The organism is Prevotella sp. ICM33 (assembly GCF_000517825.1).
Lineage (GTDB): Bacteria > Bacteroidota > Bacteroidia > Bacteroidales > Bacteroidaceae > Prevotella > Prevotella melaninogenica.
In genome coordinates this window covers 1-41,668 of the sequence record NZ_JACD01000031.1, presented here as the reverse complement: position 1 = coordinate 41,668, position 41,668 = coordinate 1, and the positions used below count along the sequence as shown (strand labels likewise).

At 41.2% G+C, this 41,668-nt stretch carries 27 protein-coding genes, 1 tRNA gene and 3 pseudogenes; 23 read left to right on the top strand and 8 right to left on the bottom strand.

The window, feature by feature from the left end; all coding sequences use genetic code 11:
- The first annotated feature begins 415 nt into the window (after window positions 1–415).
- The 9 genes from HMPREF1505_RS04435 (at window position 416) to HMPREF1505_RS04395 (ending at window position 12,874) form a co-directional block, all read left to right on the top strand.
- Window positions 416–1,375 carry a DUF4468 domain-containing protein gene (locus HMPREF1505_RS04435; protein ID WP_036923117.1) on the top strand — a complete coding sequence of 320 codons (960 nt, stop codon included), beginning with the start codon at window positions 416–418 and terminating at the stop codon, window positions 1,373–1,375.
- A gap of 152 nt (window positions 1,376–1,527) precedes the next feature.
- A complete protein-coding gene (locus HMPREF1505_RS04430; RefSeq protein WP_036923115.1) occupies window positions 1,528–1,758 on the top strand; it encodes a hypothetical protein in 231 nt (76 codons plus the stop codon).
- A complete protein-coding gene (locus tag HMPREF1505_RS04425; RefSeq protein WP_036923113.1) occupies window positions 1,759–4,155 on the top strand; it encodes a putative porin in 2,397 nt (798 codons plus the stop codon). It abuts the gene before it with no gap.
- A gap of 20 nt (window positions 4,156–4,175) precedes the next feature.
- Complete coding sequence (gene menA / locus HMPREF1505_RS04420; protein WP_036923112.1) at window positions 4,176–5,117, top strand: 1,4-dihydroxy-2-naphthoate octaprenyltransferase; 942 nt, start codon at window positions 4,176–4,178, stop codon at window positions 5,115–5,117.
- A gap of 162 nt (window positions 5,118–5,279) precedes the next feature.
- Window positions 5,280–5,924 (top strand): HD domain-containing protein, encoded by a 645-nt coding sequence (locus HMPREF1505_RS04415; RefSeq protein WP_036923110.1) that lies wholly within the window; start codon window positions 5,280–5,282, stop codon window positions 5,922–5,924.
- A 15-nt stretch (window positions 5,925–5,939) separates the two neighbouring features.
- Window positions 5,940–6,407, top strand: a complete 468-nt coding sequence (locus HMPREF1505_RS04410; RefSeq protein WP_036923108.1) for a nucleoside deaminase — start codon at window positions 5,940–5,942, stop codon at window positions 6,405–6,407.
- 91 nt (window positions 6,408–6,498) lie between these two features.
- Window positions 6,499–6,960 carry a hypothetical protein gene (locus tag HMPREF1505_RS04405; RefSeq protein WP_036923106.1) on the top strand — a complete coding sequence of 154 codons (462 nt, stop codon included), beginning with the start codon at window positions 6,499–6,501 and terminating at the stop codon, window positions 6,958–6,960.
- A 577-nt stretch (window positions 6,961–7,537) separates the two neighbouring features.
- The gene (locus HMPREF1505_RS04400) at window positions 7,538–10,786 is read left to right on the top strand and encodes a TonB-dependent receptor (protein ID WP_036923103.1); all 3,249 of its coding nucleotides are present in this window, start codon (window positions 7,538–7,540) and stop codon (window positions 10,784–10,786) included.
- A 15-nt stretch (window positions 10,787–10,801) separates the two neighbouring features.
- Entirely contained in the window at window positions 10,802–12,874 is a 2,073-nt protein-coding gene (locus HMPREF1505_RS04395) for a RagB/SusD family nutrient uptake outer membrane protein (protein WP_036923101.1), read from the top strand.
- A 468-nt stretch (window positions 12,875–13,342) separates the two neighbouring features.
- Here HMPREF1505_RS04395 and HMPREF1505_RS04390 read toward each other — a convergent pair whose 3' ends face one another.
- The 3 genes from HMPREF1505_RS04390 to HMPREF1505_RS04380 are packed head-to-tail and all read right to left on the bottom strand — an operon-like array spanning window position 13,343 to window position 19,030.
- Window positions 13,343–14,764, bottom strand: coding sequence for a TolC family protein (locus HMPREF1505_RS04390; RefSeq protein ID WP_036923099.1), 1,422 nt, complete (start codon window positions 14,762–14,764; stop codon window positions 13,343–13,345).
- Window positions 14,748–17,948 (bottom strand): efflux RND transporter permease subunit, encoded by a 3,201-nt coding sequence (locus HMPREF1505_RS04385; RefSeq protein WP_036923097.1) that lies wholly within the window; start codon window positions 17,946–17,948, stop codon window positions 14,748–14,750. Before HMPREF1505_RS04385 ends, HMPREF1505_RS04390 begins: the two co-directional genes overlap by 17 nt.
- Before the next feature lie 2 nt (window positions 17,949–17,950).
- A complete protein-coding gene (locus tag HMPREF1505_RS04380; protein WP_036923095.1) occupies window positions 17,951–19,030 on the bottom strand; it encodes an efflux RND transporter periplasmic adaptor subunit in 1,080 nt (359 codons plus the stop codon).
- A gap of 1,377 nt (window positions 19,031–20,407) precedes the next feature.
- Between HMPREF1505_RS04380 and HMPREF1505_RS04375 the strand changes: the two genes are divergently transcribed.
- The 6 genes from HMPREF1505_RS04375 (at window position 20,408) to HMPREF1505_RS04345 (ending at window position 27,935) form a co-directional block, all read left to right on the top strand.
- Window positions 20,408–21,706 (top strand): Gfo/Idh/MocA family protein, encoded by a 1,299-nt coding sequence (locus HMPREF1505_RS04375; RefSeq protein WP_036923121.1) that lies wholly within the window; start codon window positions 20,408–20,410, stop codon window positions 21,704–21,706.
- Between the two features lie 326 nt (window positions 21,707–22,032).
- Window positions 22,033–24,279 carry a formate C-acetyltransferase gene (gene pflB / locus HMPREF1505_RS04370; RefSeq protein ID WP_036923093.1) on the top strand — a complete coding sequence of 749 codons (2,247 nt, stop codon included), beginning with the start codon at window positions 22,033–22,035 and terminating at the stop codon, window positions 24,277–24,279.
- On the top strand, window positions 24,266–25,054 hold the full coding sequence (gene pflA, locus HMPREF1505_RS04365; RefSeq protein WP_051412313.1) for a pyruvate formate-lyase-activating protein: 789 nt from the start codon (window positions 24,266–24,268) through the stop codon (window positions 25,052–25,054). The genes pflB and pflA overlap by 14 nt, the downstream gene beginning before the upstream one ends.
- Window positions 25,055–25,891: 837 nt before the next feature.
- Window positions 25,892–26,398 carry a pyridoxamine 5'-phosphate oxidase family protein gene (locus HMPREF1505_RS04355; RefSeq protein ID WP_036923119.1) on the top strand — a complete coding sequence of 169 codons (507 nt, stop codon included), beginning with the start codon at window positions 25,892–25,894 and terminating at the stop codon, window positions 26,396–26,398.
- Between the two features lie 93 nt (window positions 26,399–26,491).
- A complete protein-coding gene (locus HMPREF1505_RS04350; RefSeq protein ID WP_036923090.1) occupies window positions 26,492–27,712 on the top strand; it encodes an NAD(P)/FAD-dependent oxidoreductase in 1,221 nt (406 codons plus the stop codon).
- A gap of 138 nt (window positions 27,713–27,850) precedes the next feature.
- Window positions 27,851–27,935, top strand: a tRNA-Ser gene (locus tag HMPREF1505_RS04345).
- 269 nt (window positions 27,936–28,204) lie between these two features.
- Here the strand turns inward: HMPREF1505_RS04345 and drt3b are convergent.
- Both drt3b and drt3a read right to left on the bottom strand, forming a co-directional pair.
- Complete coding sequence (gene drt3b / locus HMPREF1505_RS04340) at window positions 28,205–30,391, bottom strand: antiviral reverse transcriptase Drt3b (protein ID WP_231480333.1); 2,187 nt, start codon at window positions 30,389–30,391, stop codon at window positions 28,205–28,207.
- Window positions 30,388–31,848, bottom strand: a complete 1,461-nt coding sequence (drt3a, locus tag HMPREF1505_RS04335; protein ID WP_036923086.1) for an antiviral reverse transcriptase Drt3a — start codon at window positions 31,846–31,848, stop codon at window positions 30,388–30,390. Before drt3a ends, drt3b begins: the two co-directional genes overlap by 4 nt.
- A gap of 339 nt (window positions 31,849–32,187) precedes the next feature.
- Here drt3a and HMPREF1505_RS04330 point away from each other — a divergent pair, with 339 nt between their 5' ends.
- The 6 genes and pseudogenes from HMPREF1505_RS04330 (at window position 32,188) to HMPREF1505_RS04305 (ending at window position 36,670) form a co-directional block, all read left to right on the top strand.
- Window positions 32,188–32,496 (top strand): DUF3853 family protein, encoded by a 309-nt coding sequence (locus HMPREF1505_RS04330; protein ID WP_036923084.1) that lies wholly within the window; start codon window positions 32,188–32,190, stop codon window positions 32,494–32,496.
- Complete coding sequence (locus HMPREF1505_RS04325) at window positions 32,493–33,545, top strand: AAA family ATPase (protein WP_036923081.1); 1,053 nt, start codon at window positions 32,493–32,495, stop codon at window positions 33,543–33,545. The genes HMPREF1505_RS04330 and HMPREF1505_RS04325 overlap by 4 nt, the downstream gene beginning before the upstream one ends.
- Window positions 33,546–33,727: 182 nt before the next feature.
- Window positions 33,728–34,618 (top strand): annotated as a pseudogene (locus HMPREF1505_RS04320) (CHC2 zinc finger domain-containing protein).
- 100 nt (window positions 34,619–34,718) lie between these two features.
- Window positions 34,719–35,066, top strand: coding sequence for a plasmid mobilization relaxosome protein MobC (mobC, locus tag HMPREF1505_RS04315; RefSeq protein WP_036923079.1), 348 nt, complete (start codon window positions 34,719–34,721; stop codon window positions 35,064–35,066).
- Complete coding sequence (locus HMPREF1505_RS04310) at window positions 35,063–35,989, top strand: relaxase/mobilization nuclease domain-containing protein (RefSeq protein ID WP_036923076.1); 927 nt, start codon at window positions 35,063–35,065, stop codon at window positions 35,987–35,989. The genes mobC and HMPREF1505_RS04310 overlap by 4 nt, the downstream gene beginning before the upstream one ends.
- Window positions 35,990–36,010: 21 nt before the next feature.
- Window positions 36,011–36,670, top strand: coding sequence for a hypothetical protein (locus tag HMPREF1505_RS04305; protein WP_036923074.1), 660 nt, complete (start codon window positions 36,011–36,013; stop codon window positions 36,668–36,670).
- A gap of 104 nt (window positions 36,671–36,774) precedes the next feature.
- Here HMPREF1505_RS04305 and HMPREF1505_RS04300 read toward each other — a convergent pair whose 3' ends face one another.
- The 3 genes and pseudogenes from HMPREF1505_RS04300 to HMPREF1505_RS04290 all read right to left on the bottom strand — a co-directional run bounded on the left by HMPREF1505_RS04300 (window position 36,775) and on the right by HMPREF1505_RS04290 (window position 40,392).
- Complete coding sequence (locus HMPREF1505_RS04300) at window positions 36,775–37,803, bottom strand: DUF2971 domain-containing protein (protein WP_036923071.1); 1,029 nt, start codon at window positions 37,801–37,803, stop codon at window positions 36,775–36,777.
- A gap of 9 nt (window positions 37,804–37,812) precedes the next feature.
- Window positions 37,813–39,090 (bottom strand): annotated as a pseudogene (locus tag HMPREF1505_RS04295) (YhcG family protein).
- Window positions 39,091–39,102: 12 nt separating this feature from the next.
- Complete coding sequence (locus HMPREF1505_RS04290) at window positions 39,103–40,392, bottom strand: site-specific integrase (RefSeq protein ID WP_036923069.1); 1,290 nt, start codon at window positions 40,390–40,392, stop codon at window positions 39,103–39,105.
- A 330-nt stretch (window positions 40,393–40,722) separates the two neighbouring features.
- Between HMPREF1505_RS04290 and HMPREF1505_RS04285 the strand changes: the two are divergent.
- Window positions 40,723–41,396: pseudogene (locus HMPREF1505_RS04285) on the top strand (IS30 family transposase); the annotation flags it as partial.
- A 15-nt stretch (window positions 41,397–41,411) separates the two neighbouring features.
- The gene (locus tag HMPREF1505_RS04280; protein WP_036923064.1) at window positions 41,412–41,621 is read left to right on the top strand and encodes a hypothetical protein; all 210 of its coding nucleotides are present in this window, start codon (window positions 41,412–41,414) and stop codon (window positions 41,619–41,621) included.
- Window positions 41,622–41,668: the final 47 nt, after the last annotated feature.

The window sequence follows — 41,668 nt, the reverse complement described above, 5'->3', positions numbered from 1 at the left end:
TGGACTTCAAAAGGGCGTTAGTAAGGGTCTTAAAGGGCACCTTTTGCAAGCCAAATGGGCGTCTTTAAGAAAGCAAAAGAGCATGTTTTAGAAAGTGGGATGTGAAAATATAGGACAAATTATACCACTGTAAACATTCGTTCTTTTGTTACTTTGTCTTTATTTTATTCTGCCTTGCATTATCCTGTCTTCTGTTCTTCTACTTTGTCTTTGCATTACCCTGTTTTGTTCTTTTGTTACTTTGTCTTTATGCTTATTCAGTCTTATATTATCCTGTATTCTGTTCTTCTGTTACTTTGTCTTTTCATTATTATGGTCAATAAAAAAAGATAAAAACTTACTGAAAGGTTCGATAAAGCAAACAATAATTTGTATCTTTGCTTGTTAAATTGTCATTAGATAAAAGTTTGAACATATGAAGAAATTTTTGATATTCTTGTTTATGTGCCTTCCAATGATGGCTGCGGCACAGACTACGCTGACTCCAGAACAGAAGTTGGAACAGGCACAACGCCAGTTAGAGGAGGCTAAGGCTGCCTTGGAACAGGCGAAGGCAAACGCTGCAAAAGCGAAGGCTGAGGCTGAAGCAAGAGCTAAGAAGGAAGCTGAGGATAAGGCGAAAGCAAAGGATATAGAAAAGAAGATTGCTGATATGAAGGCTGAGGCTGAACGATTGTCACGTGAGGCTGAGGCACTCAGTGAGGCTGCTAATAAAGCTCAGACGACTACGGTAGCACCAGCAACAAAGACTGCGGCAACCACTACAAAGGCTGTTAGCAACGCTTCTTCAGATGCGTGGGTTGTTCCAACAACGCCAGCGACTGCTGCAGCACGTGCTAATAAGAACGTGAGTACAGACACTAAAGCAAACAAAGACCTTTATCTTCAGAAGGGTATCATACCAGAGGTGAACGGTCAGGTGGTATGGACTGAAACCTTTAATGTACCGGGAGCAACTGCTGACGAACTCTATGACAAGGCGTTTGCTTATCTTACAGAACTCACACAGGGCGACAATCAGTTGAGTGGTAGTAAGGTTGCCTTGGTGAACAAGGGTGAGCATAGTATTGTGGCAACGGTACGTGAGAAGTTGATTTTCTCATCTTCGTTCCTCTCATTGGACTATACGCAGTTTAACTATGTGCTTCAAGCAACTTGTCGTGATGGACAGGCAACATTGACAATGAACCGTTTGACTTATCGTTATGATGTTCAAGGCAATGTTTCTGACCTATCGGCAGAGCAATGGATTACCGATAAGTATGCTGTCAATAAGAAGCAGACCCGTCTCTTGCCAGTGTCTGGTAAGTTCCGTCGTGCTACTGTTGACCGTAAGAATAGTATCTTTGAAGGCTTCGCGCAGGCATTGAAGTAAGACAAAGAAGGGATATATTTTTGGGTGTGTCAGTGGTGATGGATAGGGATAACGACCTTATGTACGTTTGTTCTTTGCCTATTCTAATGCGCTGAATAAAGCGTTATATCAAAGCCGCTGGCAAATACTTTTAACACAATAAAGAATAGAAAATGGAACTACAGAATAGTACGGCACGTCGTCCAGAGCGTCGTCGTCATAAACGTGAGACAGAAGATAGGTTTCTTCCTATCCGCCAGTGGCTTAACATTATCTTTATGTTAGGTGCGCTTGTTGGTGTGATTATCTATTTCTTAACTGATAACACTACGACTGGTACAATTATTATTCTTGTTTCGATGGTCTTTAAGATGGTCGAAAGCGTACTCCGTTTTATTCGTTAAATGAAGAAACTTACTATCTTATTTTCCCTTTTTGTGTTAGTGGCTAATGCTGCTATGGCACAGACAGACGGCACCACTCCGTATGATGATGGTACATTCACGGCTGATGGTTATAGAAACAATCGTAACATAGGACGTTCGGATTCTATACAAAGTGAGCACAAGGAGATACCACGTGGCTTGAAGGTGTGGACGATTGATGAACGTTTCGGTGACCGCAAAGCTGCTGTTCCCGATACGTTGTCGTATATGTATATGAATTCTAACCTCACTTACGGAAAGCGAGGGGAGTATAACACCTTAGGAAACTTGGGTTCTCCACGTCAGAATCGTATCTTTATTGATCGTCCTGCCACGTCAGAATTCTTCTTCCTCGACCCGTATGATATGTTTATCGTACAGCCAAACAACTTCCAGTTTACCTCAACCCTTTCGCCAATCACGGTTCTCTCTTATAATACCGCTGGTAACAGAAACAACGGAGAAGACCGATTTAAGGCAATCTTTGCGGTGAATGCGGGTAAGGAGTGGGGCTTTGGCTTTAAGTTTGATTACCTTTATGGACGTGGATATTATAGCAGTCAGAGTGCTTCTCACTTCAACTATTCAATGTGGGGAAGCTATTTAGGTGAACGCTATCAGGCACATTTGCTCCTTTCTTTGAATCATCAGAAGGTCGCTGAGAATGGTGGTATTGCCAATGATGCCTATATCACGCATCCAGAATCGTTCCGCGATAGCTATAGCGAGGAAGAGATTCCAACCATATTGAAGCAGAATTGGAATAGAAATGATAATCAACATGTGTTCTTCAATCACCGTTATAGCCTCGGTTTCTTCCGTAAAGTGCCGATGACCGAAGAGGAGATTAAGGCAAAGCAGTTTGCACTTAAATCTCAGAAAGCACAAGAAGCACAGCAGGATAAAGAGAAGGCTCGTCGCCGTGCAAAGGCAAAGGGCGAGAAATTTGATGAGGAGGCTTACGATAAGGAGAAGCGTTCTGCAGGTCGACCAGATGATGCTGTCATCGCTGGTGATGTGTCACAAGTGAAGACAACAGCGGACAATACCAATGGCAATGAGCGTATGACGGTTAATTTGGAGGACTCTACTCAGATGGCAAACCTCAAGAAACAGGATGCTCTGGCTAAGGATTCTACTCAGAAGTGGATGAAGGAAGAGTATGTTCCTGTGACGAGTTTCATTCATACAGCGCGTTTCGATAATTACCGTCGTATCTATCAAGCGTACGATACTCCGACTGATTTCTATGCGCAGAACTATTTTAACTATGGTACTGTAGCCAATGATTCGATTTATGATACGACAAAGCATTGGTCATTGAAGAATACCTTTGCTGTCGCTTTGCTTGAGGGATTCAACAAATGGGCGAAGGCTGGGCTGAAAGCTTTCCTTTCCTATGAGTTGCGCCATTATGCTCTTCCTTCAATGATAACGCCAAGTGGGAGTACTGTTGCCTTCTATAATGGTGACAAGACATGGAATCAACATGATATTTCTGTTGGTGGTCAGCTGTTGAAAACACTCGGTAAGACGTTCCATTATGATGTTAGTGCTGAGGCTTGGTTGGCTGGAAGTAGGGCAGGGCAGGTCCATGTTGATGGTCATGCCGACCTTGGTTTCCCTCTCTTGGGTGACACTGTTCAACTCGCTGCAACAGCTTTCTTCCATCGTTCTGCCCCATCCTTCTATATGGGTCAGTACTTTGGTAAGCATTATATGTGGGATAATAACCTCAATCAAGAGATCCATTCTCGCATCTTGGGCGAGTTCTCTTTGAAGAAGACACGCACCAAGTTGCGTGTTGGTTATGATGTTCTTAAGAACTATACCTACTTTGGTATACAGAACGACCGCATCCAAAGCGGTGATAACTACCTTGTACAGCATAACAACTTGAATGTCCGTCAGTCCAGTAGTCCTATCAACTTGCTGACTTTACAGCTACAACAAGACTTCCGTTTGGGTATCTTCAACTGGCAAAATGTACTGACATTCCAGAAATCAAGTAAGTCAGATATACTCCCAGTACCGACATTTAACGCATATAGTAACCTGTTTATACGATTCAAGATAGCACGTGTGTTGGATGTTGACCTTGGTGTTGACGGTCGTTACTTCACAAGTTATTATGCGCCAGAGTACATACCTGGAATCGGTGCTTTTGGTATACAGGAGACCGATGCGAGCCGTACAAAGATTGGTAACTATCCACATTTGAATGCTTATGCTAACTTCCAGTTACAGCATACTCGCTTCTATGTGATGTTCACGCATGTAAACAGTGCTGATGGGGGTAAGTATTTCTATACGCCTCACTATCCATTGAACCAGCGTGTACTGCAGTTAGGTATCAGCTGGAACTTCTTTAACTAATCGTTTAGACATTCAAATACGTGATTTCAGAGAATGACAAGATAAAGACCAACAGTCTTTCTGCATGGGTACTTGCTGCGCGTCCAAAGACGCTCACAGGTGCAATGGTACCTGTAATGATAGGAACTGCTTGGGCTTGGAAGCTAAGTGGCGGGGAGAACTTTCGGGTTGTCCCTGCCATTCTTTGTTTTCTCTTTGCCTTTCTGATGCAAATAGACTCCAACTTTATCAATGACTACTTCGATTGTTTGAAAGGTAATGATGATCGTGCCACTCGTTTAGGTCCGAAGAGGGCTTGTTCTGAGGGCTGGATAACTCTCCCTGCCATGCGAATAGGACTTGTTATCACTTCTTTATTCGCCTCTCTTGTTGGTATTCCCCTCATCTTCTTTGGTGGTTGGGAAATGATACTTGTTGGTGTAGCCTGCGTTCTCTTTGCCTTTCTCTACACCACTTACTTCTCTTATCTTGGCTTAGGCGATGTCTTGGTACTGGTATTCTTTGGTATTGTACCCGTCGTTTTCACCACCTATGTTATCCTTCCTGACCATTCTCAAGCCCTGTGCTTTGAGGTTATTATGTCGGGTGTTATTTGCGGTTTGGTGATAGATACCCTGCTTGTTGTCAATAACTACCGTGATAGAGAGAATGATAAGCGTGACGGAAAGATAACCCTCATTGTGAGAATAGGCGAGGAAAAGGCAGAAATGCTGTACTTAGCATTAGGTCTTATGACCTATCTTCAGATGCTTCTCCTTCTCTTTTCAGGAGAGAGAGACAATCTCCTTCCCTTTATCTTCGTGTTCATTATCTTCATACCTTATGGTATCTTGCATTACAAGACAGCTATGCAAATGAAGCAAATAAAGAAAGGTAAGGAGCTAAATATCATCTTGGCGCAAACTGCTCGGAACATGCTAATCTATGGTTTAGCAACCACGATTGCATTAGTTGGTTTATAAGCCCGCTTTTAATTCCCTCACCTAATCCCTCATTTCATCAACACCCAACATTCATCACCCCTCACCCAATCCCTCACTTCATCATCACCCATCATCCAACACCCCTCACCCAATCCCTCACTTCATCAACACCCAACATTCATCACCCAACACCCAACCCCTATGTCCCAACCCAACCTCGAACTAATGAACTTTGTGGAGCGACAGATACTCCCACGTTATAATGACTTTGGAAAGAGCCATGGACTCGGACACGTGCAGCGTGTCATTAAGAGTTCACTTGCTTTGGCAGCCGTAACGGGTGCCGATGTGAATATGGTATATGTCATTGCCGCCTATCACGACCTTGGTATGGCAGGACCACGAGCCATTCATCATATCACCAGTGGTAAGATTCTCATTGCCGATGCACGACTCCGAAAATGGTTCTCAGCCGAGCAGTTGAAGATTATGAAGGAGGCTGTCGAAGACCATCGGGCAAGTAGTTCACGCGTACCACGTAGCATTTATGGTAAGATTGTTGCTGAGGCTGACCGTGACCTTGAGCCAGAAGTCGTCTTCTCACGTGCCATTCTCTATGGTATTGAGAACTATCCAGAGAAGAATGATGAACAGATGTGGCAGCGTTTCCGCGACCACATGAAAGAGAAGTATGGTCGTTCTGGTTATCTGAAACTATGGATTCCTGGCTCACCGAACGCAAAGAATCTTGAAACAATCCGTAAGACGATTGACAGTGAGGCGGAGCTAAGAAAGGTGTTTGACCGTATCTATCAGCAGATACGTGAACAAGAAGAAAAGAACTAACAAAAAACAACTGAAATGACGAAAGAAGAATTAATGCGGAGAGCTATTGAACTCTCTGACGACAGTGTACGAAATGGGGGCGGTCCATTTGGTGCTGTCATTGCCCGTAATGGTGAAATTATTGCCGAAGGAAGCAATGGTGTGACGATTTACAACGACCCTACAGCGCACGCAGAGGTCTCTACAATCCGCAAAGCGTGTCAGAAATTGAATACCTTTGACCTCAGTGGTTGTGAAATATATACCTCTTGCGAACCCTGTCCGATGTGCTTTGGCGCTATCTATTGGGCTCACCTCGATAAAATCTACTATGCCAACGACCGCAAAGATGCTGCCGACATTGGTTTTGATGACGATTTCATCTATCAGGAGATAGCCGTACAACCGCAATATCGCAAGAAGCCTTCAGAAATCCTTTTGCGCAATGAAGCGTTAGAAGTTTTTAAGCAATGGACAGCAAAGACGGATAAAACAGAATATTGATATCCTCTAACGATAAGTCAATGTAAGCACACTGCTGTTTACATTGACTCTTTTGTTTATAAGATTCTTACTACGAACAAAGTTTTTGATCATGAAAAAAGGAGTATTGAAAACGAGGAATAAAACACTTTTAATCACAGTATTCCTCTCAACGTTGATGATAGAATTCATCTTAGTATTCCTAAATGGCTGTTCTGATGGCGAAGGTCTTGCTTTCGACATAGATAGACAAGCCTTCGTTGTGAAGCAAGGTTGTGTCTGTGGTGGCGGCTTATACTTTAGCAGTGAAGATGCTACAGATAAGTTCTCTGTCATTTATAATAAGAATGTACACGCCTTTTGGTATGACAGTTACAATCCATCTGTCCTTGAAATCAACAACCTTCCCACTTGTTGTAATGTTGTTTTAAGTGGAGATACCTTGTTTCTTCGTCGCCTTCCCTTACGACCAAACACCTCCTATGAAGTTTACCGTATGTCAGGTTGCCGCAGTTTTCCTCCCCTTACTATCAAGACAGGCAGACAGGGTAGGGTAGTCATTGCAGGAAGATGATTATAATAAAATAATATTGATAGGTCAATAATTCTCACAAACCTTTGTCATTCGTATTTAATAGTATATGATTAAGCCTTGCTCATAGTCTTTTCTATTGATGTGTTGATGCTCCGCACATGTGGTGCGGGTGCTTAGCACGTGTCGTGTGGATACTTAGCACCAATGGTGCGGAGTACTAATTCCTTGCAATATATTCTCCGTATGACAATAACTTAAGCCTAATATAATGCTACAAAAGCACACCTGCGTTTCTAAAATATAATGGAGCGCAGAATCTTAAATGCTTAATAATTGTTAAGCATACCCCTTTTATTTGATGTAATTATATATCTTTACAACCCTAAACAATTACTAACCCAGCTGCAAGCAAGAATAAACCTAAACGCACAACAAGTAAAGGAATAGTTTGAACGTTGTTGTAGTCGATAAACAAAAGCAGGGTTACGCCTGAAAAGGCATACTACTATGTGTGTGACATGGCGCAGAGATGGCGATATGAACGCACATAATGGCGAATAGCCAACCTAAAATGAAGCTATAGATAACTGAAAACAATTTACCTAAATTTATACAAATGAACATTTATCTACATCGAACTATGAAAGCGATGGGCAGGCTTTTGCTCATCATGCTGTTGCTTGTCCCACTGTGTGTGGATGCGCAAACGTTAACAACAATCACAGGTTCTGTAAAAGACAGCCAAGGCGAACCGCTCGTCGGGGCAACTGTTATGCAGAAAGGGACGTCAAACGGAACGATTACCGACCTCGACGGACAGTTCTCTATACAGGTGCCAGCTAACGTTACGCTGGTTTTCCGTTACGTAGGTTTTGACGAGTCAGAGTTGAAGGCAGCTGCTAATATGGCTGTAACACTGAAAAGTAATGTCAAAGCCATTGACGAAGTGGTGGTTGTTGGTTATGGATTACAAAAGAAAGCCAACCTCACTGGCTCCGTTTCTCAAGTGAAGATGAGCGACGTATTGGGTGATAGACCTGTGGTGAACGCTGCTGCAGCACTGCAGGGAGCTATGCCTGGACTTACCATCGGCGGTGGTTCTGGTCCCGGTTATTCAAAGTCTATGAACGTACGTGGTACGCTTTCTATCAATGGTGGTGGTCCGTTAGTGTTGATTGACAACGTAGAAGGCGACCTGAGTACGCTGAACCCTGAAGATATCGAGAGTGTAACGGTATTGAAAGATGCTGCCAGCTCGGCTATTTATGGTGCGCGTGCAGCAGGCGGTGTGATATTGGTAACACTGAAACATCCGAAGAATGATGCTCGTTTCACAGCCAACTACAACTTTAGTTTAGGCTGGGAGCAGTCGCTCAACCATTTGGAGCAAGCTTCTTTGATGCAGTATTTGGATGCTTATCTTGAGGCTGGTTACTCTAATTCTTACTGGGCTGGTAATGGTGATGTAAGCAAGTGGCGCGACTATTTGCAGAAGTATCAGACTGATCCTTCGTCTGTTGCAACTGTAGGTGACGGTATCTTTAAGGACACTGATGGCCGTGTTTACTGGCTATCAGAGAAGAATTTGGCTAAGAACATCCTTACAACAGGTTCAATTACCAACCATAATCTGACCATCTCTGGCGGAACTGACAAGATACGTTATCGTGTTTCAGGAAGCTTGAGCCGTGAGAATGGACCATTGGTTACGGATAAAGATATGTTTAGACGTAAGACAATCAGCGGCTTTGTTTCAGCTGATTTGCAGAAATGGTTTACGCAAGAGGCAACCCTTACCTATACTAATTCAGTGCGACAGTCGCCTGAGAACGTTGGAAACATGAGTGGTTTCTATTCAACTCGTTTGATTAACTATTACCCAGAAGGACTCATTCCGGGTGATATTCTTGGTATTCAAGATGATTTACCATCGCAGACTCCTCTGAATATGTTGACCAATGCACCTTCTGCTTTTAGTGAGCAGTCTGTTCCACGCATCTCTTTGCGCTCTATCTTTAAGCTGTTGCCGGGTTGGACCGTTACTGGTGAGTACACCTATAACCGCACTGATGAGCACTATCAGTTCTATTCTAACAGATTTAGATTTGCTGATGTGCAGTTGGCTGCTAAGTATTCAACCGAGAAAGGGCAGGACTTCTATCGTATGTATGATGCTACAACAAAGTATAATGCGTTGAATATCTTTACGAATTACGACCATTCTTGGGGCGCACATTCATTCAAAGCAATGGCTGGTTTCAACCAAGAAAAGTCGTTCTATCGCTACTTCTATGGTAATGTACTTGCTCAGGCAGTTCCTACCGTACCATCATTTGCAGGTGGAACAGGTGAGAAGACCATTGATGATAAGTACTCTGAGTATTCTATTCGTAGTGGTTTTGCACGTCTGAACTATTCTTTCATGGACCGCTATTTACTTGAGTTAAACGGTCGTTATGACGGTTCTTCTAAGTTCCCTAAGAGTCATCGCTTTGGCTTCTTCCCATCAGTGAGTGTGGGATGGCGTTTAGGTCAGGAGTCGTTTATGAACTGGTCACGTAGTTGGTTGGACGACTTTAAGGTGCGTGCATCCTATGGTTCGGTTGGTAATCAGCGTATCAGTCCTTATCAGTTCTCACCAGTAATGAGCCTGCATAGCAATGGTACTTACATCTTGGATGCTGAAGGAAAGACCACTTACATCACTTCTCCGGGCTTGGTAAGCCGCAACTTCACTTGGGAGAAGGTTACTACGTTGAATATTGGCTTCGATCTCTATGCCTTTAAGAATCGTCTTACCGCTACATTCGACTGGTTTGACCGTCGTACAACAGGTATGTTAGCAGCTGGAATAGAGATTCCTAAGGTTGTAGGTACAGCCGCTCCGCTGCAGAACGTGGCTGACATGAAGAACAGAGGATGGGAACTTAACGTTACATGGCGCGATAAGATTGGTGACTTCGGCTATCATGTAGGCTTCAATATCTATGATAGTCAGGCAGAAATTACGAAGTTTAATAACGAGTCTCGCCTGCTTTCAGACTATTATGTAGGAAGAAAAATCGGTGAGATATGGGGTTATGAGACGGATGGATACTACACAATCAACGACTTCAATGCTGATGATGCAAAGCATAAGACTTGGACTTTGAAAGAAGGTGTAGTAAAAATCAATGGCTATAATCCACAACCAGGTGACGTGAAGTTCAAAGACTTGCGTCCTGATGGTGTAATCAATGCAGGCGATAATACCGTAGATAACCCTGGTGACCGTAAGATAATTGGTAATGACGCAGCACGTTATCAGTTCGGTATTAGCCTCGGTGCTTCTTATAAGGGATGGAGTTTAGAAGTACTTTTGCAAGGTGTTGGCAAGCGAGACTACTGGCTTGGCGGTCCAGCAATGTTCCCATTCGGTGGCGCAGGAGCAGGCGATGCTGTGTTCCAAGCACTCTATGCGAACCAAACCGACTATTGGAGAGCTAAGAGTTACGACCCATCAAGCAGCGATTATATGGTTCCTGTAAATCCAGATAGTAAGCTGTTCCGTATTTATGATCAAGGTAACAATGTGGGTTCTAACACTCGTGTAAGCGACAAGTATCTGCAGAATGCAGCCTATATGCGTATAAAGAATATCACACTTGCCTATACCCTGCCTAAAGAATGGGTAAGAAGAGCTTTCATACAAGATGCTAAGTTCTATCTAAGTATAGAGAATCTCGCTACGTTCAGTAGTCTTCCAAAGGGCTATGACCCAGAAGGTACGGCACCATCATCAACCGCTAACGCTCTAAGCAATGGCATTTCATGGGGCTATCCATATTACCGCACTATCTCTTTAGGTGCAAGTATCACATTCTAATCATAATAAGTACTTATGAAAAAGATATTAACAGCCATCTGTGTTGCAGCAACAACGCTAACGGCATGCAATGATAATTTTCTTGAGAAATACCCTTTGACCGACCTCACCGAGGAGAATGCGTTTAAGGAATACGATAACTTCAAAGCGTTTATGAACCCTTGTTACGAGATGTTTACGAACACCACGATTCATACCAGTATCAACAACAGCTATATGAATGCGCAATTCTATGGCGATTGGTATGGTGGATTGGTGACCCATCGTGATAATGCTCGCAACCCATATGCCTATCAAACCATTACAGCAACAGCTGATGGTGGAGGTTGGGACTTCTCTTATATCCGTCGAGTGAACATTATGTTGAGCCATCTCAATGACGGTGCGCTCACAGAGGCACAAGCTGCTCATTGGCGTTCGGTGGCTTATTTCTTCTCAGCCTACTGGTATATGGAACTCATCGACCGCTTTGGTGATGTGCCTTGGGTGAACAAAGTGCTTGACGAGAGTTCGCCGGAAAGCTACGGACCACGTACCCCACGTGCAGAAGTGGCAGATAGTATCGTGGCAAGATTAGAGTATGCTGCGGCAAACATCGGCAACTTTAACGATGGCGATAACACGGTGAATGCAAATGTTGTTAAGGCAGCTTTGTCTCGTTTCTTGCTCCGCGAAGGTACATGGGCGAAGTATCATGGACTCAACGAGCCTTATGAAACCTATCTACGGAAGTGTCTAACGGTTTCGCAGGAACTGATGGATGCTTATCCAACCCTCTATAAGGGCGAGGACAAGCAAAACCAACCTGCTACTGGATATGGTGAGATGTGGACCACAGAGAGCCTAAAGGGTAAGCCGGGTATCATCTTCTATAAGGAGTTTGTTAACAATGTTTTGATGAATCGTTATAACGACTTTGAGCACATTGCTGCCAACTCTGCCGATGTTCCTCAGTACACGGTGGATATGTTCTTGATGAAGAATGGTTTGCCTATTGGTAATACAGCATCAGGCTATCAAGGTGGTAAGGGCAAGGATATGTGGGGCACTTTCGCTGACCGTGACCCTCGTCTTTACCAGAATATCCAACCTCCTTACGTTGTTGCTCCTCATAAAGGGGCGGTTGATAACGTAAACACCTTTAAGAGTTGGAAGTTCCTAAAGGCTGGAGATAACAACCAAGGGCATGTCGTTACAGCTGATGAGGCTGCCAAGTATCGTTACTACATCGACTATATGGGTGCTAACGAGAAGTGCTTGCGTGGTGGTTCTTATGGCGGTGAGGGTATGAAGAGATGTCCCGGACAGAACTGGGGTGCTGCGCTTACACCAGTGAGCCCTAACCTCACGACCGACTCTCGTGTGCCATATATGCGTTGTCGGACGGGTTACTACTTCTGGAAGAACTATGATATGTGGGAGTTCTCAACCGGTTCATCGGCTTTCTGTACAGCTGACAAACCAATCTTTAAGATTGAAGAAGTGCTGTTGAACTATGCTGAGGCTGCATGGGAATTGCAGCAGTTCGACCAAGCTGTGGCTGATAAGACTATCAACAAGCTGCGCGATCGTGCTGGAGTTGCACACATGACAGTGGCTGACATCAACGACAGTTTCGACCCTAATCGTGACAAGGGCAATGCTCCTTGGTGGACAGGTAAGGGCGGAAAGTTTGGTAACTACAACGTAAACCCAGTCTTGTGGGAGATTCGCCGTGAGCGTCAGATTGAGTTGTTCGGTGAGGGCTTTGCCTTCTATGACATCCGTCGTTGGGCAAAGGCTGCCTATTATGTCAACCGTCAGCCTTGTGGCTTGTGGACAACAGCTACTGATAATATCTATGCACCAAAGGCTAATGCCTACTCAGGTCAGTTTGTAGACTACGAAGAAATCATGAGAAGTGGTAGGGCTTCTGCTGAGAACAACAGTGCTGGAAGTGGCTGGATCTATACCTACGAGAGTCCACTTGCACATGGTGGATGGTTAGATACTTACTACTTAAGCATGGTTCCTACCAGTCAGCGTGCGCTCAACAAGCAGCTAACGCAAAACCCAGGCTATAAAGAACTCTTCGGTTTGAGCGACTAATCCGCTCATACCTCCTCATATTAAACAGTCCCACACTAACTTTTCCACTCTCATTTTTTGAGCGAGTAAAAGATTATGAGGTGTTGGGAAGCCGAGGAATGATACGAAAAGAGGGATGCACAAGTTGATGTGTATCCCTCTTTAATATCCTCTGTTTTGTAAATAAACTTCAAAGACTGAAAATCAAAAGACGCTCTTTTGGTTTTCAATTAACGCCCAATTGGTTTCTAAAAGATGCCCTTTCGCAATGCAACTAACGCCCTTTTGAAGTCTTACTAAGCATCTTTTAAAATGCTGTTTTGCAACTCCTTGATAGCAAACGACTTACAAAGGCGATTTTAGAGCTTGTTTTTTACCCTTTTTAAGCGTAAATATATAGAAGCGATGTAAAGAAAATTCAATCCTTCCGCAGCGTAATAAAACATCGTTATTAGCTGCAGAAAGTGGAATCCTTAGTCTTTCTTCGTGCTAAAAGAACGCACTATACATTTCTATAAGGGTTGAGAGCTGTTGTGACTTTGCATCAATAAGTTCCATTTTACAGTCTAACTGTCCGCGTTCACTATCTATCACCTCTAAATAAGTAGCTCTGTTATTGAGGTATAGTTTTTGAGCTACAGAAACGGCTCTTACCAAAGCATCGTTCTGTTTCTGCTTAAATTGTTGGAGCAACTTAATGTTAGAAATCTTAGATTGCAGCGTACTTGTTTCTATAAAAGCTGTAAGCAATGTTTTGTCGTAATTATAAAGAGCCTCTATCTGTAACGCATCAGCCTGAGCGAAATTGGCTTGAATAGCCTTCTTATTGATGAGAGGAGCGGTAAGTCCACCTAAGGCATTAAATGCCAAAGACTCTGGTAGTTTGAATAAGTACTTAGGGTTAAAAGCATTTAATCCAATAGCCGCAGAGATATTAAACGAGGGGAGAAACTCTTTACGTGCAGTCTCCACATCCCATTTAGCAGCCTTTAGCTGGTGCTCAGCTTGAATAACATCTGGACGTTGTAATAGGAGTTGAGTAGATAAGGAATGTGCAGTTGTAGGCATTGGCAGCTGTAAGAAGTCAACCTTTGTGCGTTGTATGGTTTGAGGAAATCTACCTAACAGAAGGTTTAGATTATTCTCCGTCTCAACGATAGACTGACGTAGAAGGTACTCATCAGCCTGTGCTTTAGCCAATTCAGCCTCGAACTTCTCAACAGCTAACTGTGTATCAGCATCAGCTTCTTTCTGAATACGAGCGATTCTCACTGCATCCTTCTGTAGCGAGATGTATTGTTGCATAACCGATAACTTGTAATCAAGAGCCAACAATAGGTAATAGTTCTCTGCTACATCTGCCACTAACTGACTTTTGATAGCACGTTGTCCAGCTTCAGAAGCCAAATATCGTTCTACAGCAGCTTTTTTACCACTATTTAATTTATTCCATAAATCTATGGTCCAGTCTACTTGTAGTGATGGAGAGAGGTCTGGAATAACGGTTGGAATCTTATGCCCAGGAGTCATCTCCGTACCAACATTACCAGCTCCCTCAGCTGTGTAGCGGCCAACTTTAGAAACTCCCGCACCAATATTTGCTGTAACAGAAGGTAGGAGAGCAGCTTGTTTAGCAGTAATTGCACTTCTTGCTATCGCCAGTTCCTGCAATGTAATCTTAAGATCTTGATTGTTTTGTAAGGCAGTTTCAATCAGTCTCTGAAGCATTGGGTCTTGGAAGAACTCTCGCCATGCAGGAGATATGGTTACGCTACTATCCTTGGATAAGGCTGGTAAAGAGTCCTTAAGCGTATCTTTGGGCATTGTAGCCTGCGGTGTTTTGCAGGCAACGATGCTCATAAGGATTACAAGAATAGTAATGACATGATATAGTTTACTCTTTGTCGTCATGAGTACTTTCTTTTAATTGTTTGTTCTTATAACGTTTATCTTTCTCTTCACTCAGTGGCTTCTCCTTCTGATAATGTACCAGTTTGTCAGTCATTCCAGCAAAGATATAGTAAAGGCCAGGGATGAGTAACAAGCCGCCTAAGGTACCAATGACCATTCCTCCGACAGCAGCAGTACCAATGGTACGGTTACCAATGGCACCAGCACCAGAGGCAAATACCAATGGAATCAAACCTGCTATAAAGGCAATACTTGTCATAAGGATAGGGCGGAAGCGTGCAATAGCGGCAGAGATGGCTGCTTGAGAAATCCGTTCGCCCGCATTCTTACGCTGAACGGCATACTCAACCATCAGTACGGCATTCTTTCCTAACAGACCGATGAGCATCACTAAGGCTATCTGCGCATAGATATTGTTCTCTAATCCACAAGCTTTTAAGAAGAGGAACGCTCCAAATATACCCACTGGTAGGAATATAATCACAGGTAATGGCAGTAGGAAATTCTCATATTGTGCTGCCAAAATAAGGTAGACAAATACGAGACAAACTACGAAGATGACGATAGCCGTATTACCTTGTTCTGCTTCATCTTTAGAGATACCAGCCCAATCATAGTCATATCCTTTAGGGAGAGAGCGCTGTGCTACCTCTTGAATAGCCTGCAATGCCTGTCCACTTGAGTATCCAGGTGCTTGTGCTCCTGTCACTTCTGAGGAGTTGTAAAGGTTATGACGAGTAATCTCACTCATACCATAAGTCTTTGAAAGCGACATGAAGTCGGAATATGGAACCATCTGTCCATCTTCATTTTTACTATAAAGACTTAATAGATGATTAGGGAAATCACGATACTGTGGAGCAGCTTGTACAATTACTTTATAAGGTTTTCCGAACAGAATAAATCCTGTTTGGTAATCCGAACCTACTAAGATTGACAAGTTGTTCAGTGCCTTTCCGGGCTTAACTCCCTTTTGTAAAGCTTTCTCGTCATCAACATGAAGCATGTACTGAGGGAAGCTCGCAGAGTAGAAAGTGAACGCGTTACCAATCTCGGGACGCTTGTTTAGATCTTTAACGAACGCCTTGCTCACCCGCTCCATCTCATGATAATCGTTTTTACCAGTCTTATCTAAGAGACGTAGTTCGAATCCACTGGCAGCCCCATAGCCTGGAATTGATGGTGGTTCAAAGAAGTCTATGTTTGCTTGTGTGATATTCTCACATTTCTGTTCCAAGTCACTAATAATCTCCTTTGCGGTACGTTTGCGATGTTTCCAGTCTTTGAGGTTAATCAAACAACTACCAGAATTGGCACTTGTTCCCTCAGAAAGAATCTCAAAACCAGCTAAAGAAGACACGCTTTCGACGTCCTCTTCTTTCTCTGCTATCTTAAGAAGCTGTTGTGCAACAGCGTTAGTTCGTTCGATAGTAGCCCCTGGAGGAGTCTCTATTACGGCATAAATCATACCCTGATCTTCTTGTGGAATGAAGCCCGAAGGGAGTCCCATATTGATCCAATATGCTAATCCACAGAACACCAATATCAATATTATTGTTAAAGACTTCTTCTTTACTGTATGTTGTATGAGGCGTTCGTACTTACGGCTACCACTATCGAATTTAGCATTAAAGCGTTGCAGGATGCGTCCAATAAACCCTAATTTAACATGGTTCTCCTGCTCCTTTGTCAAGATAAGAGCACACAATGCAGGGGTCAAAGTTAGGGCAACAAAGCCAGAGAAGAGGATACTTGACGCCATCGTGATTGAGAACTGACGATAGAACATACCCTCTGGACCACCCATAAAGGCTACAGGAATGAATACAGAAGCCATAACTAAAGAGATTGCAATAATCGCTCCACTGATCTCTTTCATGGCTTTTTCCGTAGCCTCAACAGGTGAAAGTTTGTTGCGAGAGATCTCAACATTCACCGCTTCAATCACCACAATAGCATCATCCACCACAATACCAATAGCCATGACTAAGGCAAAGAGGGATATCATATTGAGCGTTATGTTGAACAACATCATTGCAATAAAGCTGCCCAAAAGTGATATTGGTACAGCCATAATCGGTATGATAGAGGCACGCCAATCCCCTAAGAAGATGAACACAACTATTGCTACTAAGATAAAAGCCTCAAACAAGGTGTGTATTACTTTCTCAATACTTGCATCTAAGAAGCGGCTAACGTCATAGCTTATCTCATAGTGCATCCCCTTAGGCATATCTTTTTGCAGACGAGCCATAGCGTCCTTCACCTTGGTGATAACGTTACGAGCATTACTACCATAAGCTTGTTTCAAGGTCACAGCAGCTGAAGGGCGTCCATTGAAGGTTGAGTAGATATCGTATACTTCGCTACCTAAGTGTACATCAGCAATGTCTTTCAAGCGTACGATATTACCATCTTTATTGCTCTTGATGATGATATTCTTATATTCATCCTCTGTTGTGTAACGTCCTGGATACTTTAAGACATACTCTTTGACCTGTGGACGTTGTCCTCCACTCTCTCCCAACTTTCCCGGAGAGACCTCTATATTCTGATCTTCAAGTGCATCACTGACGTCATCTGTTGATAATCCGTAGGCTATCATCTTGTCTGGATGGAGCCATACACGCATTGCATAATTACGTGTACCAAGGATATCAAGGTCGCCAACACCATCGACACGCAACAACTCTGGTGATATATTGATATCGAAATAGTTGTAGAGGAAGCCCTGATCAACCTTTGGGTCATCACTGTAAAGATTGATATACATAAGTATGTTTGGCTCTTCACGTGATATCTTTACACCTTCTCGGATAACCTCCGCAGGCAACTTATTGGTAGCCGATGACACACGGTTCTGAACATTTACAGCATCGACATTTGGATCGGTTCCCAACTTGAAGACGACATTTAGCTCTGCTTCACCATCGTTTCCCGCATTACTTTCGATATATTTCATGCCAGGAATACCATTCAAAGCCTGCTCCAAAGGGATGATAACTGATTTTACCAACAACTCATTATTTGCTCCTGGGTAATTAGCTATCACGTTTACCTTAGGAGGAGAGATGGATGGAAACTGCGTTATAGGTAGATTTGAAAGCGACAGAATTCCAATAAAGGCAATGACCAATGATACTACAATAGAGAGCACTGGTCTACGAATAAAGATCTTAAACATACCTAATTAGCGTTTAACTTATCCAACTTCATTGATGCTTGTGGAGAAACCATAGACACACGTACCTTATCTCCATCGTTTACTTTCTGTATACCGTCAAGAAGATAACGGTCAGTAGGCTGTAACCCTGAGGAAACAACGTATGCTCCTGTAAACTCAGCATCAACCTTGATAGCACGTTGGCGGGCAATATTATTCTTGTCAACCACAAATACATACTTCTTATCCTGAAGTTCATAGACAGCTTCTTGTGGTATCAATATTGCATTTTTCTTTTGTATAAAGAGTTTTATCGTACCCGTCTGGCCATTGCGTAAAAGATTGTTGGCATTGCTAAAGACGGCACGAACAGCAATCGTACCTGTTGAACTATCAAACTGTCCACCAATATCTAATATCTTTCCGCTTGCAGGAAAGACATCACCATTTGCCAAAACAAGCTGTAGTGGAGTTTGTGAAAAGCGTTCTGGATGGAGGCGGAAATCTAAATAATCTGTTTCTGAAATATTGAAATAGGCAAACACCTTACTATTATCTGATAAGCTGGTAAGTAAATCACTCGGCTCTATCAGACTTCCTGCTTTATTAGGAATACGCCCTAAGATGCCTGAGAAAGGCGCACGGATAAGAGACAGACGCTTATGTAATACAGCCAATTGATAGTCGGCTTCTGCTCCTTTTAACTTAGCCGTAGCCATGCGCTTCGCATTATTTGAGAGCACTTTGTTATCCGTTAGCGTTGTTACATTCTGCAAGTCGATACTTGCCTGTTCTGCTGCAGCCTTTGCCTTGGCAATCTCTTCGTTAGCACCAACAATTGCAATACGGAATAGAGGTTGACCTGCTTTCACAAACTGACCTTCACTAACATACACTTCTTGCAAAATACCGGTTTGCTGAGAGTGAACTTCAATGTTACGTTGTGAGGCAATGTTTGCTACATAAGACTGTGGTAGGGAGATGCTTTCTACCAGTGGTGTCGTTGCAGTGTAAACTGGTTTTACTTGTGTTTCTTTCTTTGAATGACATGCACATAGAAGAAACATGATTGCAAGACAAGACAATTGAATTAAATTCTTCATAAATTGGTCTTTTTGTTTTCGTAAAAACAAGTGAAAAGTTAACGCGTTAATCCAACGCATCTTGACTACTCGTTGTAGCCATATCTACTCATTCTGTTTTTTCTTTCCTATCTTATAATAATAGAAAACAGAACTGTCGTTACATCTTTATGGAAACTTATTAAGAAAAGTGTTTCCTGAAATACCCTTCAGAATCATTGCTTTGCGATATAGAAATGTATCCTTTATGTTACCTGTTGAATATGCTCGCAAAGGTACGTCGTTTTTGTTTAGTATGCAAGTAATTCTGTGGTTATTTTTCTGCAGGTACTGAATAGTTTTCTCTGAAGTTATTTTTGTGGTTCTTCTGAAATATGGTTGATAAACAAAAAGGCTTATGTAATAGGCACACGGAGTCACGGAGGGGACGGAGGTCAACACAATGTTACGGAGGTGCCGACGGCACAAAGAGCGACGGAGGTATAGCGTACAGATTCTTGATAACTTTTGGGATAAATGCTTTGGGCATAAAGTTACTAAAAATGTGTGTAAGCAAGCTCCGTCGCTCTATGGCACCGACGGTGCCTCCGTGACTTCCATTGCTTTGTTTTAATAATCCTCCGTCCTCTCCTTTTCTCTGTGTAATATTAGGTCAAAGTTCTAAACTTAAGTGGCAAAACTTATCACTCCAAATTACCGAAAACCCATTTTTGTTATAGAATATGTGTTCAACTCAATTGCTTTATGAGGCTATCACGTGTAGTTGGCTTGTTTACTTCTTTCTCATTCTATTTGGATTAAGCTGTTTTTAGAGTCGTATAGTAGGTCTAACAAATAGCAAGTCACAAGGAAAAATGGAATGAATAAGAGGTAAAAAATGATTACATGAATTAGAGTGTTTGACCTAAAAGGATGGCGAAAAATAGGAATAAAAAGCGAGTTTGTAATCAGCAGAGTATCAGTGGGTTATAAAAGTGGTTTTCAAAAGGTGCTTAATTGGACTTCAAAAGGGCGTTAGTAAGGGTCTTAAAGGGCACCTTTAGCAAGCCAAAAGGGCGTCTTTAAGAAGCCAAAAGAGCATGTATTGGTTTCGGAGTGTGTGAAAATAGTTTACAAAAGAGGATAGGGGAGTCGTGGTTCCTCTTGTTTTTAATGGAATTGTATGACGTTCACATGTCTCTTATTTTCTTGTTGTCATCTTGTTTGGGCTTGAAATTTGGTATTGTTATTGCGCTTTTATTGTAACGACAAGTAAGTCTGTTCGAAACTAAAATAAATCTGTTTATGCACTAATAGACGATAGTGTATAAACGGAAGAACCTTTGATTTTCTTTGGAACATCTTTTATTCTTCTCTCTTTTTTAGGTATATTTGCACTGAAATTAAATCATAATGGCAATGGAAATGATGTCGGCGGTGCGTCCGTTAGAAACTTTTGTGCCACCTCGTGCTGCTGGTCAGCGTGATGTCTTATCGTTGGCGCTTCCGCCAATGCCGCAGTTGCGTGTGGCTTTTGTAGGTGTAGGAGCGCGTGGACGAATGGCAGTGACACGCTGGTGTCATATTCCTAAGGTTGAGATAGCTGCGGTTTGCGATGTGTCAAAGGAAGTGGCAGAGGAGGTTGCACGGCACGTTGAGCAGTTGGGTAAGCCTCGTCCAAAGGTTTATTGGGGTGAGACGGCTTACAAAGAATTATGCCAACAGCAAGGAGTTAACCTTGTGTATGTTTGTACGGATTGGATGTCGCATGTGCCAATCGCTATTCATGCGATGGAGCAGGGAAGGAACGTGGCAGTAGAAGTACCTGCAGCCCTCACCTTAAAAGATATTTGGACGTTGATAGACACCGCTGAACAGACCCGACAGCACTGTATGATGCTTGAGAATGCAGTCTACGACCGATTCGAAATGGCGGTGTGTCAGATGGTACATGAAGGCTTGCTTGGCGAACTTGTACACGTGGAAGGTGGTTATGCTCATCCTATTGGCGACCGTTGGACACCTTGGCGTATGGAATATAGCCGTCTGAATGTTGGCGATGTCTATCCAACACACAGCATCGGACCCGTCTGTCGATTGCTTGATATTCATCGTACTGACCGTATGCACTACCTCACAGCCATGCAAACCAATGCTTTTCTGGGTACAGAGATGTATCAAGCGGTAATGGGAAAGGCGTGTGATAGCTTTGCTAATGGCGACCAGACCTCTACGATGATACGTACTGTGAAAGGGAAAACGATGCTCATTCAACACAATGTTATGACGCCACGCCCATATAGTCGTATGTTTCAAGCGGTCGGAACAGCGGGTTATGCAGCTAAATATCCTGTCCCAGAGGTGCAGTTAAGCCCAGAGATGGCAGCCAAAGTGGGTATTGAAGTGGAGGATGATAAGCTACCTTTGAACGCTTCTCAGATAGAGACACTGCTCAATCATTATGCGCCTTCTTTCCCCTCAGCGACAATTGCCTTAGCCAAAGAGCTCGACGCACGTGGCGGAATGTCTTATTTTATGGACTTACGGCTTGCTCAATGCCTACAACAAGGTTTGCCTTTAGATATGGATGTGTATGATTTAGCGGAGTGGTGTTGCATTGCTGAGCTATCCAAACGCTCTATTGAACAAGGTTCAATGCCAGTGATGATTCCCGACTTCGTAAATCGTAAGGCTTCTGTTGATACGGAAGGTATTTAGTGGCAATGGCTATTCTCGTCAGGTAGAATGGTAAATGTGTATTCCTCTCTTGGTGTTGAGGCTTCAAGCTTACCATTCTACCTTTATTGTTTAGCCTTATCAATAATCAAATCTCATACCTATAAGTTTGGAATATTTGCAAGAGTAGATTTCTTCTCACTATTTATAGGTATTTATATGCATATTTTAAATATAAGTATCTCTAAATACTTGATATTACGTTTTTTTTGTCTATCTTTGTCCTCGGTAATTAGTAATGCTCAATCAGTATAACAATTAACAAGCATATTAATTAAAACGTTTCACATAATAACAAATAAACAGTCATGAAAAAAGCATGGAGAGGATTTACTGGAACCAAGTGGCTTGATGAAGTCAATATGCGTCAGTTTATCCAAGATAATTATGATAGTTATGATGGTGATGCTTCCTTCCTTGAGAAGCCAACAGAAGCAACAGACAAACTTTGGGGTATGCTCAAAGAACTACAGAAGCAGGAGCGTGCTAAGGGTGGTGTCTTAGATATGGAGACCGAGGTGGTATCCAGTATGACTGCATATGGTCCTGGCTATATCGGTGAAGGAACAAAGGAAATGGAGAAGGTTGTTGGTCTGCAGACAGACAAACCTTTGAAGCGTGCCTTTATGCCTTATGGTGGTATCAAGATGGCTGAGCAGGCATGTACAACCTATGGTTATGAGCCATCTGAGAAACTTCATGAGATTTTCACGAAGTATTGTAAGACACATAACGAGGGTGTCTTCGATGCTTATACAGACGAGATGAAACTCGTTAGACACAACCATATCCTCACAGGTCTTCCTGATACCTATGGTCGTGGTCGTATCGTGGGTGACTATCGTCGTGTTGCACTCTATGGTGTAGACTTCCTTATCAACGAAAAAGCAAAGGATCTCCGCAACTGTGGTGACGGTACTATGACCGAAGAGGTTATCCGTTTGCGTGAGGAAATCTCTATGCAGATTAAGGCTTTGAAGGAGATGAAGGAGATGGCAGCCATCTATGGCTATGATATCTCTGAACCAGCTAACAACGCACGTGAGGCTGTACAGTGGCTTTACTTTGGTTATTTGTCAGCCATTAAGACACAGAACGGTGCTGCGATGTCAGTTGGTCGTATCTCAACTTTCCTCGATATCTACATTCAGCGTGACTTCAAGGAAGGCACACTTACGGAGGCTGAGGCGCAGGAACTCATCGACCACTTGGTAATGAAGTTCCGTATGGTTAAGTTTGCACGTATCCCTTCATACAACCAACTCTTCTCTGGTGACCCTGTTTGGGCTACCCTCGAAGTTGCGGGATTGGGTATGGATGGCCGTTCAATGGTAACTAAGACTGACTTCCGTTTCCTCCATACACTTGAGAACATGGGTCCTTCACCAGAACCTAACCTCACTGTGCTCTATAGCTCACGTCTTCCAAAGCACTTCAAGGACTATGCTGCGAAGATTTCTATCTCTACAAGCTCTATCCAATATGAGAATGATGACGTGATGCGACCAATCTGGGGCGATGACTATTCAATCTGCTGCTGCGTATCTGCAACACAGACGGGTAAGGAGATGCAGTTCTTTGGTGCACGTGCAAACCTCGCTAAATGTCTTACCTACGCAATCAGCGGTGGTGTTGACAGCAAGACACGTGAGCAGTGTGGACCTGCTTATCGTCCAATAGAGGGTGATGTCGTAACATATGATGAGTTTATGCCTCGCTTCATGGATATGATGGAGTGGTTGGCTGGTGTCTATGTAAACACATTGAACCTCATCCATTACATGCACGATAAGTACTTCTATGAGGCTGCAGAGCTTGCACTCATTGACACTGACGTACGTCGTACTTTCGCAACGGGTATCGCTGGCTTCAGCCATGTGGTTGACTCTATCTCTGCTATCAAGTATGCAAAGGTTAATATCATACGTGATGAGACTGGGTTCCCTATCGAGTTCAAGACTGAAGGCGACTTCCCACGTTATGGTAACGACGATGATCGTGCTGATGACATCGCTGTATGGTTGTTGAAGACCTTTATGAATATGATTCGCAAGCACCATACTTATCGCAATTCAGAGCCTACAACAAGTATTCTTACCATCACTTCAAACGTGGTATATGGTAAGTTTACAGGTAATATGCCTGATGGTCGTCCAGCTGGTGCACCGCTTGCTCCTGGTGCAAACCCATCTTACGGAGCAGAACAGAATGGTTTGTTGGCATCGTTGAACTCAACAGCTAAGCTTCCATACGAGTATGCGCTTGATGGTATCTCTAACACACAGACAATTAGCCCAGATGCTCTTGGTCACAATGATGAGGAGCGTATCAGTACACTCGTGGGTGTAATGGATGGTTACTTCGACCGTGGTGCACACCACTTGAATGTGAATGTCTTTGGTGTAGATAAACTGATTGACTGTATGGAACATCCAGAGAAGGAAGAGTATGCAAACTTCACAATCCGTGTGAGCGGTTACGCTGTGAAGTTCATCGACCTTACACGCGAACAGCAGATGGATGTTATTGCACGTCGTGCGCATGGTTCAATGTAAAGTGAATAATCAACATAACAATTTATCGGATTCGCCGACTTCCGAAATGATGCTACGGGTACACTCTGTAGAGTCGTTCGGGTCGGTTGATGGACCTGGTATTCGTTTCGTTATCTTCCTTAAGGGTTGTGCTATGCGATGCCAGTACTGTCATAATCCAGACACATGGGACAGGGCGGGGGGAAACCTCCGCTCTGTTGATGATGTCTTGTCCCAAGCCCAACGTTATCGGAGTTATTGGGGAACGAAAGGCGGTATCACCGTGAGTGGGGGTGAAGCTCTGTTGCAGATACAACCTCTTACGGAACTGTTCCGTAAAGCTAAGGCTTTAGGAATCAATACCTGCCTTGATACTTCAGCCCAACCTTTCAATCGGGAGTCTAATAGCTTCTCTGCTTTTGAGGAGTTAATGAAATATACCGATTTAGTATTGTTGGACATAAAGCATATTGATAGTGATGCCCATAAGCAATTGACTGGTTGGAAAAACGAGAATATCCTCGACTGTGCTCGCTATCTCTCTGACATCGGGAAACCTGTATGGATAAGACATGTCTTGATTCCTGGTATTAATGATGATGACGAATCTCTCTATAAACTTCGTGCTTTCATAGATACTTTAAGCAATGTTGAGCGTGTGGAGATTTTGCCTTATCATTCGTTAGGTGTCTATAAATGGGAGCAGTTAGGTATTCCTTACGCACTCAAAGATGTAGAATCGCCTACGGAGGAAAGTGTTCTTCATGCGCGAAAGATATTAACAGAGGGGAGATAATTGGGACTGTTATAAAGTCTTTTAGAACCGTTCGATGTAAATATTTTTCCTCTATTGCTTTTTAATTAAGGCTTAATTGCATTCGAATTAAGCCTTAATTAGCTTCCAATAGGTGCCCTTTTGAGGTCTTACTAACGCCCTTTTGGAGTCCAATTAAGCACCTTTTAAAATTCATTTTTGTAACTTATTGATTTCTTGATGGTTATAAACTTGAGTTGTGTGCTTGTTTTTTTAGCTTTGTTCCGAGGTTTTTACTTGATGTTGTGTAATAATTTTTCAGAGTCTGAACAATTCGTTTTAACGTTATGAGAATCATTATGTTCGGGGTAAGGATAAGGAAGGTGAGCAAGATAATCTTGCTATGAGTTTGTAGAATGATAGAGGTTAATTATATAAGCAAGATGCTAACTCGCATGAAGAATGTTATGTGCTAAAGGCTTTTTAACCTTATTTTTTACGTAATAAATTACGACAATAGAAATGTTAAAGGCTATTATGGGAAAGGGATTGATACGTATTATCCGTGTAATAATAATCTTAATTTCGTGGTTATGTACATCCGAAAAATCAACAATAAAGGTTAATAGTGTTTTTAAATAATAAAAAATATTCTCCCGAAAATTTGGTTGTTTAAAAAAAAACGTGTATCTTTGCATCAAGTTTTTTTAGTGGTTAATTTAGTTTTAGTATTTAAACCTTGGGTGATGTGAATCAGTCAAGGTCTTTTTTTTTGTATATATTGGAAGTCTTATACAAAGATTCCTGTATAGGTAAGATTAACTCATAACAGATAATTCACAGTTTCAACTAATCATTTTTATATTAATTATGTACGATATGAAATATGTTAATGACCGCATACGCAGACAAGATCGTCTGATGGATGAGGAAAGAGCGATAGAACTTCTGCGAGATGGAGAATACGGAGTTTTGAGTATGGTCTCAGAAGATATGGGATATGGTATTCCTGTAAACTTTGTTTGGGACGGCAAGAATAGTATCTATATCCATTGTGCACCTGAAGGACGTAAGTTGGTGGCTATTGAGCAGAATCCTAAAGTTTCGCTCTGTGTCATTGGTAAAGTAAACTTGTTGCCACGCAATTTCACCACTGAGTACGAGAGTGCTATCTTCTTTGGTGAGGCGCATATTCATCTTTCTGAGGAGGAGAAGATGCATGCACTGCATTTATTGATAGATAAGTTATCACCTGACTTCAAAGAGCTTGGCGATAAATACGCTCACATGAGTTTTCATCGCGTTGAAATTATCCGTGTTGATTTCTCTGAATTCAGTGGTAAACGAAAGAAGGTACATTCATCAGGTACGCCAACCGGAGATTAAAGGAATACTCGTAGAATGATATTCACCACACATTAAATGTTTCACATAGCAAAGGTCGGCATCTCTCAGGACCTAAGTATTAGTTTTTAGCGAATGGATATAGCTATCATTGGCGGAGGAGCAGCAGGGTTCATGGCTGCTATCGTGGCTCGCAGGACAAACCCTGCAAGTAAGGTGACAATCTTTGAACGTGCACAGAAGGTGTTGGCTAAGGTTGAAATAACCGGAGGTGGACGTTGTAATGTTACAAATAGCTTTGCAGCCATTACGGACATGAAGCAGGCTTACCCACGTGGGCATAAACTCATGAAACGATTAATGAAGACGTTTAGCCATGAAGATACTTATAGATGGTTTGAGCAACATGGTGTGCCATTGGTAACGCAAGAAGATGAATGTGTCTTCCCAAAGGCGCAAGATTCTCATGCTATTATTAATTGTTTAGTGCGTCAGGCTAATGAATTGGGGGTTACGATATGTTGTCGACATCGTTTGGTGAACATCCATAGGATGGAAGATGGAAGATTAAAACTGGAGTTTGAGAATGGCTCACATCGTGTGTTTCATCGTACTATTATAACAACTGGAGGCTCACCCAATGGACGTGGATTACAATACCTTGCCCAACTTGGACATGATATAGAGCCTCCTGTACCTTCACTTTTCACCTTTAATATAAAAGATCGTGCTTTTTGCGACCTTATGGGAACGGTTGTTGAACCTGTTGTGACGACTATTCCTGGAACAAAACTGCGTGCGAAGGGTCCATTGTTGGTGACACATTGGGGCGTAAGTGGTCCTGCTGTCTTGAAACTTTCTTCATATGCGGCTCGTTTGCTTGCTGAAAATGATTATAAAGCTTCGCTTGCCATCAGCTGGACTGGCGAACTAACACGGCAAGAAGTGGAGGAGAATCTTCTGAAGTTGCAAACTGCTAACCCACGTAAGCAGGTTGCTACCTTACATCCATTTGGTCTACCGAGTCGTCTGTGGCTTTATATACTAAGTAAACTTGACATAGATGCTGTAAAACCATGGGCTGAGATCGGACGTAAAACACTAAACAGAATGATTGAAACATTGGTAAACGATCAATACACCATTGCTGGTAAAGGTGCCTTTCGTGAAGAGTTTGTGACGTGTGGTGGTGTGAGTCTTAGCTCTGTTAACTCTAAAACACTTGAAAGTAAGGTTTGTTCAAATCTTTTCTTTGCGGGTGAGGTGTTAGACATTGATGCTATTACTGGTGGTTTTAATCTTCAGGCAGCATGGACAACAGGTGTTGTGGCTGGACAATGTGCTGCAGGTAGTTAGCAGCTTGCCACTTCGCTTTTAGTTAAAAAGTGTTTTAATTTCAAATTCCTTCCTCATACATTTTGTAGTTTCAAAAAATATCTATACCTTTGCACTCGCTTTCAACAAGGAAGCAGGTTGACTACAAAGTAACCTTCTGGAGAGATGGTAGAGTGGTCGATTACAACGGTCTTGAAAACCGTCGTACCGAGAGGTACCGGGGGTTCGAATCCCTCTCTCTCCGCAAACAAGGGTGTAAATCAGTAAGTTATGCGATTTACACCCTTTATTACACCCAAAAATCAAGCACTTAAGAAAAAAGTTACACCCAAGACTAATAGTTTTGGGAGTAGTTCGTTATTGAGAGAGGTTTATAGGTTTGAGAAAGGCAAGATTTCACATTCGGTACAATCCTAACCAACCATTTTGGAAAACGTAACTTCCTGCGTCATTTCGGCTAGCTTGAAGGTTATGTGTGTGAATGTATAGTTGGACCAACAGCTGTTACAGAAGCTACGAATATACCTCCTGTGAAATCTTTGCCTGTAATTCTTTATTCAAATTAAACATTGTCCAGCGAGTGAAGATGTACTTTTGCTTTTTAGCAAAGCGCAATATCATTCGTTGATCTTCCGTCTTAGTAATGCCCATCAACGTAAGAAGGCTTTGTTTGTATGCATCATCTACAAAGGGACAAGTCATCATATCCGCCGTGAGAATCGTGAGTTCCGAATTGCGTTTACGCTCTTGCTCCGCAACAAGCCGATACTTTTTCAAAATATTTTCTTTTAATAAAGTCTTTTGTGTATCATAACACTTGTGGTTCGCATAGTAATACATCAATATAATACATGCGAACAAGTTATACTGCAATTCACTCTTTTCAATGAATGATTTGATAACTTCAGGTGAAAACAGATATGCTGAACCTAACTCTTTGACTAATATTAACAGATAAAGACTTTCATGCAAAGTGTTACGATGCGAATCTGTTGTAGCCAGTACCAAGGCGATTTCGTCTTGAATCTTCTTAAAGATAATATCTTTGCTTATTGTTTGGAATCTAACCTCTGGATTAGTTTTAAAATCACCATGCCGTTTTGCATAGATAACAATGGTATTCATTATCTTCTGCAATTTCAATGTAGTGTTTACCTGCCTATTGCTATTGAACACGAAGAACGACAGATCTATCAAAGATACAAGAAAATTTGTGAGTTTCCTTTGTACTCGTTGTGCCTGAAGATCAACCTCATCTTTATTGATATCCTCTTTTAACATCAAGCGCTCATACTTTTTGAATCCCTTTTCATATCGATTGAGAAAAGCGTCAAGACGTTGACTCATTTTTTCAAGCAGATAGTTTGCAATATCGCGATATTCAATTCCACTCTCTCTAACTATTGCTTTTATTCGAGTATTTACGCTGTTTGCAGGCAAGTATATATTGAATTTTTTGTCTAGTATTTCCTTGTCTTTATCCGAATTTTCGTCTTCAGTTTCATCTTCCTTCTCCACATCCAAATTTGATTCTACTTCTTCCCAAAGTGGAGTCGAGAATATATCACTAAATAAATGATCAATCCTCTGTTTGGCTATTGTAATCTTTGTTATGAAAGGTCTTTCAAACTCTTCTGTTTTAGACGGACTAATCTGCATTTTGAATTCCTTTAGCCATTTAGTTAGACTTTCCATGAAGAGTCCCCTATCCTTTTCGTCATTATAGAAGAGAAAATAGTCGTCAACATACCGGTAACACTCATAGGTAGACTTATGATGGATACTTTCGTTTGGGTGCTTTTTATTCAACAATTCTTGCTCAACCTTTTGATCTATATACTGAAGTATAATTTCCGCAAAGATTCTTGAGAATTCAGGACCTATAACAATACCATTTGTTTCACGAGCATTTACTGACTGCATTAGATTATCAAATGCATCACCAACCCATGAGCCATGATATCCAGGCAAAACCTTCACCTTATCCGCACCACCAGCAGTCGCCCAACTTATTGTGTGAGTGTAAATACTATCAAAACAACTTTGAAGGTCAAACTTAGTAAGATGCTTGAATTTCTTTTCAGCTCGCTGATACCTATAGTCTTCGTAGAACTTGTATATATTCGAATACTTCTTATAACTGAAATAGGTCTTCAAGTTCTCATACTCATTGAAAAACAATTCAACTTTATCACTTTCATGTCCTAACAACTTTCGATGAAGTCGATCTCTATAGTAAAAGTATTGTGCCACTTTATGTGGTTTGCGAAGAGAGTATTTACTCTGATTGCAAAGATAGAGTATAGAATACTTATATTGTTCATAAAAATCTACTACCTGCCACTGATTATATGGATGTATAATTGACAGTGTTCTATTCTTATTCGGTTTGTGAGCTATGTTGAAATGATAAGGATAGAATAGAGCATTATTCTTGTGTTTTAAATCGCTTATAAGCTTACCTTGCTCATAACAACCAAAAAGCAATGCAGCAAAAGCAGATGCATCTTTTTCGTCAGTCCGCTTGGTTTGCTTCAATTGTGTTTCTTTCTTGTCGAATTTACCGACCCATAGGTATTTTGCGAGAAATCTGTATAGATACCTATTTGAAAAAATAATCGGACACTCGTAGGGCAGAACGTCTGAAAAGAGCACTCGCTCTTTACTATAGTTTAGTTTTACCTTTTTTCTACGCTTCATACCCACGATGATTTAATTGTTCGAAGTCTCTGCCTCTTTACTTTGTAACGCTTATGGGGATAATCAAATCCCTTTGCGAAAGATAGTAAAGCAAGCTTTCTTTTCAGTCTATCCTCTATTATAGCCCTATCTGCAATTGTAATAGATGTCTTTGAAGAAAGATTCAGCCTACCTATGTTGCGTTTCAATTGTCCATCCAAGTATGATAGATTTCTTTTATTATCCAATAGTTGATTGGAATAAAAGATACCAACCTTAACCCCTTTCTTTGCGTTATACAGATTTATATTGCAGGTCAACACATGAAGTGCATCAAACAAATAGTGTGCTGCAACATCGAAACCTACGACATCAATCATATAATCAAAAGTAGAGAACGACTTATCTATTCTTTTTGTAATCTTTTCCAACTTATCTTGGGAGAGTGAGAATACTAACCTATCCCTATTTTCATTATCGATATGGATGTTATATCCTAATAGATTGAAGTCTAAATCTACAGCCCTAGCCGAATCATATTTATAGCATTTCCCTAAGCCATCTGATGGTGTGTGTATTGTCAACCCCTTTTGATAATAAATATCCTTAAGCTCTTCAATATACCAATCTATTGATTTATGAAATTCATCTCTGATATCAGGATGAATAACAAGTACCATGTCGTCCACATATCTGCCAAGAAATAAAACACCAGGCAAAGATCTCTTTATCACCTCATCTATCTTGGACAAATAGAATTCAGCTAGTAGCGAACTGATAGCACAACCTCGTGGAATACCAGTTTGAGGAGTCGGTACAAGTGGGCGCAGATTCTTGGCTTCAAACTCCTTTCGTATGAGTCCGCGCAAGAATGATTTACTCTTTACGTCAAGCAGATTGTTTCCCTCCAAATACTCAAACAATTTATCATGCGGTATCGACTCGAAACAATGACGAACATCCGTTCGGATTATATAGAACCTGCTCTTATCCTCCCTCAACAACATCTTTAACTGAGAAAGTATCTCGTCGCGACTTGACATGGATATCTTAAACAGTTTCTTCACATTTCTGCAAAGGACTTGCATTGCAAAGAACTCTTCAGCTGTAGTACCAATAGAATAAACTGGCTTCTGCGGATCTTCTGATGCATCTGGAGTGAGGGTGAAACGAAAACTACTTGATAAAATATTTGAAGACACTTTACCAAGATGCTCTTGTAACAGGGCTTTCTGTTGCTGAGCATTCTCCTTCATCGATTGCTTCAAATGGTCAATCTGGCTCGTTTCTTCCTCCGTACGCTCTGTCTTTTTCTTTCTCAATAGCTCATTGAGTTTCTTTCTCATCTCACGATACTCCTGAGCTGCAGCCAAATATTCAGATGAAAGATGCCTTTTCTGCATCTTTCCCTTCCTATTCACCGCATTGAACGCATCATTCAGCGAATCGTAGTTGTATGAGAAACTATATTGAGACATCTCTTTAGAACCTATTTTGATTACAAAGGTATAAAATTTTCTCAATAATATAAAGAAACGCTCCAAGTATTTACATATAAGGAACAGCAATGTTATCAATTTCGTAGCAAAGGTGCTAAAAACTGATAGTGTGCCATGATGAATTTACTTCTGAATAAGTAGTTTTGAAATGCTGACTTTCATCTCGTGAAGCTCTATGATTTCCCAACTTTCCCATATACTTCCCGCTATATACCTGCCTCTTGGTAGAGTATCAAAAGCCCTCTACTTTTGCATCGTCAGACCTGACTGAATGCCCTATGCGCAAGGGCGAGTTATTCATTTCAAAAAAATTGAATTATGACGATAAACGAATTACTGGACAAGCCTGTATGGCAGATGACTGGTGAAGAATTACTTTTCCTTGCACAACACGGTAATATATCCACGAGCAGGGAATTAACAAAGGCTTCTTCCTCCAAAGAAGAAAAGCGATATGTGTATGGGTTGGCTGGCATTGCACGCCTCTTTGGGTGTAGCCTGCCTACAGCTAACCGTATCAAGCAGAGTGGTAAAATCAATCGTGCCATTACACAAATCGGTCGTAAGATTATTGTTGATGCTGACCTTGCACTTGAATTGGCTGGGCAAAAGACAGGAGGACGATGATGAATACAACTGATTATGAAAACATTTGGCAAAAGTCGCTCATTCATGTAACCGATGAGTTTGCACTTCCTCCAGTTGTACTGCAAGCAGGTGAAGCCATTATTGGCACATTAGGTAACTTCAGTGTATCGACAGGCAAGGCAAAAGCCAAGAAAACTTTCAATGTGAGTGCCATCGTTGCAGCAGCCCTTGTCAATGGACAGGTGCTGGAATATCAAGCATCATTTCCTGAAAGTAAACGCACGATACTTTACTTTGACACGGAACAAAGTCCTTACCATTGCCAACTTGTAATGCAACGCATTTTGAAATTGGCAAAACTGCCGATAGACAAGGAACCACAGAATTTGAAGTTCAGTCATCTTAGAGCCATTGCTGACCCTAATGAACGCAGAGAAATCATCCGTTATGCCATCTACAACACACCCAATGTGGGCTTGGTGGTCATTGACGGCATCCGTGATTTGATGCTCGATATCAACAATTCAACCGAGGCAACCAAGTTAGTGGGTGACCTGATGCAATGGACGAGCGAGCAAGATATCCACATCCAAACCGTGCTTCACCTCAACAAGGGGGATGACAACGCACGAGGACATATTGGGACGGAACTCAACAACAAGGCTGAAACAGTTCTTCAAATCACGAGGGATAACACTATGCCTGAACGCAGTATTGTTGCACCCTCCATTATTCGCTCCAAACCCTTTGAAAAGTTTGCCTTTAGGCTCCAAGAGGCTGAAGATGAGATTTGCATTCCCCAAATAGACCTCTCATATTCGAACAATGAGCGAAAGCAACATCGTTTCTCCTATCAAGAGTTAAGCACTAGCGAACATCGAACAGCATTGGAACAAGTATTCTCTACAAATGAAATCTTGCCATATAGTACACTAATCGTAGCTCTCAAAGAGGCTTATGCAGAAGTTGTGGGACAATCCTACGGACAAACAAAGCTCAAGGAGCTTTTGCAATTCTTGCTCAACAAAGGCATAGTGGTTAAGGAAGAACGAGGAAAATATCGACTCAGCCATAGTTCTCTACAATAAAACCTTTGGTCGGTCGGACACAGGCTATATATACCTGAACCAACCTGACCAAAGAGAAACAAACTTGGTCGGACGTAAAGATGTGCCTATAGTGTACGACTGTCCGACCAATCCTAAGCCCTTCAGCCTCCAAAAGAAAAAGGCTGAGAGTTATTCTTTTCAAACTTCAAAACAAAATCACAATGGAAATACAAAATATCAAGCAAATCTCTATCACAGATTATTTGCAGCAATAGGGTTATTCACCTGCACGAGTACAAGGAATTCATTTTTGGTACTGCTCCCCACTTCGTAACGAAAGTACACCATCATTCAAAGTAAATATAGAACGCAACCAATGGTATGACTTCGGAACTGGAGAACATGGAGATATTATTGACCTTGTACGTACTTTACAGCATTGTACCATGAACGAAGCCATTGAATTGCTGATCGGTTCAAAACAAATAGTGCATCAAGATTTTTCTTTTGGCGGTGAAAGAAAAACCTCTAAGCACAAATTAGAAATCATATCTGTGCAATCACTTACCAATCCTTATTTGTTACGTTACATCGCAGAACGAGGAATACCTATCAGTATCGCTAATAGATTCTGCTCTGAAGTTCATTACAATAATACTAATCGGACATACTATGCCATAGGATTTGCAAACGATGCTGGCGGATGGGAAATCCGTAGTCCTTATTTTAAAGGTTGTATAGCTCCGAAAGCCATTACAACTGTCAGTAAGGGTACAGACCATTTGCAAATCTTTGAGGGCTTCATGGATTTTCTCTCGTGGCAAACACTAAATCCATCCTCAACTTGTGATGCTATTGTTCTCAATTCTCTGGCTCTTTTGCCACATATTCAAGAGAAGATAAAAGGCTACAAGCAAGTTGAGAGTTTTCTGGACAATGATGAAGCAGGGCGAAAATCGTTTGAAGTTTTGAAGCAGTTTTACCCATCTGTCATAGATGGATCTGTTCGCTATCGAACTCACAAAGACCTCAACGAATGGCTTGTTTTTCAATCCAAAGTGCAAGAAAGTCAACCTTCGTTACCGACCACGAAGCGTGGCATCAGAAGATAGTGTTTATCAGGGAAGCAAGTTTGTGTTTTGAGTATCTCAAAACCTACTTGCTCCCACCTTTGGGAGGTGAAAATCCCGTTGGTCTCATAAAAAAATAAAAATGGAACAGAAGAATAAAGGTGGACGACCCACCAAGACATTATCAGAGAAACGGAAATATCAAGTGCTTCTTCGGCTTAATACAATGGAGTACTACACCTTGTTGGGAAAAGCACGTGAAGCCTCTATTTCACGAACAGAGTTTTTACGGCAGCTCATAACAAATGCAGAAGTAAAGAGCCGAATCAAGCCAGAGGAAATGCAACTCATCCGTACAGTTTCTGGTATGGCTAATAATCTTAACCAAATTGCCCATCGGCTCAATGCTTTCGGCATCTCTGCACTCAACGAAGAACTGAATGCGCTGAAACAACTTATTCACGAACTTATGAAACGATTGAAGCCATGATAGCCAAGATTATTAAAGGAACAAACTTCAGTGGAGTTGTCAGTTATATGCTTAGCAAGCGTGAAGGTCAAGTCAAGGTCTTACAAGCCAATGGCGTGCGCAGTCCTTTACCAAATGACGTTGCACACGACTTCAACTTGCAAGCCTCTATGCGTCCGAATGTACAAAAACCAGTTTGTCATACCATACTCTCATTCTCAGCACATGATTCAGAACGACTGACAGATGCAACAATGGTGAAGATTGCCAACGAATATCTTCATGAAATGGGCTATGGTGACACACAGAGCCTTATCGTAAGGCACAGCGATCGCCAGCATCCTCACCTGCACATTTGTATCAATCGCATTGGTAACAATGGCAAAACCATCAGCGACCGCAACGAAAAGTATCGTTCCACAAAGATTTGCCGAGAACTGACTGAGCGTTATGGTCTAACCATTAGCGAAGGAAAGCAAGAGGTAAACCGCCCAAGATTGAGAGGTGAGGATAAATTGCGATATGAAATATTCGATACCATTAAGTCTATATTACCTCAATCTCAGACTTGGAAAGATTTTGTTGCAGGGTTAGAGCTACAAGGTATTACCACTCGTTTCAAAACAAAAGGTAATACCGATGTTGTACAAGGAATCATCTTTGAAAAAGACGGATGTAGTTTCAGCGGCTCAAAGATAGACCGCTCCTGTTCTTTCTCGCGTCTCAATGCAGCGATAGAACGAAATTCTCACAAACAAGAGCAAATTCATCTACAAAATGAGCCTATGGTACATCCTGTAGATGAAAACAAATTTATTACCGACCTATCTGAAGCAATTAGTGAAGTGTTTTCTATGCCAACACCAAGTAATGGCGTAGATGTTGATGAGCTCCGCTTTCAAAAGAAACTTCGCAATAGAGCAAATCGCAAACGTAGAATTTAATCATCTAAAAAATAAAACTGTATGAACAACGAAATAGCACCTGTTCTCGATATTCTCGAAGAACTCAAACAAGACTGCAAAGTCATCAGTAAGGCACAAGCAGAACTGCGCACTACTATTGCTGAACAGCTATCTAATCCAAAGGGAGATAGCGTTAAAACACAAGAAACAGTGCAAATCCATCTCTCAAAAGAGACCCAAGCCAAAATCAAAGAACATCAACTTTTTGTTTTGGAGGCACTCTCGCAGTCGAGCAAGAAACTCGACCCGAAATTTGAAGCCTTGCAGCAACTCATCATAGAGCAACAAAAGCCCGTAGAGTATAAGAACTACTCTCTCTTTGCCAGCGTGCAATTAGCCGAGCGCGTTCTGTTACTGTTAGTTTGCGGACTGGTCATGGTCAGTTGCTGGTTCTTCGCTATGGGAGCCAACCAACTGCAAACCGCCTCCGATTACGACCTCCGCTACCGCTATTTACGAATGCAAGGCAAAACTACAAGCAAAGACTTCGTGCATCTTGACAGCGTCTTTATCACAAATCGCAATCCCAATGCGATTCTGCAGATGCAACAAAAGGTTATTGATTACGAGCAAGCCCTGCAACGGCAAGCAGAACTAATAGAACAGCAAGAGCGTATCAAAGGTGAGCAAGTGCAACTTAAAAAACGACTTCATCAATAGTCATAAAAAATAAAATCCTGCAAAGTAAATAAGTTTGTTGCAGGATTTTTATTTTGTATAATCATTAATCATAGACTGTTACCTAAAATTCTATTGTTTAATCTCTAGTATTTGTCTGGGTATAACCAAATGTCATCTGGAGTGTCAAACATAGATAGTGCGATTAAATGATTAGCAAATAAAGTTTTTTCTTTACCATATAGAGGATACTTTCCTATTAAATCAATACAAGCCTTACAGTCATAGATATTTATATTTGAAGGTTTTGTCGCATACTGTTCTCTGAATTTAGAAGAGAAATTTATCAAGGATTCCTTGTCTTTTTTAATTCCTTTATACAAAACATGGAAATTCTCAACTGTATGATTGTGTTCTATTTTTAATATCTCGTATTGGTCAGACGATAACTTATTTTCAATTTTTCTTTGATTTTCACAAATCAATGTTGGTACAAGATTATATGACTTGTCCTTTCGCTCCATTTTATAGAACTTTACATCTCTATTTTCTAATTTTTTTATAATTTGTGCTTGATATTGTTTATCCATGTTCAAACCGAAATAAATAGCTTTTAGAGCAAATGGATTATACTTCTTTATTCCGTAGCTTGTGTATAGAAGTCTTATCTCTTTCTCGTATTGCCATACTGGCGACTTGGTGCCAAACAATTTAATAATGAAGTTTGGGCTTTTTATGTCGGTTATCTCTATTTGTGGAGGTTTTTCAGAGTAGTTTATTGTCATACGATTAACATCTAATGAAAATTTCTCACTATCCTCTAATTTTTCAACATCATAAGCGATACAAAAGCCCTTATGAGAATTAGCATAGTGAGCCCACATTAATTCATTATCAGGGAAATCTTTATCAGATGTTGATAGAGAATATATTCCCAACTTATCTTTAAATGCCATCAGTTCTTTCCAATTCTTTTGTATATCACTAATGTTAACGTTGAAAACTTGGTTGAATATAGGCAAAACTTTACTGATTTCATCTGTATAAGTTGCTTCAAATGGATCATTCAAATTACGAAATGATGAAGCCCATATTTCATCGTTTAAGAGCGATTCAATGTCGCGAGTACTATCTTTGCCTTCAATAGCATTAGCTCTATATTTATATCCAATCATATTAATCTGTTATTTATCTTGCTCTACAATCTTAGTTAGTTCTTCCTCGACTTCTTCAATTGTAGGTAAGGCAGACTTCAAATTGTCTGGAATAGCCTTTGTTAGTTGGTAATCACTAACACCAATTGGTTGGTCGTAACCTGAAAGGGCATATTGCGCTACCACCTTATCGCCACCATTGCAGAGGAGCAAGCCGATAGTCTTATTGTCGTGCTCACCACGAAGAGTATCGTCCACTACATTGATGTAGAAGTTCAATTGCCCCATATATTCAGGCTTGAAAGGTGTGGCTTTAAGTTCGATAACAACGTATGCATGCAGTTGGATGTTATAGAGAATAAGGTCAGCATAAAAATCAGAATCGCCCACTTCAAAATGCTTCTACTGTGCCACAAATGCAAAGCCACTACCCATTTCCAAAAGATATTTGGTGATATGAGAAACCAATTGCCGTTCAATGTCTCGTTCTGCCATTTTATCTGTCTGTCCCATCATGTCAAAGATGTAAGGGTCTTTCATCAGATAATTGGCAAGGTCGCTTTGCGGTTTGGGTAATCGTGCTGAGAAATTACTCACTTTCTTTGTAGTAATCTGCCGAGCGAAAAGATTGGTTTCAATCTGCATTTGCAGAACATTGCGACTCCACCCATTAGCAACTGCTTGCGTAATATACCAATAGCACTCGCCCAAAGGGAGTTTACTATTAAGCAGAATAACATGGCTCGCCCAGTTAGTGCGAACTACAGCAGACTGCTTAAAAATTTCTTCTATCTGACTGATGTCGCAGTGATAGATTATTGACAATGTTTCAGTAACTTCTTCTAATTGTGCAACAGGCTGTTGCGTAATTATATCTCCTTGATTACCTGTAGCTTGAATTTGCGCAAGAGGTTCTTGCGTAAATTGATTGAGCTCGTTTGTAAGTTGTAATACATTATCAACCGAAGTACTATTAAGCTGTTTTTCAACCTTACCCATTTCTAATAGTATCTTCATTGGATAGGCTTTGGCGAATTGACACATATAGATAAGATTACGAGTGGAATAGCCTTTCTTATCTGGATATTTAGAACGTATCGCCTTGGAAAGATTATCTATGACTTTGCTTCCCCAACCTTCTTTCTTTTGGAGGTAGAGAATAAAATGCCCTACTTTCCAATAGTGGAAAAGCATATCTGCATTTGCAGAGGCTATCATGCGTACTTGCGTATGCTCAAGGTCAGAACCGATGGCTCGAACAACGAGAGATAAATCTTGTTTCTCTGCTTTATTTATTTCTTGACTCATATTGTTTCGGTGTTATAATTGATTGAATTTACTCATGGCATTTGCCTTAATATCGTCTGCAATATCTATGTAAGGTTTCATAGCCTTGTAATCGCTATGCCCAGTCCATTTCATAACTACTTGCGGAGGAATACCCAATGCAAGTGCATTACAGATAAACGTTCTACGACCAGCGTGTGTTCCAAGTAAGGCATATTTAGGTGTAACTTCGTCAATACGCTCATTACCTCTATAATAAGTTTGACGTACAGGCTCGTCAATACCAGCCAATTCTGCTAACTCTTTAAGATAATCGTTCATTTTCTGGTTAGTAATGACAGGTAACACCTTGTCATCTTCAAATGCCACATCCTTGTATTTATCAAGAATTGCTTTACTATGGTTGTTCAACTCGATAATCAGGCTATCAGAAGTCTTAACCGTTGTCACCTCAATGTGGTCACCTTTAATATCACTTCGGCGAAGATTGAATACATCAGAATAACGCAAACCTGTAAAACATTGGAAGAGAAATACATCACGCACCCGATCAAGAGCTTGTTTGGCAGCTGGTATTTCGAACCCTCGGAGTTTGTTAAGTTCCTCCCATGTGAGGAAGATGATTTTCTTCTGTGTGCTTTTGAGTTTAGGTTTATAACTGTCGTAAGCATTGTTCTGATGCACACCTTTCTTGAAAGCCCAGCGTAAAAACCACTTCAAGAAACTTAGTTGCTTGCCAATAGTAGAATTGCGCATTTCCTTTACATCACGAAGATAGGTAACATAATCATTTAGCCCTTTCTCATCAAAGAAATCAAATGTAAGTCCATCACGAAAGTTCATCAAATGATTTTTCACAGCAGCAAACTTTTCATAAGTAGAATCAGTCCAATCATTCCGTCGTCCACAATCTCTCACAAAATCATCGAAAACCTTATAGAAAGCGTTAGGTGTTGGTTTTCTCGGTTTGACTTCTTCCTCTATAGGTTTGTGCAGCGCATTGAATGCTTCTTTGATTTGTTCAGGGGTTGGCATTATTTCTTCCACTTCAAACTTCTTGAAGATTTCCTGCACTTCTGTATAATAGCCCAAGAGTGAAGCATTGATTTCAGAAGCTGATTGTTTCAGTTTGTTTGTGCAACCATTTCTTACTCGCTGCTTATCAGAATCCCATTTCGCTGCATCAATACGATAACCTGTTGTAAATTCAATTCGTTTAGAAGCAAAATTGACACGCATACGGATAGGTACATTCTCAACAATGAGAACTCCATCCTTTTTTCTGCTTTCCAACGTGAAGATAATATTCCGCTTGATGTTCATACTTTGGAGGTTTTGATTTCTGCACCCAAATTTACACCCAAAAATTGATTCTACCAAAGATTTCCCATGAAATCTCATTTTATTAACATTCTACTTAAAGTACTATTATACAATAGATTGAACGTTTATGATACTATCTGAAGGTTCAAGAGAAAGAGCCTCTCTCTCCGCAAACAAGGGTGTAAATCAGCAAGCTATGCGATTTACACCCTTTATTACATCCACAAAAAAGTAAGATTGAGTGTTTTCTATTTGACTATTCACAAGTATAGCTTAAATTAAAAAAAAGAGTGGTGGACCATATTCTTTCTTTGGGTCAGTCCTAAAACCCAGTGGTCTCCACGACAAATATCAGGGTATCTGCGCATGAATGAGGGCATAGAGGTGTCCCACCAGTCCATCCTATAACATCATCCGCAATGGCACAACAGGGAAACTTGCAGAGCACACAAGGCATAAGATGAAATACAGGCATCTTCCAAGGGCGAACATCTTCCAATAAAGGACAGGGTGAGTATCCATGAAAGAAGTAAAGAAGTTGACGGGAAGGGATTTGGAGATTTTGAGATGGACTTGATCGTCGACCCTGCCCAGCACGCCATACTCACAATAGTAGAGAAATCCACCAATATGTTGTTTATGCAGAAACTGCCATTTGGAAAACTGTCAAAGCCTCTGGCAAAGGTGGTTAGGAAACTACTGCTGCCATATAAGGACAGTCTGAAGACTATTACAACAGATAACGGACCTGAATTTGCGGTGCATAAGGACATCACCAAATACTTAGGCGTGCCCGTGTACTTCGCTGACCCATATTGTTCATGGCAAAAGGGAACTGTTGAGAATACAAATAAATTAATCAGGCAGTATATACCTAAAAAGGATTCGTTTGATAACTATACGGAGAAGAGAATTATGTCCATACAAAAGAAATTGAACGAAAGACCAACAGAAAATTAAACTTTTCTACTCCAAAGTGCGAGTTCTTTAAACATCTTTTGTAATTTTGCACTTGCTGGTTGACTCTGCGGGTTCAACAAGCAAAAGGAAAGTTTATTGGAGGATTAATTGGCTTTGGAATGGGTATTGCAGGCTCTGCTGCTAATATGTTTATTGACAGTAAATTCAAGGAAGAAGAGTATAATATGACAAAAAGTACTGTTTCGAATATAGAAAGAATACATCTTTTAGATAAAGAAAAATCAAAAATAGTCTCAGATGGGAAGTAACAAAGGAAATTGGGGAAGATACGGATTACAAGCATTTGGAATTTCAG

Excerpts from the sequence above, each read along its gene's own strand:
- HMPREF1505_RS04435 (WP_036923117.1), top strand. The coding sequence starts at position 416 with ATGAAGAAATTTTTGATATTCTTGTTTATGTGCCTTCCAATGATGGCT.
- HMPREF1505_RS04430 (WP_036923115.1), top strand. The coding sequence starts at position 1,528 with ATGGAACTACAGAATAGTACGGCACGTCGTCCAGAGCGTCGTCGTCAT.
- HMPREF1505_RS04425 (WP_036923113.1), top strand. The coding sequence starts at position 1,759 with ATGAAGAAACTTACTATCTTATTTTCCCTTTTTGTGTTAGTGGCTAAT.
- HMPREF1505_RS04415 (WP_036923110.1), top strand. The coding sequence starts at position 5,280 with ATGTCCCAACCCAACCTCGAACTAATGAACTTTGTGGAGCGACAGATA.
- HMPREF1505_RS04410 (WP_036923108.1), top strand. The coding sequence starts at position 5,940 with ATGACGAAAGAAGAATTAATGCGGAGAGCTATTGAACTCTCTGACGAC.
- HMPREF1505_RS04405 (WP_036923106.1), top strand. The coding sequence starts at position 6,499 with ATGAAAAAAGGAGTATTGAAAACGAGGAATAAAACACTTTTAATCACA.
- HMPREF1505_RS04400 (WP_036923103.1), top strand. The coding sequence starts at position 7,538 with ATGAACATTTATCTACATCGAACTATGAAAGCGATGGGCAGGCTTTTG.
- HMPREF1505_RS04395 (WP_036923101.1), top strand. The coding sequence starts at position 10,802 with ATGAAAAAGATATTAACAGCCATCTGTGTTGCAGCAACAACGCTAACG.
- HMPREF1505_RS04390 (WP_036923099.1), bottom strand. The coding sequence starts at position 14,764 with ATGACGACAAAGAGTAAACTATATCATGTCATTACTATTCTTGTAATC.
- HMPREF1505_RS04385 (WP_036923097.1), bottom strand. The coding sequence starts at position 17,948 with ATGTTTAAGATCTTTATTCGTAGACCAGTGCTCTCTATTGTAGTATCA.
- HMPREF1505_RS04380 (WP_036923095.1), bottom strand. The coding sequence starts at position 19,030 with ATGAAGAATTTAATTCAATTGTCTTGTCTTGCAATCATGTTTCTTCTA.
- HMPREF1505_RS04375 (WP_036923121.1), top strand. The coding sequence starts at position 20,408 with ATGGAAATGATGTCGGCGGTGCGTCCGTTAGAAACTTTTGTGCCACCT.
- pflB (WP_036923093.1), top strand. The coding sequence starts at position 22,033 with ATGAAAAAAGCATGGAGAGGATTTACTGGAACCAAGTGGCTTGATGAA.
- pflA (WP_051412313.1), top strand. The coding sequence starts at position 24,266 with ATGGTTCAATGTAAAGTGAATAATCAACATAACAATTTATCGGATTCG.
- HMPREF1505_RS04355 (WP_036923119.1), top strand. The coding sequence starts at position 25,892 with ATGAAATATGTTAATGACCGCATACGCAGACAAGATCGTCTGATGGAT.
- HMPREF1505_RS04350 (WP_036923090.1), top strand. The coding sequence starts at position 26,492 with ATGGATATAGCTATCATTGGCGGAGGAGCAGCAGGGTTCATGGCTGCT.
- drt3b (WP_231480333.1), bottom strand. The coding sequence starts at position 30,391 with ATGAAGCGTAGAAAAAAGGTAAAACTAAACTATAGTAAAGAGCGAGTG.
- drt3a (WP_036923086.1), bottom strand. The coding sequence starts at position 31,848 with ATGTCTCAATATAGTTTCTCATACAACTACGATTCGCTGAATGATGCG.
- HMPREF1505_RS04330 (WP_036923084.1), top strand. The coding sequence starts at position 32,188 with ATGACGATAAACGAATTACTGGACAAGCCTGTATGGCAGATGACTGGT.
- HMPREF1505_RS04325 (WP_036923081.1), top strand. The coding sequence starts at position 32,493 with ATGATGAATACAACTGATTATGAAAACATTTGGCAAAAGTCGCTCATT.
- mobC (WP_036923079.1), top strand. The coding sequence starts at position 34,719 with ATGGAACAGAAGAATAAAGGTGGACGACCCACCAAGACATTATCAGAG.
- HMPREF1505_RS04310 (WP_036923076.1), top strand. The coding sequence starts at position 35,063 with ATGATAGCCAAGATTATTAAAGGAACAAACTTCAGTGGAGTTGTCAGT.
- HMPREF1505_RS04305 (WP_036923074.1), top strand. The coding sequence starts at position 36,011 with ATGAACAACGAAATAGCACCTGTTCTCGATATTCTCGAAGAACTCAAA.
- HMPREF1505_RS04300 (WP_036923071.1), bottom strand. The coding sequence starts at position 37,803 with ATGATTGGATATAAATATAGAGCTAATGCTATTGAAGGCAAAGATAGT.
- HMPREF1505_RS04290 (WP_036923069.1), bottom strand. The coding sequence starts at position 40,392 with ATGAACATCAAGCGGAATATTATCTTCACGTTGGAAAGCAGAAAAAAG.